Annotated in this window: 46 protein-coding genes and 1 other RNA gene; 32 read left to right on the top strand and 15 right to left on the bottom strand. The window is 66.1% G+C overall.

What is annotated here, in order from left to right; translation table 11 throughout:
• Positions 1–120: 120 nt before the first annotated feature.
• Both QCD75_RS16515 and QCD75_RS16510 read right to left on the bottom strand, forming a co-directional pair.
• Positions 121–615, bottom strand: coding sequence for an Rv3235 family protein (locus QCD75_RS16515; protein WP_301230376.1), 495 nt, complete (start codon positions 613–615; stop codon positions 121–123).
• Positions 616–746: 131 nt separating this feature from the next.
• Positions 747–1604: a LysM peptidoglycan-binding domain-containing protein gene (locus QCD75_RS16510; protein ID WP_301230375.1), complete on the bottom strand. Its 858-nt coding sequence runs from the start codon at positions 1602–1604 to the stop codon at positions 747–749.
• Between the two features lie 219 nt (positions 1605–1823).
• Here QCD75_RS16510 and QCD75_RS16505 point away from each other — a divergent pair, with 219 nt between their 5' ends.
• Positions 1824–2357, top strand: coding sequence for a hypothetical protein (locus QCD75_RS16505; RefSeq protein ID WP_367400665.1), 534 nt, complete (start codon positions 1824–1826; stop codon positions 2355–2357).
• A gap of 52 nt (positions 2358–2409) precedes the next feature.
• On the opposite strand, the gene QCD75_RS16500 is transcribed toward QCD75_RS16505, so the two are convergent.
• Entirely contained in the window at positions 2410–2625 is a 216-nt protein-coding gene (locus QCD75_RS16500; protein ID WP_056425852.1) for a helix-turn-helix domain-containing protein, read from the bottom strand.
• Positions 2626–2773: 148 nt separating this feature from the next.
• Between QCD75_RS16500 and QCD75_RS16495 the strand changes: the two genes are divergently transcribed.
• The 4 genes from QCD75_RS16495 to QCD75_RS16480 are packed head-to-tail and all read left to right on the top strand — an operon-like array spanning position 2774 to position 11156.
• The gene (locus QCD75_RS16495; RefSeq protein ID WP_301230373.1) at positions 2774–3418 is read left to right on the top strand and encodes a hypothetical protein; all 645 of its coding nucleotides are present in this window, start codon (positions 2774–2776) and stop codon (positions 3416–3418) included.
• The gene (locus QCD75_RS16490) at positions 3415–4731 is read left to right on the top strand and encodes an AAA family ATPase (RefSeq protein ID WP_301230372.1); all 1317 of its coding nucleotides are present in this window, start codon (positions 3415–3417) and stop codon (positions 4729–4731) included. The genes QCD75_RS16495 and QCD75_RS16490 overlap by 4 nt, the downstream gene beginning before the upstream one ends.
• Positions 4732–4790: 59 nt before the next feature.
• A complete protein-coding gene (locus QCD75_RS16485) occupies positions 4791–9650 on the top strand; it encodes an NAD-glutamate dehydrogenase (protein WP_301230371.1) in 4860 nt (1619 codons plus the stop codon).
• A 36-nt stretch (positions 9651–9686) separates the two neighbouring features.
• Complete coding sequence (locus QCD75_RS16480; RefSeq protein WP_301230370.1) at positions 9687–11156, top strand: sensor histidine kinase; 1470 nt, start codon at positions 9687–9689, stop codon at positions 11154–11156.
• Between the two features lie 108 nt (positions 11157–11264).
• Here QCD75_RS16480 and QCD75_RS16475 read toward each other — a convergent pair whose 3' ends face one another.
• Positions 11265–11513: a WhiB family transcriptional regulator gene (locus QCD75_RS16475; RefSeq protein WP_003804966.1), complete on the bottom strand. Its 249-nt coding sequence runs from the start codon at positions 11511–11513 to the stop codon at positions 11265–11267.
• Positions 11514–11754: 241 nt separating this feature from the next.
• Here QCD75_RS16475 and QCD75_RS16470 point away from each other — a divergent pair, with 241 nt between their 5' ends.
• Positions 11755–12243 (top strand): hypothetical protein, encoded by a 489-nt coding sequence (locus QCD75_RS16470; RefSeq protein WP_441005503.1) that lies wholly within the window; start codon positions 11755–11757, stop codon positions 12241–12243.
• A 25-nt stretch (positions 12244–12268) separates the two neighbouring features.
• Here the strand turns inward: QCD75_RS16470 and QCD75_RS16465 are convergent, their stop codons facing one another.
• Positions 12269–16252: an FtsK/SpoIIIE domain-containing protein gene (locus tag QCD75_RS16465; protein WP_301230369.1), complete on the bottom strand. Its 3984-nt coding sequence runs from the start codon at positions 16250–16252 to the stop codon at positions 12269–12271.
• Positions 16253–16439: 187 nt separating this feature from the next.
• On the opposite strand from QCD75_RS16465, the gene glf reads away from it, so the two are divergent.
• The 5 genes from glf to QCD75_RS16440 are packed head-to-tail and all read left to right on the top strand — an operon-like array spanning position 16440 to position 23485.
• Positions 16440–17627: a UDP-galactopyranose mutase gene (gene glf / locus QCD75_RS16460; RefSeq protein ID WP_301230379.1), complete on the top strand. Its 1188-nt coding sequence runs from the start codon at positions 16440–16442 to the stop codon at positions 17625–17627.
• The gene (locus QCD75_RS16455; RefSeq protein ID WP_301230368.1) at positions 17624–19615 is read left to right on the top strand and encodes a glycosyltransferase; all 1992 of its coding nucleotides are present in this window, start codon (positions 17624–17626) and stop codon (positions 19613–19615) included. Before glf ends, QCD75_RS16455 begins: the two co-directional genes overlap by 4 nt.
• Positions 19616–20485: an ABC transporter permease gene (locus tag QCD75_RS16450; protein ID WP_301230367.1), complete on the top strand. Its 870-nt coding sequence runs from the start codon at positions 19616–19618 to the stop codon at positions 20483–20485. It begins immediately after the preceding gene.
• Position 20486: 1 nt separating this feature from the next.
• Positions 20487–21257, top strand: a complete 771-nt coding sequence (locus QCD75_RS16445) for an ABC transporter ATP-binding protein (RefSeq protein WP_301230366.1) — start codon at positions 20487–20489, stop codon at positions 21255–21257.
• On the top strand, positions 21254–23485 hold the full coding sequence (locus QCD75_RS16440) for a hypothetical protein (RefSeq protein ID WP_301230365.1): 2232 nt from the start codon (positions 21254–21256) through the stop codon (positions 23483–23485). Before QCD75_RS16445 ends, QCD75_RS16440 begins: the two co-directional genes overlap by 4 nt.
• 158 nt (positions 23486–23643) lie before the next feature.
• Here the strand turns inward: QCD75_RS16440 and QCD75_RS16435 are convergent, their stop codons facing one another.
• The 4 genes from QCD75_RS16435 to QCD75_RS16420 form a co-directional block, all read right to left on the bottom strand.
• Positions 23644–24504, bottom strand: a complete 861-nt coding sequence (locus QCD75_RS16435) for a glycosyltransferase family 2 protein (protein WP_301230364.1) — start codon at positions 24502–24504, stop codon at positions 23644–23646.
• A complete protein-coding gene (locus QCD75_RS16430; protein WP_301230363.1) occupies positions 24501–25013 on the bottom strand; it encodes a GtrA family protein in 513 nt (170 codons plus the stop codon). The genes QCD75_RS16435 and QCD75_RS16430 overlap by 4 nt, the downstream gene beginning before the upstream one ends.
• A gap of 130 nt (positions 25014–25143) precedes the next feature.
• Positions 25144–26079, bottom strand: coding sequence for an NAD-dependent epimerase/dehydratase family protein (locus tag QCD75_RS16425; RefSeq protein WP_301230362.1), 936 nt, complete (start codon positions 26077–26079; stop codon positions 25144–25146).
• A gap of 10 nt (positions 26080–26089) precedes the next feature.
• Entirely contained in the window at positions 26090–27145 is a 1056-nt protein-coding gene (locus tag QCD75_RS16420; RefSeq protein WP_301230361.1) for a glycosyltransferase, read from the bottom strand.
• Positions 27146–27369: 224 nt separating this feature from the next.
• Here QCD75_RS16420 and QCD75_RS16415 point away from each other — a divergent pair, with 224 nt between their 5' ends.
• The 4 genes from QCD75_RS16415 (at position 27370) to QCD75_RS16400 (ending at position 32848) form a co-directional block, all read left to right on the top strand.
• Positions 27370–29601 (top strand): hypothetical protein, encoded by a 2232-nt coding sequence (locus QCD75_RS16415; RefSeq protein WP_301230360.1) that lies wholly within the window; start codon positions 27370–27372, stop codon positions 29599–29601.
• Between the two features lie 4 nt (positions 29602–29605).
• Positions 29606–30364 carry a glycosyltransferase family 2 protein gene (locus QCD75_RS16410; RefSeq protein WP_301230359.1) on the top strand — a complete coding sequence of 253 codons (759 nt, stop codon included), beginning with the start codon at positions 29606–29608 and terminating at the stop codon, positions 30362–30364.
• A gap of 2 nt (positions 30365–30366) precedes the next feature.
• Entirely contained in the window at positions 30367–30804 is a 438-nt protein-coding gene (locus QCD75_RS16405; RefSeq protein WP_301230358.1) for a DUF2304 domain-containing protein, read from the top strand.
• Positions 30805–30898: 94 nt separating this feature from the next.
• Complete coding sequence (locus QCD75_RS16400; RefSeq protein WP_301230357.1) at positions 30899–32848, top strand: DUF7657 domain-containing protein; 1950 nt, start codon at positions 30899–30901, stop codon at positions 32846–32848.
• Between the two features lie 9 nt (positions 32849–32857).
• Here QCD75_RS16400 and QCD75_RS16395 read toward each other — a convergent pair whose 3' ends face one another.
• Positions 32858–34306, bottom strand: coding sequence for a DUF2142 domain-containing protein (locus QCD75_RS16395; protein WP_301230356.1), 1449 nt, complete (start codon positions 34304–34306; stop codon positions 32858–32860).
• A 116-nt stretch (positions 34307–34422) separates the two neighbouring features.
• Entirely contained in the window at positions 34423–35292 is an 870-nt protein-coding gene (gene rfbA / locus QCD75_RS16390) for a glucose-1-phosphate thymidylyltransferase RfbA (RefSeq protein ID WP_301230355.1), read from the bottom strand.
• Between the two features lie 57 nt (positions 35293–35349).
• On the opposite strand from rfbA, the gene rfbB reads away from it, so the two are divergent.
• Together rfbB and QCD75_RS16380 are read left to right on the top strand one after the other, a co-directional pair.
• Positions 35350–36348, top strand: a complete 999-nt coding sequence (gene rfbB / locus QCD75_RS16385; protein WP_301230354.1) for a dTDP-glucose 4,6-dehydratase — start codon at positions 35350–35352, stop codon at positions 36346–36348.
• A gap of 2 nt (positions 36349–36350) precedes the next feature.
• Positions 36351–37754: a bifunctional dTDP-4-dehydrorhamnose 3,5-epimerase family protein/NAD(P)-dependent oxidoreductase gene (locus QCD75_RS16380; protein ID WP_301230353.1), complete on the top strand. Its 1404-nt coding sequence runs from the start codon at positions 36351–36353 to the stop codon at positions 37752–37754.
• Positions 37755–37825: 71 nt separating this feature from the next.
• On the opposite strand, the gene QCD75_RS16375 is transcribed toward QCD75_RS16380, so the two are convergent.
• From QCD75_RS16375 to QCD75_RS16365, 3 genes are all read right to left on the bottom strand, one after another.
• On the bottom strand, positions 37826–38425 hold the full coding sequence (locus tag QCD75_RS16375) for a GtrA family protein (RefSeq protein ID WP_301230352.1): 600 nt from the start codon (positions 38423–38425) through the stop codon (positions 37826–37828).
• A complete protein-coding gene (locus tag QCD75_RS16370; RefSeq protein ID WP_301230351.1) occupies positions 38422–40074 on the bottom strand; it encodes a DUF2142 domain-containing protein in 1653 nt (550 codons plus the stop codon). Before QCD75_RS16370 ends, QCD75_RS16375 begins: the two co-directional genes overlap by 4 nt.
• Positions 40075–40178: 104 nt before the next feature.
• On the bottom strand, positions 40179–42881 hold the full coding sequence (locus QCD75_RS16365; protein WP_301230350.1) for a GH25 family lysozyme: 2703 nt from the start codon (positions 42879–42881) through the stop codon (positions 40179–40181).
• Between the two features lie 293 nt (positions 42882–43174).
• On the opposite strand from QCD75_RS16365, the gene QCD75_RS16360 reads away from it, so the two are divergent.
• From QCD75_RS16360 to QCD75_RS16290, 15 genes are all read left to right on the top strand, one after another.
• Positions 43175–44398, top strand: coding sequence for a CpaF family protein (locus tag QCD75_RS16360; RefSeq protein ID WP_301230349.1), 1224 nt, complete (start codon positions 43175–43177; stop codon positions 44396–44398).
• A complete protein-coding gene (locus QCD75_RS16355) occupies positions 44398–45252 on the top strand; it encodes a type II secretion system F family protein (RefSeq protein ID WP_301230348.1) in 855 nt (284 codons plus the stop codon). Before QCD75_RS16360 ends, QCD75_RS16355 begins: the two co-directional genes overlap by 1 nt.
• Complete coding sequence (locus QCD75_RS16350; RefSeq protein ID WP_301230347.1) at positions 45249–46190, top strand: type II secretion system F family protein; 942 nt, start codon at positions 45249–45251, stop codon at positions 46188–46190. Before QCD75_RS16355 ends, QCD75_RS16350 begins: the two co-directional genes overlap by 4 nt.
• 120 nt (positions 46191–46310) lie before the next feature.
• A complete protein-coding gene (locus tag QCD75_RS16345) occupies positions 46311–46508 on the top strand; it encodes a hypothetical protein (RefSeq protein ID WP_301230378.1) in 198 nt (65 codons plus the stop codon).
• Between the two features lie 9 nt (positions 46509–46517).
• Positions 46518–46910, top strand: coding sequence for a TadE family protein (locus tag QCD75_RS16340; RefSeq protein ID WP_441005505.1), 393 nt, complete (start codon positions 46518–46520; stop codon positions 46908–46910).
• Positions 46891–47382 (top strand): hypothetical protein, encoded by a 492-nt coding sequence (locus tag QCD75_RS16335; protein WP_301230345.1) that lies wholly within the window; start codon positions 46891–46893, stop codon positions 47380–47382. The genes QCD75_RS16340 and QCD75_RS16335 overlap by 20 nt, the downstream gene beginning before the upstream one ends.
• Before the next feature lie 167 nt (positions 47383–47549).
• Positions 47550–47960, top strand: a complete 411-nt coding sequence (locus QCD75_RS16330) for a pilus assembly protein TadG-related protein (protein WP_301230344.1) — start codon at positions 47550–47552, stop codon at positions 47958–47960.
• A gap of 75 nt (positions 47961–48035) precedes the next feature.
• Positions 48036–49151, top strand: a complete 1116-nt coding sequence (gene prfB, locus QCD75_RS16325) for a peptide chain release factor 2 (protein WP_069952285.1) — start codon at positions 48036–48038, stop codon at positions 49149–49151.
• A gap of 262 nt (positions 49152–49413) precedes the next feature.
• The gene (gene ftsE, locus QCD75_RS16320) at positions 49414–50220 is read left to right on the top strand and encodes a cell division ATP-binding protein FtsE (protein WP_301230343.1); all 807 of its coding nucleotides are present in this window, start codon (positions 49414–49416) and stop codon (positions 50218–50220) included.
• A complete protein-coding gene (ftsX, locus tag QCD75_RS16315; protein ID WP_301230342.1) occupies positions 50217–51131 on the top strand; it encodes a permease-like cell division protein FtsX in 915 nt (304 codons plus the stop codon). Before ftsE ends, ftsX begins: the two co-directional genes overlap by 4 nt.
• A 97-nt stretch (positions 51132–51228) precedes the next feature.
• Positions 51229–52560, top strand: a complete 1332-nt coding sequence (locus QCD75_RS16310; protein ID WP_441005504.1) for a peptidoglycan DD-metalloendopeptidase family protein — start codon at positions 51229–51231, stop codon at positions 52558–52560.
• Positions 52561–52669: 109 nt separating this feature from the next.
• The gene (smpB, locus tag QCD75_RS16305; protein ID WP_226759107.1) at positions 52670–53140 is read left to right on the top strand and encodes an SsrA-binding protein SmpB; all 471 of its coding nucleotides are present in this window, start codon (positions 52670–52672) and stop codon (positions 53138–53140) included.
• A gap of 139 nt (positions 53141–53279) precedes the next feature.
• Positions 53280–53648: a transfer-messenger RNA gene (gene ssrA, locus QCD75_RS16300) on the top strand.
• A gap of 100 nt (positions 53649–53748) precedes the next feature.
• Complete coding sequence (locus QCD75_RS16295; RefSeq protein ID WP_301230341.1) at positions 53749–53952, top strand: hypothetical protein; 204 nt, start codon at positions 53749–53751, stop codon at positions 53950–53952.
• Entirely contained in the window at positions 53945–55072 is a 1128-nt protein-coding gene (locus QCD75_RS16290) for a tyrosine-type recombinase/integrase (protein WP_301230340.1), read from the top strand. The genes QCD75_RS16295 and QCD75_RS16290 overlap by 8 nt, the downstream gene beginning before the upstream one ends.
• Here the strand turns inward: QCD75_RS16290 and QCD75_RS16285 are convergent.
• A complete protein-coding gene (locus QCD75_RS16285; RefSeq protein ID WP_301230339.1) occupies positions 55069–55422 on the bottom strand; it encodes a hypothetical protein in 354 nt (117 codons plus the stop codon). The genes QCD75_RS16290 and QCD75_RS16285 overlap by 4 nt on opposite strands.
• Between the last annotated feature and the right edge of the window lie 253 nt (positions 55423–55675).

Here is a 55675-nt window from a genome sequence, read left to right as displayed (position 1 = left end):
CAGAAGTAATCAACGAGGACCGGAACATGTTCCGGTCCTCTTTCATTACTTCTGTCTCCTCCTTCCGTTGTTCTTCTCAGTGGGCCCCAGCGGCTTGCAGCCGACACCACGCCGCGGCTGTCAACCGATTTCCAGCGCGGTGACCCGCCACACGAGCCTGCTGCGCTCCAGCCGCAGGGCGACCGCGCGGACCCGCAGCTCCTCGACCACAACGGCGCTGGCCTCATAGACGTCCGCCGACACCCGGCAGGCCCGGACAGAGCGGACGGAGGAGTTGCGGTGCAGCCGCCCTGCCGTCGGCGACGCCCCGCACGGCACCCTCCGGGTCAGGGCAGCCCGGTGCTGCAGTGCCGCAAGGCAGCGCTCGTCGAGCCGCCGGGCAAGCTGCTGTGCCGGCCGGGTGCCGGCCAGGACCTCGATGGCCGCTTGAACCGTGCTGCGGGAAATCGCGCAGATCTCCCGTTCTTCATCGGCCAACCACCGCAGCGGCACGGCTGGAACAGCAGGAGCTGCCGCAGGTCCAGGGGGTGCCGTGCTTTGCGGGACCAGACGGAGCGGCGCTGGTGTGGGGACGGGGGCTTCCGCGGCGGCGCGGGGGCTGGTCATGGCGCTCATGGTGCTTCCTTTGCTGTTGGGATTGCAGTTCGGAACTTCCTGTGGATCTGGATCGTGTCTTCCCGGATGCTTTCCGGGGGAGCTGTGGGTGTCGTGCCGCGGAGAGCGTCTTCGGTTCCGGGTCTGCAATGTCAGGGTCCGGGCGGAAGCCTGAGCACCTGGCCGGGTCGCAACAGGTGGGGGTTGCCTCCAATGGTGTCCCTGTTGGCCTCGTAGACGCGGGGCCAGTCCAGAGCGATGTCGACATCGGAGGCGTAAGGTCCCAGCCGGGCTGCTGACAGGCTCCACAGGGAGTCGCCGGGGCGCACTGTCACCTCAGCTCCCTGGCCCGCGGGTTGCTGGTGCCGCAAGGAGCGTCCCGCCAGCGGTCCGGGTTCGACGACCGGGCTGAGCGGCTGCCACTGCGGATTCGCGATGGCCGGGGCAGCGGGTGGGGCGGTGGGCGGCGTGCCGGGCGCAGGCCCAGGCCCCGGCCCGGACCCCGGTCCGGACGCCGGACCGGGGGACGGCGGGGGAGCGCCGGTCCCACCCGGGACCTGCACCGGAGTCCATCCGGCGGATGCTGCGGGCGTGCCGAACGCCATCCCGGCCAGGTCCGGAAGTGTCGAAGCCGTGGCGAGCGGAGCGGTGATCAACTGAAGTCCGACCGCCGACAGGGCGAGGCGGCGCATGAAGGCGGGAGTGAACTTTCCGGCGGCCGAGGCGGCGCGGAGCTTCCCGCAGCGTTCGAGGAGCGCCGCCACGACGGCAATGACAAAGGACATGGCCCACCAGACGATCACGATCAGCCCGGCTGTATTCGCGACCATGCCGATCTGGTCCTCGAACCCCACGGACTGGTGCCGTGCCGAGGAGGACTCCCAGCGCCTAACGATGTTTCCTCCTGTCCCGGCGAGAAACACGCCCAGCAGCAGGACGGCGGCTGCCATGGCCGCATCGGCGGGAACCACACCCCGGTCACCGTGTTTCGGTACAGATGCCTCAGCCATGGTCCGCCGCCTCGCTACTCCCTTGCCATCGAATAAAGAGCCTTTTGATGACATTTGATATTGTTTGATAGCGTTTAATACCTTTAGCTTTAGTTTGATCCCGTCAGCGGTCTTTTGTCTAGGACCGTTTTTTACGGTTTGCGGATTGACCGCCGGGAAAGGCGCGCCTACGCTGGCGCCATGCGCTGGGATGCCCTCTTTTCCGATCTGGAGACCCAAATGGCTGCCAGTGAGCGGCTGGATCTCGACGCTGAAATCACCGAGCGGACGCGCGCGGAGTCGGCGGCGGTGGAGCTCGCGGATCGGCTTCGCGGGTCGCTGGGGCTGCTGGTGGTGGTCCAGCTTGCCTCGGGATCAACGTTCGAGGGGACCTTGAGCCACGCGGGAAGCCAAGCGCTCGTGCTGGATGAGCCCCTGCATCAGGTGCTGGTTCCCTATGCCTCCGCGGTCCGCTATCTCGGGCTTTCCCGGCTCGCCGTGACGGAGCCGTCCAGGGTCCGGCAGGGGCTTGGCCTCGCCAGCGCCCTGCGGGGTCTGGCGCGGGACCGGGCCAGCCTGGCCGTGCTGATTTCCGGCGGCGCAGCGGGGGAGTCGGTGCTCCACGGGGTCATTGACCGGGTGGGGCGCGACTACCTTGACCTGGCGGTCACGGGGGACGGCGAGGAGCGTCGAGCGGCGAATGTCCGACAGGTGGCGACCCTTCCCTTTGCCGCGCTGGCCGGGATCAGGTCGGCCAGGACCCCGGGCGGCTAGGTGCCGGACTTCCGGCGGGAGAATGGCGGCAGCCCCACCCGGCACGCCGGGTTCAGCGGGTCTTGGATTTTGCCTCTTCGATCATCCGGCTTGCTTCCGCATACCGTTCCTCGATGTACTGCTCAAGCATTTTCTCCTCGACACGCCACTGGCCGCGTCCGCCGACCTGAATGGCCTTGAGCTCACCGCTCCGCACGAGCGCATAGGCAGCCGGGGCGTTGATCTGGAGCTGCTCTGCTACGTCGGCAAGGGTCAGGAATCGGGGCATGAGACCATTTTGCCACCGATGACGCCATCTGAGGCAGATATCCACAGTTTGCACTTCTTTGTCCCCGCGTCTTCCCGTCCGGGCGGGAAGGCGTAACAATGATGGTGCCCGGCCAGTACCGGGCGGCGACTACAGGGGGAGCGGGCGCATGGGTGTGACCACGGTGGGCGGCGGGGCGCGGCTGAAGAAACCATCCTGGAAAGACCCCAGGCTCCTCGTGGGCATCCTGCTCGTTCTGGCCTCGGTGGCAGGCGTCGTCTCCTTGGTCGGGGCCGCGGACCAGACCGCCGAGGCCTACACCGCACGGGAGGCGATCGCGGTGGGCGAAACACTGTCCGTGGACAAACTCAACCGCGTCAAGGTCCGTCTCGGCGACGTCGAACAGCACTATCTCACGCCTGCGGCCGGCGTAGCCGACGGACTCGTAGCCGTCCAGAGAATCGGCAAGGACCAGCTGGTGCCGCGCGCGAGCCTCGGGCAGCTGGACGGCCTGGACCGGAAGCCCGTGGGGGTCACCATCGATGAGGCCCTGCCAGCCCAGGCGGTTGCCGGCTCCCGGGTGGATGTCTGGGTGGCACTGCCCGATGACCGGAACGGGTTCAGCCAGCCGACGCTGCTCTTGCCCGGCGCGGAAATCGCCCAGATCACCCAGGGCGGCACTTCGCTGGGGTCCGCCCGCTCCACTGTCGTGATGGTTTTGGTGACGGACCAGCAGATGCCGAACCTGCTGGGGGCGCAGGCCAACAAGGCGAAGATCTCCGTGGTCTGGAATCCGGGAGGGGCGGGCCAATGAGCATCCCGGTCGTCACCGTCGGGGACTCGCGCGAAGACCTCGTCGGCAGACTCGAGCGCCTCCACGGGCCGGTTTCCGTCGTCCGGAGGTGCAACGAGCTGGCAGAACTGCTGGCCGCCTGCCAGGGGGGGCTGGCGCGTGCCGCCGTTGTGGCGGAGGGCAGCGCTGAGTTGACCGCGTCGCTGGTTGACCGGCTGTCCGCCGTCGGCGTCGCTGTCCTGGCCTTGACCGACAGTCCGGAGGAAACGTTACGGCTGCAGGGGATCGGCGTGGCTTCCGAACTTACCGGGGTCGACGCCGCCGCACTTGCCAGCCGCATTACGGCGTCCGTCGCGCAGCTGGCAGGAGCTGACCCGTGGCTCCGTCAGGGAGCCAGCAACCCCCGCCTCGCCGATGAAGGACCCGCGCCCGGTCCGAGCGGCGCAGCCACCGCGGAGGGGATGGAAGGGGCCGGCGCGGGGCGGATAATTGCGGTCTGGGGGCCCGCCGGTTCCCCGGGCCGGACCATGCTGGCGGCTAACATGGCGGCGGAACTCGCTGCGGAGGGAAAATCGGTGCTGTTGGTGGATGCCGACAGCTATGGTGCCAGCGTCGCGGCCATGCTGGGCCTGCTGGATGAATCGGCCGGGCTCGCCCAGGCATGCCGTCTGGCGGATCAGGGTCTCCTTGACGCGGCAGCGCTGCTCCGGATTGCGGTTCCAGTGGCCACGAGAGCGGGCACCTTCCGCGTGCTGACTGGCATCACCCGGGCGGACCGCTGGACTGAACTCCGTGCCGCAGCACTTTCCCTCGTGCTGGCCCGGGCCCGCGAAGTCATGGAAGTCATCGTGATAGACACAGGATTCTGCCTTGAAAGCGACGAGGAGTTGAGCTTTGACGTGATGGCCCCGCGCCGGAACGCCGCGACGCTGCGGAGCCTTGAGCTGGCGGACACGGTGTTCGCCGTCGGGGCGGCTGACTCGATCGGCGTCCCGAGGCTGGTCCGCGGCCTGGCCGAACTGGAAACGGCCGTCCCGAACTCGTCCCCGCGCGTGGTGCTGAACAAGGTCCGGCCGTCCGCTGTTGGCCGGTCCCCGGAGCGCCAGCTGCGCGACGCGTGGGAGCGGTACGGTCCCACCGTCCCGCTGGGGTCCTTCCTCCCGGCGGACCCGGCCGCGGCTGATGCGGCCCTGCTCGCCGGGTCCCTGCTGCTGGAGGCCGCACCTGATTCCGCGCTCCGGAGGGGCATTGCAGCGCTCGTTTGTGCACCCGTCCAGCGGAATGGCGGATCCTCTGTATTTTCTTCCACAGCGAAGCGGTGGCTAAAGGGTTAGGCTCGCTCTGAGGGCCGCAACGAAGCGGCCATGAACCTTTTTTATGGAGGCGTTTGTCGATGTCGTCTGGGTCCAGTGTGGAGGATCAGCCCGTTGCGATCGGTGCCGAAGAAGGCTACCTGAGGGACTACTATGAGCACCTCGCCGAAGAAGACGCGCGGGCGTACCCCCAGGAGTTGCTCGCTGCGCGGGCGGAAACCCACCGCCGCACCGCGGCGAACCGTCTCCCGGGCATCGCAAGCATCACCATCGCCGACGAGGCCGACCGCAGCGTCGTCTACATCGTCACCGACGACATGCCGTTCCTCGTTGACTCGGTCAATGCGGAACTCGTCCGGCAGAAAGCCCCCATCCACCTGGTGATGCATCCGCTGTTTGTCGTGACCCGCAACCGTGAGAGCGGCGAACTCGTCCGGGTCTCCCGGGTCCCTTCGCACCTTGGCATCTCCAGCGGAGACACCGCCGCGATGCCCAACCTCTCGCACCTGATTGCCCAGGGCGACAACGCCTCCCACATGGAGTCCTGGATCGCCGTCGAAATTGACCTGGTCGACGACGCGAAGCGTTCGGCGCTGCTGGAGGGCATCGGACGGGTGCTCGCCGATGTGCGTGCCGCAGTCGAGGACTGGCCGAAGATGCGGAACCGGGCCCTGCAGATTGCCCAGGACCTGGACACGCTGGCCAATCCCGCGCAGATTGCCGAACTCCGCCAGGCCCAGGAGCTGCTCCGCTGGCTGGATGACGGGAACTTCACCTTCCTCGGCTACCGCGAATATGAGCTCAGGAACGAATCCGGCGAGGATGTCCTGGAACCCCGGGAAGAGAGCGGCCTCGGGTTGCTGCGCGGGGGCGCCGACACCCCGCACCAGATCCAGCACCTCACCGAGACGGGCCGGAAGAAGGCACGCGAAAAGCGCGCGCTTGTCATCACCAAGGCGAACTCCCGTTCCACCGTCCACCGCTCCGCGTACCTGGACTACATCGGCGTCAAGAGCTTCGACGCAGCCGGCAACGTCAACGGCGAACGACGTTTCATCGGGCTCTTCGCCACCACGGCCTACGCCGGCTCCGTGCGGGACATCCCGGTGGTCCGCGAGAAGGTCGCTGCGGTACTGAGCGAGGCCGGCTTCCCGCCGGATTCGCACTCCGGGAAGGACCTCCTGGGCATCCTGGAAACCTATCCCCGCGATGAGCTTTTCCAGATAGAAATCCCCGATCTGGCCAACATTGCCACCGGCATCCAGCGGCTGCAGGAACGGCGCCGGACCCGGCTGTTCCTCCGTCCGGACATCTACGGGCGCTTTATGTCCGCGCTCGTCTACCTTCCGCGCGACCGGTACACCACGAACGTGCGCCTGCGCATCGAACAGGAACTCCGCGAGACCTTCGACGCCGTGTCGATCGACTACGAGGCGCGGATGACCGAATCCGCGCTGGCCCGGCTCTTCTTCCGGATCAGGCTGCCGAAGAACGCGGACGTCAGCAACGTCAACAGCGATGATCTCGAGAAGCGGCTGGTCCGCGCCGCCCGCTCGTGGAGCGAAGGCATCACCGAGGTCCTGCGGGCCCGCGCCGGCGGCATCGAGGACGACGGGGCCATGGAACTTGCCGTCGTGTGGGCCGAGGCCTTCCCGGCGAGCTACCGCGTCGATTATGAGGTGGAGGATGCCCTGGAGGACATCGCCCGCTTCGAGAAGTACGGTGCCGCGCCCGCGGAGGAAACCGCCGCGGAACATCCCGGCGTCCACGTCTACCTCCCCGACGGCGCCGGTGCGACGCTCGAAGAGGACGCCCGGGTCAAGCTCTACATGCTCGAACCCAAGAGCCTGAGCCAGATCCTGCCCTACTTCCACAACCTGGGCCTCGAGGTCCTGGACGAACGCCCGTTCGAGATCGAAACTGCGGACCACCGCGACTTCTTCCTCTACGACCTGGGCCTGAAGTACCCGGCCGGGGTGGACCCGCTCAAGACCGGGCAGCTGCTCGCCGACTCCTTTGGCGCCGCGGTGTCCGGTGCGGTGGAGTCTGACAGCTTCGACCGGCTGGTGCTGCGGGAGGGAATGCACTGGCGCCAGGTCGTCGTGCTGCGCGCCTATGCCAAGTACATGCGGCAGATGGGCAATACCAACTCCTACGGATTCTTGGCCGACACCCTGCTGGCCAACCCCGATGTCAACCGCGGACTCAGTGCCCTGTTCGAGGCCCGCTTCGATCCCTCCCTCGGCGAGGAGGCACGCCGGATCAGGCAGGACGAGGTCCTCACCGCACTGGACGCAGCGATCGAAAAGGTCGCGACCCTCGACGCCGACCGCGTGTTGCGCACCTTCAAGAACCTGATCCAGGCGACGCTGCGGACCAACTACTTCCAGAACAAACCGCACCTCAGTTTCAAGCTGAACCCGGCCGCCATCGAGGGCCTGCCGTTCCCCAGGCCCATGTTCGAGATCTGGGTCTACTCGCCCCGGGTCGAGGGTGTGCACCTGCGCTTCGGCAAGGTCGCCCGCGGCGGGCTGCGCTGGTCGGACCGGCGCGAGGATTTCCGCACCGAAATCCTCGGCCTGGTCAAGGCCCAGACGGTCAAGAACGCCGTGATCGTGCCCACCGGCGCCAAGGGCGGTTTCTACGCCAAGCGGCTCCCGGATCCGGCAGTAGACCGCACCGCGTGGATGGCGGAGGGCGTTGAGAGCTACAAGACGTTCATCCGCGGACTGCTGGATGTCACCGACAACCTCGTTACCACGCAGGAGGGGGAGCAGCTGGTGCCGCCGGCCGACGTCGTACGGCACGACGACGCCGATTCCTACCTCGTTGTCGCGGCCGACAAGGGCACGGCGTCCTTCTCCGACATCGCCAACGGCCTGGCCGCGGAATACGGTTTCTGGCTCGGCGATGCCTTCGCCTCCGGCGGCTCGGTCGGTTACGACCACAAGGCCATGGGTATCACCGCACGCGGTGCGTGGGAGTCCGTCAAGCGCCACTTCAGCGAGCTGGACCTGGACACGCAGTCCGAGCCGTTCACGGTCGTCGGCGTCGGCGACATGTCGGGCGACGTGTTCGGCAACGGCATGCTGCTGTCCAAGCACATCCGGCTGCTAGCGGCGTTTGACCACCGGCATATCTTCCTCGATCCCACCCCGGACGAGGCCGTCTCCTTCGCCGAGCGCCAGCGGCTCTTCGAGCTGCCCCGGTCCTCCTGGGATGACTACAACAAGACACTGATCAGCGAGGGCGGCGGTGTCTTCGCCCGGCAGGCGAAGTCCATCCCGGTCTCGGACCAGGTCAGGTCCGCGCTCGGCCTGCCCGACGGGACCACCCGGCTCAGCCCGCCCGAACTGCTGCGTGCGATCCTGCTCGCCCCGGCGGACCTGCTGTACAACGGCGGCATCGGCACCTACGTCAAGGCCAGCACCGAAACCAATGCCGAGGTCGGCGACAAGGCCAATGACTCCATCCGCGTCGACGGCCGCGAACTGCGCGTGAAGGTGGTCGGTGAAGGCGGAAACCTCGGCATGACGCAGCACGGCCGGATTGAGGCGGCACTGCAGGGCGTCATCCTGAACACCGACGCGATCGACAACTCCGCCGGCGTGGACTGCTCCGACCATGAGGTTAACATCAAGATCTTCGTGGACCGGATGGTTGCCGCGGGGAAGCTGGATCCGGCGGAGCGTTCGGAGTTCCTGGCATCGATGACCGACGAAGTCGGACGCCTCGTGCTGGAGGACAACATCGACCAGAACATCCTGCTGCTCAATGACCGGATGCGGGTCTCCGAATGGAGCCCCAGCTACGAACGCCTGATGGACTGGCTGGAGAAGTCCGCGGATCTCAAGCGCGATCTGGAAGCGCTGCCGACCACCGAAACGCTGCGCGAGCGGCTGGACCAAGGCCAGGGCCTGACCTCGCCGGAGCTGTCCGTCCTGGCGGCCTACGCCAAGATCGAACTCGCCTCGGCACTGAGGGACAGCGACCTGTCCGAGGACCCGTGGTTCCGGCAAACCCTGCGGGCCTACTTCCCGCAGCAGTTGAGGGACAGGTTCGACGCCGAACTCGACACCCACCCGCTGCGGCGCGAAATCATCGCCACGGTGGTGGCGAACGACATGATCAACATGGGCGGCATCACCTTCGCGTTCCGGGCCATGGAAGAGACCTCGGCCACCGAGGCCGCCGTCGCCAAGGCCTTTGTGGCGCTCCGTGAAGTCTACGAACTGCAGATCATGGTCGGGGAACTCAACGAGCTGCCCGCCTCGTTCCCGACGGAGCACTGGAGCACCGTCCACCTGGACATCCGCCGGCTCCTGGACCGCGCCGTGCGGTGGGTCCTGAGCCAGGGCAACGCCTCCCGCCCCATTGCCGAAATCGTGGGAGAGTTCAAGCCGCTGATGGATCCAATGCGGGCCCGCCTGCTGGACTACCTGCGCGGCGACGACCGCGCCCGGGTGTCCGACTGGCTGGAAAAGGCGCGCGGCTGGGAACTGCCGGAGGACCTGGCCCACCGCTGGGCGGAACTGTTCGAGAGCTTTGTGTTGCTTGACATCGCCAAGATCGTCCACGTCAGCCCGGAACCCGTGGAGAACATCGCCCATGTGTATTACACGGTGTTCAACCGCTTCCACGCCGACTCCCTGCTGGAGCGCATCACGAAGCTGCCCAGGCGGGACCGCTGGCAGGCACTGGCCCGTGCGGCCCTCCGTGACGATCTCTACTCGACCGTTTCGGACATGACCACGGCGGTGCTGGAGGCAACGCCCGCACAAATGCCGGCGGAGGAGCGGCTTGCCGCCTGGGAGAGCCAGAACGTCGAGCAGCTGGACCGCGCGAAGAGCATGTTTGACGAGGTGAACGCCCTTGAGGCCGATGACATGGCCTCGCTGTCGGTAGCATTGAGGCTCTTGAGGTCAATCGTTCGACGATAGGCAGTTGAAGCTGCCCGCGTCGCAAATGGAGGTGCTGTGGCAATCTTTACGGACCCTATCAGGGAGCATGCTGATTTCGGGCCGGGGGATGCCGAGTGGCTGCACCTGCTCGTCGGCGACTGGCAGATGGTCGCGGACCTGGCGTTCGCGGACCTGGCGCTGTGGTTTCCGCACCCGGAGTTCGGCTACGTGGCCCTGGCCCACGTCCGCCCCTCCACCACGCATACGGTGTTCCATGCCGACTTCGTGGGGGAGGGGATCCGGTCTGATCTGAAGCCGCTGGTGGACAAGGCGTGGGAGAGCCGCACGATCGAGCGCTCCAACGAGACCAACTGGAGCAGCGACATGGCCCTTCGGGTGGAGGCCGTGCCGATGGTCCGCAACGGCCGGACGCTGGCCATCGTCACCACCCACATGGACCTTTCCAGCTCGCGGATGCCCTCGCGGCTGGAGCTGACCTACCGGCAATGCGCCTACGATTTGCTGCGGATGGGGACGCTGGGACTCTGGCCGGACTTTGCCTCGCCCACCGGTTCGCGCCGCGGCGCGCCTCGCGTCGGTGACGGCCTGATCAGGCTCGACGCCGAGGGCATCGTCCAGTACGCGAGCCCCAACGGGGTCTCCGCGTTCCGCCGGCTCGGCGACGGCGAGTCACTGGAGGGCCGGAGCCTGGCCGAGGTGACCGCGGGCCTGCTGAAGGACCGCCGCATGGTGGACGAGACCCTGCCGCTGGTGGTCACGGGACGCATGCCGTGGCGCAGTGAAATTGAGTCCCGCGGGGTCAGCCTGTCGCTGCGGGCGATTCCCCTGCGCGACGAACAGCACCGCTTTGGCGCCCTGGTGCTTTGCCGGGACGTCTCGGAGCTGCGGCGGCGGGAGATGGAACTTGTCACGAAGGACGCCACGATCCGCGAGATCCACCACCGGGTGAAGAACAACCTGCAGACCGTCGCTGCCCTGCTGCGGATGCAGTCACGGCGGATGGTCAGCGACGAGGCGAAACAGGGGCTCGAGCAGGCGATGCGGCGGGTGGCCACGATTGCGCTCGTGCACGAGACGCTGTCCCAGGGCCTGACCCAGAGCGTCGACTTCGATGAGCTCATCGGCCGCCAGTTCCGGCTCTCGGCCGAAGTGGCTTCCCCGTCACAGCAGGTGAAGACGGCACGCTCCGGACTCTTCGGCGAGCTGCCGAGTGACTTTGCCACCCCGCTGGCCCTGGTGATCAACGAGCTGGTGGCAAACGCCGTCGAGCATGGCCTGGAGGGCCGGACCGGAACCGTCTGGCTGATCGCGGACCGCTCCGAAAGCGAGGACGGTGACGAGCTGCTCACCGTGACGGTGGCGGATGATGGTGTCGGCATCCCGGCCACTCCGTATGTGGAGGGGCTCGGCCTGCAGATCGTGCGCACCCTGGTGACCAGCGAACTGGGCGGCAGCATCCAGTGGAGTGCGCGGGAGGGCGGCGGAACCGCCGTCCAGATTGTCCTGAGCCTGGCCACCCGGTAGCAGGGACGGCGGCTTAACGAGCACTGGCCGCAGACCTTTGGTCTGCGGCCAGTGCTGTCCTGCCGCGGTAAGCGGACCGGCGGCGGGCCGGCTTCAGGAATCCTGGAGCTAGGAGGCGCGGCGGGCGCGGGCTGCGCGGCGCTTCAGGGCGCGGCGCTCGTCTTCGCTCATGCCGCCCCAGACGCCGGCATCCTGGCCGGACTCCAGTGCCCACTGCAGGCAGGTGTCGACAACGGGGCATCGACGGCAAACACTTTTTGCTTCCTCGATCTGCAGGAGGGCAGGACCGGTGTTTCCTACGGGGAAGAAAAGCTCCGGGTCCTTGTCAAGGCACGCTGCGCGGTTACGCCAATCCATGCTGATCAGTCACTCCATTTCCTGGGCACTCATTGAAATGCCTTTGTGAAATTATTCACTAGAGGCTTCATAAGAAAGGGGCCCTCTGGGGCCCCCTCGGTCATCTGGATTAAGCGTGTCATGTTAACGCTGCGTAAACAAGGGGTAATTGGCTGCAAAATGCCTTGGGATCGTGAGCGATGCATCACATTGGCTGGCGGCGCCCTCACATCTAGACGACTATGTCCGGTACTGTGCCAGTGTGTCAAGAGACCCTGAAGACCCCTCCGAAGCTGCCGGCAACCGCGACGGCGACCCCGCCGGAGCCCCTGCGGGTGCGAGCGGCGGGACTGCCTTGCGGCCCGCGGGGATCCTGGTGATTTCGGTCGTCGTGGCACTGGAAGCGGCGGCGCTGCTCGTGGCGGCAGTCTGGTACGGAAGCCAACTGCTGTCCGGCGCCCCGGTGCTCTCCTTCTGGGGCGCAGTGTTCACGCTAGGCCTCCTGCTGGCCTTCTCCGCGTGGCTTTTCGCCGTGGCTGTTTACCTGTTCCGCGGATACCGCTGGCCTCGTGCCGGTGCGCTGGTGGCGCAGCTCTTCACGCTCACGATCGGCTTTCCAACCATGACGGGCGGATACCCCTGGGCAGGCCTGGCCATGCTGCTGCCGGCGGTGGTGGCCATCGTTGTGCTCTTCGACAAGCGTGTGATCGCGTTCGCGTCCCGCGCCGGCGGCGCACCGCCCGCCCTGTAGCCGGGGTCTGGCCGTCAGGCCACTGTCAAGATCCGCGCCCGGGTCCAGGTTCTGGTCCGGTGCGGCGGCTGTCTTCGGCGGGATCTACCGCGAGTTGTACCGCCCGTGCGCGCCCGTCTGAAATCAGCACCGCGCGGCCCGGGGGAGGGCTCTGTTCGGGCTCGAACCTGACCCCGAAGAGTTCTCCGTCCATGAGCCCCCGCGGGCCGATCAGCACGCCCCGCCCCTGGCCGGCGGCGTTCTGTACCAGCGGGACGCGTTGCCGGATGCCCGCGCCGAAACCGGCAGTCAGGACCACCCGCCAGCCGAGACTGTTCAGCAGGAGCAGCCGGCCGTTGGTTTCGGGCGACTGCAGATCGAGGTCGTCCACGAGGAGAACCGCGGCAGGGTCCAGCCCACCCGAGAGTGCGGCCTCGTGGGTCCGGGTCCAGTAGCGTTCCCGATCCGCTGCCTCGGGGGCCCGGAGACAGCTGGCGGCCGGATTGAGGCCAGGCAGTGCCAACAGCAGCGAGGTCTTCCCGGAGGCGGGACCGCCGAGGACGGCAAGGACGCCGCCGGCAGGCAGCGGGACGCCCGCTGGGAGGAGTTCGTCGCCGCCGACTCCGAGGCGCAGGTGGCCGGGCGGGGGACAAGGCCTCGATGCGGCCCCGGCCCGGGCGAGGACGTCGGCGACTGTCACCAGACCTGGAAGGGGCTCAACTCGGAACGGCCGGGTTCGCACAGCACCCGCGGCTTCGCCCCGGGTGGCGGGGGAGCACCGCTCAAAGAGCTGTGCCACGTGACCTGACGGAGAGGACGCGGCGGACAGCGGCCCGAAAACCACTGCCCGGCCGGCAGCCGCTTCGATGACGGGCAGCCGGGGCCAGGCAAGCCGCCCCTCCTCCGTCGAGCCCGCGGGCAGGAAGATCCGGTTGGGAATGGCAGCAAAGAACCGTGAGGTCACGAGCTCCCGTTCACCCGCAACCAGGACAGTGACCCCCGCCCTTGCGCCGTCGCGCACAATGTCGTGGACCAGATCTTCGGCCCACGCCAATGGACCGGCCCGAAACGCCGATACCCAGGATCCCCAGCCGCACAGTGCGAGGACGAGATCCGGAGCGTCGTCCGCCCGGGCCGTGCCCAGCCTCCGGGTCATTTCCTCGCAGACACGCTCGAGCAGCCGCGCGGCCCGGCGGAGTTCGTGCAGTCCCACAACAGCCCCGACCCGCGGGGATGCGACCACATCGCTGAACGACCCGCAGGCATCCAGGATGTAGAGATGTGCTTCATCACCACAGCTGAGTAGCTGAGCCAGGATGAGTCCCAGCGCGGGGTCGGCACCGCCGCTGTTTCCGGGGACCAGCGCTAGATGGCCGTGGCGGGCCGGACGCCAGCCGAACTCGGCGACGCGCTGTTCTTCGGGCACGTCCACCAGACCCAGCCTGATCCGCCCGAGGCTCCCGTCAGGGGGGAATGGCAGTAGTTTGGGCAGCGGCCCCGCGACGGGACGGCGCGGCGGATCGCCGCCGGTCGACTCCCAGGCCGCGGCAACTGCCTCCGCCAGTTCGCTGGCCGCCAGGGAAGGCTGCGCGGGGCCGGGCGCCACGCTGGAGGACCCGCCCGCTAACGGGCGGCAAAGGTATTCCATCGCCTGCATCACGGCGGGGCCGCGGACCAACCCGGCGCCCGGGGCGGCGACCGTCGCCGTCTGGAACTCCTCCGGCGCTTCGTTTCCGCGGACCAGGTAGGCGCGGCCCGGACTCGTGATCGGAATCGCCGCCGCCAGCCGGGAGTTGATGATGTCGAGGGATTCCAGCTCGGACTGGACCCGCAAGGCGATGCAGCTGGTCACATTCGCCCGGATGTCCGCGGAAACGGCGCCCTGGGGACGCTGTGTTGCCATGATGAGGTGTATCCCGAGGGAACGCCCGATCGCAGCAATCCGCATGAGCTCGGCCAGGGCCTCCGGCGCCTCGTCAACGAGCATCCTGAATTCGTCAATGATGAGGACCAGATGGGGCAACGGCGGCCCGCAGGGCTCAAGGGACTCGTAGTCCGTGAGATCGGCGGCCCGGTACGAGGCGAGCAGCTCTTCCCGGCGGCGCACCTCCGCCTCCAGCGAGACCAGCGTGCGCGCCACCTCGTTGACGTCCAGATCAGTCAGGAGCCCCACGCAGTGGACCAGCCCGGCCAGCGGCCGCAGGCCGGATCCGCCCTTGAAATCGATGAACAGCAGATTGACGCGGTCCGGTGAATGGGCGGCCGCCAACGCCGCGGCTGTGGTGCGGAGGAACTCTGACTTGCCGGACCCGGTAGTGCCCGCCACCAGGAAGTGGGGACCGTCCGCCTGGAGATCCAGCCGCAGGGTGCCGGACTTTCCGGTGCCCACCGGGACGGCGAGACCACCAGCACCGGCGGACCCGGCCCACCGCGAGGCTATGTCCGCCGCCGCGAGCGGAAGAAGATCGCCCAGGGAGCGGGCTTCCGGTTTGCCCGCACCGGAAGCCGATGCAGGGGCCGGGGCCCCCAGCCGGCGGCAGTTGCGGTCGAAGACGCTCGACGGAACAAGATCGGGGATGAATTCCAGCGATGAGCGGGCAGATGACAACCGGGCGGTGCGTTCCGTGAGGACGAGGGCCATCCCGTCAGCCGGGGCCGGGCTGCCGGTGCAGTCGAGGACCTGCCAGCCCCGGCTGACGGCCACGGAGCGCAACGCGGCGGTTCCCCGGGCGGAGACGATCAGGAGCACGCCGCGCTCGCAGTCGGGACCGAAGCCAGCTGCCAGGGCTTGCATGGTCGAGGCCTCATGCATGGAAAGCGTTGCCGACGCCAGGAAACGCGCGGCCAGAAGCTGCGGGGTCGGACCGTGGATAACGAGCCTGGTCCGCCGGGCCACCGGGTAACAGGCAAGCTGCATCACGACGGACCTGGCCAGCCCGGCCACAGCGCCTGCGGGGCCGCGAAGGGTGGTCACCGTCGTCCCGGGATCAAGGGTCACCGGAACCATTCCAAGCGGCGGTGGCCGGAAGCCGGGGTCCGGCGGTTCCAGCCGGATATTGGCGTCCTGGGGCGCCCGTCCGAGCCGCAGCCAGACGGGTCCCGCCTCGGCAGGAACCTCGGCAGGAACCTCGGCAGGAACCTCGGCCGGTCCGGGTACAGCCAATGAACCCCGCAGGGACAGCTCACCCGCGGATGGTGCGGCCCGTCGTCGTCGTTCCTTGTCCTCAAGCGCTGCAGCGGCGACGGCGGCCCGCAGTTCGCGGCGCTGCCTTCTGCCCGTCACGACGGGCACCAGGACCGAAACCGCCGACACGGCCGTGAAGGTCAGAAAGACCCACATTCCCGTCAGGATGGCCAGTCCGACTCCTATGCCGAGCGGGAGGGCCGCGGCAAGCACCAGGGCCGCCCTGTTGCTGTGCACCATGGGATTGCTGACCACTAACGGCACCGAGACGTCGGAGCCTGCAGCGGCCGGGATTCCGGGGTCCAGGGTGCCGCTGAAAACAAGGGACATCGACGAGCCGCCGCACTCCATCAGGGAGTCTGTGGAGACGGCTGCCGCGTGCACCTTCCGTCCATCGACGCTGACCCCGTTGGCACTCCCGAGATCGAGGAGGGTGACGGCGGAATCAGTGACCTCCAGCTCGGCATGCTCGCGGGACAATTCGGCATCCGGAATCACGACCTCGGTGCCGGCGCGGCCGATCCGGAACCGCCCTCGCCGCAACGGAAATATCAGGCCGGCACCTGGCCCGCCGTGCACGGCAAGGACGAGCGGTGGCGGGTCAAGGGCGGCGGCCGGTGCGGCGCCGTCCACCACGATGGCGCCTTGCACGAGAGGGTCCTGGCCGACCCTCAAGGCAGCGAGCGGAACCCGGTCCACTGTGAGTTCCCCCGCCCCGTACCGCCGGGAGATTGCCGCCTGAAGTTCCGCGCCCGAGCAACCCGCCGGCACTTCGATGGCCAGTTCCAGGGGTCCGGACGTCAGTGCGGACCCCGGGGCCGGAACCAGGGTGCAGTGCAGCATCATCGGAGAAGAATCCTTTCCCGCATCGGGCGTTTGGAACCCACGCTAGGCGCTGCGGAGACAACCGGCGCCGGGGATTCGGCCTATGTGGACGACGGCGTGCGTGGCCGATTCCGTTTGACGCTCGGGTAGGCTAGAGCAGCAGACAATGCGCAACATTGCGCTGCCCGCATTCGAATCAGGAGAGTTTGTGACCGCTGACCTCGTCATCGTAGGGTCGGGCTTTTTCGGCCTGACAATCGCAGAACAGGCCGCCACGGAGCTGGGCCTGAAGGTCGTCGTCATCGACCGCCGCCATCACATCGGCGGCAACGCGTACAGCGAAAAGGAAGAGCAGACCGGCATCGAGGTGCACCGCTACGGGGCGCACCTCTTCCACACGTCCAACGAGCGCGTCTGGGAGTACGTGAACCGGTTCACGACATTCACCAACTACGTGCACAAGGTGTATGGAGTCCACAAGGGCGAGGTGTACTCCCTGCCGATCAACCTGGCCACGATCAACCAGTTCTTCCGCGCGAACCTGACCCCGGGACAGGCGAAGGATCTGATCAAGGAACAGGCCGGGGAGCTCGCCGGCACCGATCCGCAGAACCTCAACGACAAGGGCATCCAGCTCATTGGCCGGCCGCTGTACGAGGCGTTCATCAAGCACTACACCGGCAAGCAGTGGCAAACGGATCCCAAGGACCTCCCCGCAGGCATCATTTCCCGCCTCCCGGTGCGCTACAACTACGACAACCGGTACTTCAACGACACCTTCGAGGGTCTGCCGACGAACGGCTACACCGCCTGGATCGAGAAGATGGCGGACCACCCGAACATTGAGATCCGGCTCAACACCGACTTCTTCGACGAGTCGCAGGACTACAGCAAGGACAAGGTCGTCGGCAACGTCCCCGTGGTGTACACCGGGCCCGTCGACCGCTACTTTGACTTCGCCGAGGGTGACCTCTCCTGGCGCACCATCGACTTCGAGGAGGAAGTGCTCGACGTCGGTGATTTCCAGGGCACGTCGGTGGTCAACTACAACGACGCCGACGTCGCCTATACGCGGATCATCGAACCGCGCCACTTCCATCCGGAGCGCGACTACCAGACGGACAAGACCGTCATCATGCGCGAATTCTCGCGGGCAGCCGAGAAGGGCGACGAGCCTTACTACCCCATCAACACCGCCGCGGACCGTGAGCGGCTGCTCAAGTACCGCGACCTGGCGGCGGCCGAGAGGGACGTCCTCTTCGGCGGCCGACTTGGCACCTACAAATACCTGGACATGCACATGGCCATCGGCTCTGCCCTGACCATGTTCGAGAACAAAATTCGCCCGCACTTCGAAAGCGGCGCAACCCTGGAAAGCGGAGGAGTGGACGCATGAGTGCCGCTGAAGGAACCACAGCCTGGGCCACGATCCAGCGCGTCATCCTGCCCTCGGGGGACCAGCCGGACACGGTGTCGCTGTACGCGGACGCGGGGACGGCCAGCGGCATCCGGTTGCGCGAGAACGACGAGCTCGCCCGGACACCCAAGCTTCCCGAAGACAAGCTGCAGATGTTCAGCTCCGGCAGCCAGCAGGCGCACTTCGAAGACCTCCTCACCCGGCATTCGATGCGCGTCCGGTCCGGTGAGCAGATTTCTTTCGGCACCTATTTCAATGCGTTTGCCGCGAGCTACTGGCGGCGCTGGACTTCGGTCCGGGACATCCGGCTGGTCGTCCGGACCAGCGGCACCGGCACGGTCACCGTGTACAAGTCGAACGCCCGCGGCTCCGTCCAGCGCGTCGACGGCGTCCACGTCGACGGCGACACCACCTCGGTGTTCGAGCTGTCGCTGAAGCCGTTTGGCGACGGCGGGTGGTACTGGTTTGATCTCGCCGCCAGTGCGGATGGACTGGTGCTCGAGAGCGCCCAGTGGGAGAGCGCGGACACCGGCGCCCCCAAGGGGCAGGTCACCCTCGAAATCACCACCATGAACAAGCCTGACTTCTGCCTGAACAACGCCCGCATCCTGGCGGAAAACCCGGACGTCCTCGACAACGTCAGGGAAATCCTGATCGTTGACCAGGGCACGCAAAAAGTCGAGGACCAGGAGGGTTTCGCGGCTGTGCGGGACGCCTTGGGCGGCAAGCTCCGGGTCATCAACCAGGCCAACCTGGGCGGATCCGGCGGCTTTGCCCGCGGCATGTACGAGGCGGTCGAGAACGGCAGCGACTACGCCCTGCTCCTGGACGACGACATTGTCGTGGAACCCGAAAGCATCGTGCGCCTGGTCACCTTCGCCGACCATTGCCGCAAGCCGACGATCGTCGGCGGCCACATGTTCGACCTCTACAACCGCAGCGTCCTGCACACCTTCGGCGAGGTCGTGGACCCCTACCGGATCGTGCCCGCCCTGCCGCACGCCGATATGGAGACCCGGCACGACTTCAGCGTCGCGAACCTGCGCCAGACGCCGTGGCTGCACCGCCGCGTGGACGTGGACTACAACGGCTGGTGGATGTGCCTGATCCCCACAAAGGTGATCCGGGAAATCGGGCTGTCACTGCCGCTGTTCATCAAGTGGGACGACGCTGAATACGGACTGCGCGCACGGGAGGCCGGCTTCGCCACGGTCTCGATGCCCGGCGCTGCCGTCTGGCACGTGTCGTGGATCGACAAGGACGACCTCGTCGGCTGGCAGGCCTACTTCCACGCGCGGAACCGGCTGATCACGACGCTGATCCACAGCCCGTACCCCAAGGGCGGCCGGGTGCTGCGGGAATCTTTCCAGTCCGACGTCAAGCACCTGGTGTCGATGCAGTACTTCACCGAGCACGGACATATCGACGCGCTGCGCGACCTCCTGAAGGGCCCTGACGACCTCCACAAGGTGCTCGGCACCAAGCTGCCGGAAATCAACGCCCTCAAGGCCGACTACCCGGACGCCCAGCTGAAGGACGACGTCGATGATTTCCCGGCGCCCAAGATCGGCCGCGGACCGATGGGCGGGACCGTGGTGGGGCTGCCCAGCAAGAAGCAGCTCATCCCGTGGGGCATCAAGACGGTTGCGCGCCAGCTGATCAAAGCGCCCGGCCCGGAAAGTGCCGAGCGGCCCCAGGGCTATCTGGCACACCGGGACAACCGCTGGTACCGCGTGGCCCACTACGACAGTGTCGTGGTGTCCAACGCCGAAGGCACGGGTGCATCCTGGTACCAGCGCGACCCGAAGAAGCTCAAGTCCATGCTGACGGAAACGGCCATGCTGCATGCGAAGCTGTTCCGGGACTGGGACAAACTCGCCCAGCAGTACCGGTCCGCCGTCGCGGAGATCAGCTCCTTCGACGCCTGGAAGAAGACGTTCGAGGCGAACTCCAAGGACGGCGACTAAATGGCAGGTCAGACCGACCAGCTGGTTAAGCCCGGAAGCGGGCACGGGCTCCTGGACGTTTACGGCCACCGGTTCCTCCTGAAGCTGCTGGTGCGCAAGGAAATCAAGGTACGCTACCGCGGCTCGGTGCTGGGCCTGATGTGGTCTTACGTGAAGCCGCTCGTGCAGTTCCTTATCTACTTCGTGGCGCTGGGCATCTTCCTGAACCTCCAGCGGGGGACGCCCAACTATGCGATCTACCTGTTCTCCGGCATTGTGCTGGTGAACTTCTTCACCGAGTCGCTGTCCAACGCCACCCGCTCGATCGTGGACAACAGGGACCTGATCCGGAAGATTTACCTGCCGCGCGAGCTCTTCCCGGTGGCCACGGTCTGGGTTTCCGCGGCACACTTCCTGCCCCAGCTGCTGGTGCTTGTCGGCGCCTGCCTGGTGGTGGGATGGACGCCGTCGGTCCTTCAGCTGGCCGCGGTGATCCTGATCTTCGTGATGGTCGCCGTCCTGGGCACGGGCCTCGGGCTGCTGTTCGGCGCCGTCAACGTCTATTTCCGGGACTCCGAAAACATCGTGGACATGATCGTCATGGTGGTCACCTGGGCCTCCCCGGTGCTCTACCTCTGGTCGATGGTCCAAAAAGTGATGGGCGAATGGTTCTGGATCTACCAGCTGAACCCGATGACGGTCGCCGTCGAGGTCTTCCACTGGGCCTTCTGGGAACCGACGCTCAGAGGCGGCCAGCTGGTCAACGACGCCACGCCCCCGGGAATGCTGACGCTCTGGCTGCCCGTTGCCCTGCTGACCACCCTTGCGGTGCTGTTCCTCGGGCAATTCACGTTCCGCCGGCTCGCCGTCCACTTCGCACAGGAGCTCTGACATGACCTCGCACGGCCATGTAGCGATCAGCTGCATCGACCTCCGGAAGCAGTTCGTCCTGCGCCACACCCGTTCCCTCAAGGAAGCGCTGGTCTGGCTGGCCAAGGGCCGCAAAGGGGACCTCTCGAAGAAGTTCCTGGCCCTCAAGGATGTCTCCCTCGAGGTCAAGCAGGGTGAGACAGTGGCGCTCATGGGACTCAACGGTTCCGGGAAATCGACCCTCCTGAAGCTCATCTCCGGAGTCCTGCAGCCCGACGGCGGCACCGTGCGCACGCGCGGCCGCGTCGCCGGGCTCATCGAAGTCGGCGCAGGCTTCCACCACGACCTCAGCGGCCGGGACAACGTCTACCTCAACGGCGCCATCCTCGGCATGACCGAGAAACAGATCGACGAGAAGTTCGACTCGATCGTGGAATTCTCCGAAATCGGCGAGTTCATCGACACCGAGGTCAAGTTCTATTCCTCCGGCATGTACCTGCGGCTGGCGTTTTCCATCGCCGTGCACACGGATCCGGAGGTCTTCCTGATCGACGAGATTCTCGCGGTGGGGGACGAGCCCTTCCAGCGCAAGTGCATCGCGAAGATCAAGGAACTCTCGGACATGGGGAAGACCTTGTTTGTCGTGAGCCACGACCTGGACCTGGTCGCCACCGTCTGTGAGCGGGGAGTCCTGCTCGAACACGGGGAAGTCGTCATGGACGGGGAGGTGCACGCTGTCGTGGCAGAGCTGCGGCGGAGGTCGGCGCACGCGGAATCCGAGGACAGTTTGTGACTCACTTGCGTAAGCGCAGCGATCTCGTGTGGCTGAGCGCAACGGTGGCCGCTGCCTTCCTCGGCTCGTTGATTCCGCTGATCACCAATAACAGGTTCTACTATTACGACGATACCCAGGCCGGGGCGTTCGGCATCTGGTTCGAAATTGGCACCAAACTCAGCGCAGGGGAGTGGCCGCTCTTCAGCGACAGTGCCTGGGGGGCCGGCAACTACGCCGCCGAAGGCCAATGGGGGATTTGGAACCCGCTCATTCTCCTGATCGGCTGGGTCGCGAGCCGCTCGGCCAACATTGTCGTCTTTTCGACGGTCCTGAAGATCATCTTCCTCTGCGTCCTGGCAGCCGGCACGTTTCTGCTGGCCCGGAGCTACAAGGCCGGGCCGGAATGGGCGGCCATCGCCGGAGTCGCGGTAACCCTGACCGGATTCACCGTCTACATCGACGCAGCATCCTGGGTCACCGGACTCATGGTGTTCAGCCTCCTGCCCCTCACCTGGTTCGGATTGCGCCGGATGGCGTTTGCGGAAGGCAACCCGTTCATCGCGCTGGCCCCGGCCTATGTGCTCATAACCATCGGCTACGTCCACGGGACACTCATGCTGGTCATCGTCTTTGCCGGCCTGCTGCTGGAGGCATGGCTGCACGCCGGCCGCAGGGCTGTCCTCCGCTTGCTCCTCGCCGGCCTGGTGTGCGGACTCATCGCGACGGCGGTGTACCTCCCCGGCGTTCTCACCGCCCCCGTGACGGCACGCTCCGGCGGAATCGCCAACAGCGGATTCCTGACGCCGGACCTGACCGGACTGTTTACCGCCTGGGTGCCGGGCAGCCTTCCCCAGGTCACCGGCTGGTGGGGCGGGTTCGCGACGGTGCCCCTGCTCTACGTGGCGTGGTTCCTCCCGGTCCTCGCGGTCGTGGACTACGCCAAAGTCAAGGCAGCCAGCAGGGAGCTGACAGCGCTCTGGGTGGTGGGTCTGCTGTCCCTGGCCCTGACATTGGCGCCCAGCGATCTGGGGCCTCTGCGCTTCCCCATCAGGATCATGCCCTACGTCTCCCTGGCCGTCCTGCTGGCGCTGGCGGTCATCGTCTCCCGTTTCAGGGTCCCCGACCTGAGCCGCGGACGCGTGATCGTCACAGCCGCGATTGTGCTGTCCGGGCTGTACCTCGCCTGGAGCCAGTTCCCGTCCTTCCGAATGGCGGCGCTCTTCGGGGGGCTGGCGGTCGGGGGAATCGCGGGCCTGCTCTTCTTCCTGTATTCCCCCCGCCTGCGGCCCGGGCTCAAGGGGCCGGTGGCCTTGGCCGGCGGGGTGGTGCTCGTGAGCATGGTCATCGCCGCGGGGCAGCACGTGGCCTTCAAGTCCTCGCCGCTGCCCGACTACCGGATGCCGGATACCCCGGGCAGCTACTCCCGCCAGCTCCCCGAAGCAAAGGGCGGCACGTTCATTGTGGGCGATCCCACCAGGCTGGGACCGGAGATCTGGAACGAGACGCTGGCATCGAACGCCTGGTACTTGAATACCGCCGAAGTCCAGAACCTGTATTCGCCCATCATGTTCGCCAAATATGCCGAGGATCTGTGCATCTCAAGCCACGGCTGGACCTGTGCAGCGGCTGCCGGGAAGCTCTTCGAGACGGACGCCACGACCGGCAAGGTCCTGGCCGATCTGCTGTCCATCGACACGGTCCAAATCCTTCGCGATCCGGACCCCGGGTCCGGCGGGGCCCTTAACGGCGCCGCTCCGAACGGCTGGCACGAGGCCGGCAGGTCCGCGGACTCGGTTGTGTGGGTCCGGGATCAACCCCGGCTCAACACCGGCCAGCTTGTCTGGTCGTCAGAGGGAACAGCCCTTTCACTGGTCTCGGAAAGCAACCAGGAGGTTGTGATCCGGGTGGACCGGATGGGCGACGCGCCGGGAAAGGCCGTGCTCAGCCGACTGGCGTGGCCGGGATACAACGCCAAGGGGGCAGTTCTCGCGGCGCCGCTCCGCGGCTACCTTCTCGAACTGGACATCCCCGCCGGCTCGGGGGGAAAAACCGTCACTGTGCACTTCGAACCGCCCGGATGGCCGGTGGCCGTCGGCTCCATCATTCTGGCGGTCGGGGTCACGGCGGTGTGGAGTGTCGCAGAACTGGTCCTGCACCGCAGGCGGAGGCGCCGCACGCGCACAGGGTCCGCAGAAGCAGCCGTTCCCGCAGCAGAGGCAGTTCCCGCAGAAGGAGCAACCAGCTAGGCAGCTGCCTCCTCACGGCGGCAGGGCTGCTGTGGCCGGGGAACTTCAGGTTAACGGCCTTCGGGTGAAAGCACTTCGGGGACGTATCACAAGGTGATACGTCCCCGAAGTGCTTCGGCCTGCCGCGCTGGCTGGCCGGGGCGGCCCGGACGGGCTCCTTAGACCGTGCTCTGCACGGCGTGCTGATGACCCATCCGCCGGTTCAGCCGGACGTACGCGAGGCGCCGGGCATACGACATGGCGATGGCCTTGGCGTTTCCGACCACCACGTCGAGCCGGCTCAGCATCGACGGATCGTCTTTTCGGAGCTGGTTGTGGAAGGCAATGGCCTGGTCGGACTGCTGGCGGGCCAGCCGCACGCTCCACTGGCTTGCACTGATCCGGAAGGACGCCAGCGTCTCCCGCAGCGCCACGAAGTCGCCGTGGCGGCAGATGCGCACCAGGGTCGCTTCGTCGATGAGATAGGGGTGCGAGTTGTCCCACCAGCCTTCCTTGGCCAGCAGTTCGCGTTTGAACAGCGAGCAGGCAGGCTCGCCAAAGATGTTGGATCCGGCGAGGACGGTGGCTCGAATGGCCTGACGTCCGCTGACGCGGCCGTCCACGCCCTGCAGCCCGCGGCCCTTCAGGAACAGCCCGCCATTGGCGTCGACGAGATCGCGGCGGGACGAAACCATCACGGCCCCCGGGTTGTCTTCGAGCGCTTTGACCTGGAGTTCGAGCGCGTTGGGGGTGATCAGGTCGTCGCCGCAGACCAGCTTGAGGTATTCCCCGGTAGCCGCCTGGCTGACGCGATTCCAGTTGGCCTGCGCACCGCCCCCGGTCGGCGTGGGCGTCAGTACACGGACTTTGGGGTTGTCCGCGAAACGGGCAATCACTTCATCCGTGCCATCGATCGACGAGTGGTCGGCAATGACCACCTCGTAATCATCGAAGGTCTGATTCAACACAGACTGGAGGGTCTCTTCGATGTACTGGACATTGTTGTACGCCGGAATGACGATCGAGACTTTGGGGCTCATGTTGTGCTTTCCTCGGTGGCTTGTTTGGGGGACACGGATTCAGGGCTCCGGCGGAAGGAGAAATGCTTGTGGCCGAAGTAGTTGATGATGACCGTCACGCAGGTGATGGCGATTTGGGACGGAATCTGGGGATATCCGAGTACCTCGTGGGCTACCAGCAGCAGCGCCATGTTCGTGAAGAACATCGTCAGGTTGACCAGGGTGAACCGGCCCAGGTCCAGCCAGAAGTGGCCTTTGACCCGGAAGACAAGCTTCCGGTAGACGAAGAACACCGCGACAAGGGACACGACGAAGGCGATACTCAGCACCACAGGCGAGGGCATCCCGGGGTTCAGCCACGCAATCGCTATGAAGAGTCCCGTGCTGAATGCTGTGTTGGCGCCGCCGACCAGCACAAAGGCCACACGCTGGTCCTTGACGAGCCGTAGCAGGGGACCGGGGGGACCATTGTGGATACCCTTGACAGCATCCTCGGGAACAGCCTCCTTGGGCGTTTCGGGCTGCTTCATGGGACGCACCTATTCCTTGGACTCTTGGGGCCGAAAACCGGCAAAGACACACCCTAGACTACCGAAGAGCGGCAACGCCGTCACAACGGGCAGCTCCGGCCGGGCGTGCGGGGGGCCGTTTCGGGCGGGGTCAGAGTTGACCCGCGAGGGCCAGGCGCTGGACCTCCTGGACCGTGTTGTTGATCCCAACCGCAAGCGGCGTCACTGGATGCGCGTCAAGCTCCGGCCAGACGACGGATTTCAAACGGAGGTCATGCGCCTGGGCCTTCGCGAACGGGGAGGCGCCCAGAATGATCAGCGGGCGGCGCTTGAAGATCGCACGGCAGGCCCCGATGAGGTTGCCGATGGTGTCGGCCCGCTGCGATGCCAGAATCTTGACCACTGTCTCGCCCGGGTGGACGTCGGGGCGCACCAGGCGGTCCAGCCCGTCCGCGACCAGCCGGCTCGCGTCGTCGACGAAAAGGTAGTCCCGGAGGGTGTCCAGCGACACGTAGACCGATACCGGCGCGCCCGTCAGGTGCGCCTTGGCGAACACCGAGATAAGTCCTTGCGGCTTCCGCAGGTTCTGGCCCGGGCCGTACAGGTTGCTGACCCTGCCAACAAGGGTCCGGACCCCGGTACGCCGCGCGAAGTCGGCGACCGCTGCTTCGGCGCGGAGTTTAGCGAAGCCGTAGGGTGCCAGCGGCTGCACCGGGCTGTGCTCGGTGAAGGGTGGCGTGCTGGACCCGGCATACACCCCGCCGGCGGAGGACGCCAGGAACATTGCCCCGTCCTGCCCGCCGGCGTCGCAGAGTATTTCCTCGAACACTTCAAGAGCCTGGGCGAACAGGGAGAGCTCCGCTTCGAGGGCCTCGGGTGAGGTTCCGGTGACACCTGCTCCTGCGCACCAGGCAACCGTCCACGGCCCTGAAGCAGCAGCTTCACGGAGGCGTTCGGCACCCGCCCGGAACGCTTCGAGCGCAGACTCCGGATCGGACCAGGGGATTGTGCTGGTCAGCACAGGGACACCGCGGGACTGGAGTTCTCTGACGACGGCTTTGCCGAGGAGTCCACCGGCGCCAACCACCCAAGTGGGCCTAGCCTGCATCAGCCACCGGGCCGGAGGGCAACGTGGCCGGCGCCTTGTGCACGGTCTTGCCGAGCGGGCCCAATGCCGGATCGCTCACAATCAGGTATGCGGGCTTCCCCATGGCCATATTCACGTTCACGCCCACGTATTCCGCGATGACCCCCAGGGCAAAAAGGATGGCCCCGGTGCTGACAAGCAGCACCACCATGGTCGAGGTCCAGCCCTGTTGTCCGGCTCCGTGGCCGGTCAGGTACGCGATCACGAAGTAGATGGCGAGTCCGATGCCCGCGAGCGCGAAGACGGCTCCGACCAGGCTGACCATGCGAAGCCCGCGTGTGCCGCTGGAGATCACCATGCGCCAGAAATGGGAGAGCAATGAGCGCAGGCGGTAACCCGAGCGGCGGTCGCCCTCCTCGCGCAGCATCACCGGGCAGGTCGCCGTCTTATCGGCAATCCAGCCCATGGCGACGTCGAGGTAGACACCGTGGCCGGCATAGGCGGCCACGGAGCGTGCGACTTCGCCGGTCACCAGGCGGAAGCTCTGGTAGCTCGTGGCATCGTCGCTGGAGAGCAGGAAACGAACCGTGCGCTTGGCACTCTTGGACGCCATGTTCCGGAGGACACCGTGCGGGGCCGGGTTGCTGGGCATCGCATACGTGACGGAAGCGTTCTCGGCCATGGCGGTGTCGAGCAGATCCGCGATGGCCGCGGGATCATGCTGGCCGTCCTCATCCATGGTGACAACCCAGTCGCCGCCGGCGGAGGCCATTCCGGCCAGGGTGGCAGCATGCTGCCCGAAGTTCCGGCTCAGCCAGACGCCACGGACAATGTCAATGGAACTCGTGAGGGACCGGATAACGGCGGCGGAATTGTCGGGTCCGTGATCGAAGACCAGCAGGACTTCCGAGACCACGTAATCGTGTCCGCCCTTGGTGGTTGACACTTCCCGATACGGGAGAAGTTCATTGACCACTCCGACCAGAGTCTTCTCGCCCTGGTATACGGGGATGACCACGGATATGCGATGGGGCGTCGAGTTGGTCTCTGGTTGAGCGAGTGTCATATCAGGAGATTCTACCGGCTCCTGTCATCACCGTTGTCGCAGGGGCTCTCCGGTGGAGCCGGTCCGCGCCGTGCCGGGGCCGTTGTTTGGAGCCCGGGAAGGTCCACTCGGGTAATATGAACCTGTCCCTCGCGCGCCGTCCTGCGGTGGACGTATGCCCAAACTGAACGGATCGTGAATTGCAGCCTTCCCTATCGTCCTCGTCGCGCAACAGGAAATGGCTATTGCTGACCGCCGGATCAGTGTTGGTGCTGAGCCTCATTCCGCTCATATTCTACGGCCGCTTCTATTTTCAGGACGACACCGAAAACGGCGCCTACGGGGTCTGGTACCACCTTGGTGAAAGCCTTTTCCAGGGGAAGGTTCCGGTCCTCAACCCGGCAGTCTGGTCGAGCGGAAATTACATTGCCGAGGGACAATGGGGCACCTGGAACCCTTTGGTCATGCTTTTCGGCGTCCTGGCGTACATCAGCCCGAATACGGTGGTCCTGACCACTGTCCTGAAGGTCATCATGCTGGTGGTGGCCGGCATGGGGACCTTCGTCCTGGCCCGGAGCTATTCGCTGTCCCCGGAGTGGGCCTTCGTCGCCGGTATTGCCGTACCGCTGAACGGCTTCACGATGTACTTCGATGCACCCTCGTGGGTGACAGGGGCGCTCGTGTGGGCCATCTTCCCCTTCTTCTGGGCCGAACTGCGACAACTGATGGTCGGCAAGAGGAACCCGTTCTGGGCTTTCGTCACCGGGTACCTCATTGTCACCGTGGGCTATGTGGCCGGCACCGTCGCGATCGGATTCATTTTGCTCGCCGTTGGTGTTGAAACCCTGATCCGCAAGGCCTGGCGCCCGGCGATCCGCATCGCGGTGACCGGTGTTTCGATGGGACTCGTGGCCGTTGTCGTGTTCCTGCCCGGCGTGCTGACCGCGGCGGTGACAACGCGTGGAACCACCGGCATTTCCAACGACGATTATATGAGCATCGATTTCAACAGTCTGCTCATGGCACCGATCGCCACCGCGTATCCCCAGCTTCTCTCGTGGTGGTGGCCCGGGACGGGCGCCACCAGCCCCGCTGCGTACATCGCGTGGTTCCTGCCGGCGATCGCCTTCGTGAGCTGGAGCCGATTCAAGAAGCTGACCCCCGAGCTGCGCGACCTCTTCTTCTTCCTGGCCGCCGCCGTCGCCTTCGTCCTTCTGCCGACGACGATCGGGCCCCTCCGGTATCCCGCCCGGTTCATGCCGTATGTGGCAACCGGGGCGGTGCTCCTGGTGATCGTGGCACTCGCACGCGCACGGCGGCCGCATATCGGGCGCCCGTCGCTGTTTTTCGCGCTAGGCCTCGTAGTGCTCGGATCGTACCTCGGCTGGGCGCAGGTCCCATCGCGTTATTTCACGATTCTTGTTGCGGCCGTCCTCGTCGCGGGAGCGCTCACGGCCCTGTGGTGGCTCCTGAACCATCCTGAAGCGCAGTCGCACCGCTGGAACAAATTCGGCCTGAGCGCCCTGTCGCTGATCGCCATCGGTGTGATGCTGGCTACGACCGCCACCACCCTGCTGCAGCACCGGACGTCCGCCAAGAGCGGCCTCTCCATCGCCAACCAGCCGGCAGATGTCTCCACGTACAAGGGCGTGCTCAAGGGTGTCCAGAACGACGTCCTGGTTGTCGGTGACGCACTGGACTACCCGCAGGAGAAGGCGACGTGGGAACAGACCCTCATGGCCAATGCCTGGTACCTCAGCGACGCCAGCGTGATGAACCGCTACCAGCTGGTAGGTTTCTCGAAGTTCAACGAGCTCCTGTGCCTGCGCTATTTGGGCGGCACGTGCCCGGAGCTGGCGGAGCGGCTCTTCCACCGCCGTGCGGAAACGGGCCTGATGCTGGTTGATGAGATGCACATCGACAATGTGCAGATCCTCAAGGAGTCGTTCAACCGGCCGCAGGTGGCCATGGCGTCCAACAACTACGTCTCGCGGAAAGAGGGATTGGAGATCCCCCCCGTTCCTGCCGGCTGGCACGTTGCCGCAGAGACCGATGGAACCGTGCTGTGGAGCCGGGACATACCTCTTGGCCCGGCCGGCGGCCTGAGCTGGAGCCAGCCCGGCACCCGCCTGACCGAGGTCTCCAGGGACGACACCAAAATCGTGCTCAAGGTCGATGAGGTTCCGGCTGGGGGCGGCCGTGCTGCCCTCAGCCGGCTGCCCTGGCCGGGCTACACCGTGGATGGGGCAGCGTTGATGGAGCGTCCCGTGGGCGGGTACCTGCTCGGGCTGGAAATCCCGTCAGATGCCCAGGGCAAGCTCATCACCGTCAGCTTCGAGCCGCCCGGCTGGCGGATCGGCATTCCTGTCTGGGCTGTCGCCGTCGCAGGAATGCTGGGCTGGAGCTTTGTGGCCATGCGGCGTTCACGCCGGGATCCGTCGGGGAAGCCGGAAACAGTACATGAGGGGACGAAGTAGCAACATGACAGAAGTCGGGAGCAAAGTGCGTTTTCCAGCCGCGACCAGGGTCTTGGTGATCATGCCGGCGTGGAACGAGCGGGACTGCATTGGCAACACCGTCCGGGAGGTCCTCGACCTCGGGCGGGACTACGACGTTCTCGTCGTTGACGACGGTTCCGACGACGGCACCCCGGAACTTGCCGAGGCCGCCGGTGCGCATGTCCTTCGGCTGCCCTTCAACCTCGGTGTCGGCGGCGCGATGCGGGCCGGGTTTAAGTACGCGCACCGGATGGGCTACGACGCCGTCGTGCAGGTGGACGCGGACGGGCAGCACGACCCCAAGGATATTCCGTCGGTGATTGCCGGCCTGGAGCATTCAGATATTTCGATCGGGGCCCGGTTCGCGGAGAAAGGGCAGTACACAGTCAGCGGACCCAGGAAATGGGCGATGCGCTTGCTCGCTGCCGTGATTTCCCGGATCGCCGGCACAGAGCTGACGGATGTGACCTCAGGGTTCCGCGCCGGCAACGTCCGCGCGATTTCCCAGTACCTCAAGCATTATCCCGCCGAGTACCTGGGCGACACGATCGACTCGCTCGTAGTGGCGATCCGCTCAGGGTGCGTCGTTTCGCAGACCGGAGTCGAGATGCGGCCCCGTCAGGGCGGGCAGCCCAGCCACAACCCGGCCAAGTCGGCGATCTACCTGGTCCGGTCATTGTTGGCACTGCTGTTTGCCATGACCCGCGGCAAAGCCCGCACACCTCACGAAAGCGATATCTGACCGTGGAAAGCATTGCAGCCCTCATCTTCTCCTTGCTTGTCCTGGGCAGCGTCGTGTTCCTGCTCCGCGGCAAGGGCCTGCGGGAAAAGTACGCCTTTTTGTGGCTGCTGGTCGGTATCGCCAGCCTTGTGCTTACGGCGATCCCAGGCATGCTGCGGGGGGTCACTGCCCTGTTCGGCGTGCAGGTGCCGTCCAATCTGCTCTTCGCGATGGGCATCATCTTCCTGACCGGCGTCGCCCTGCACCTCTCGTGGGAGGTATCCGTTCTTGAAGAAGAGGCGCGCACCCTGTCCGAGGAAGCCGCCATCGGCCGCGTCCGGCTTGAAGAGCTCGAACGCAAGGTCGAGGCCCTGTCGTCTGCCGCCGGCGATGCGGGCCGGGACGCGCCGGCCGCTCCGTCGGCTGCGACAGAATGGCAGCCGCAGCGGCCCACTGAGTGATCGCCAGGATTAATCTGACTATCAGCCTCCCAGCAGCACGTCCGGATGGACGTGCGCGCGATGGTGTGGAGCGCACGGAGGAACTTAGTTGAAAATGAGATTTCCCACGCCTGTTGCCGATGCGGGCCGCAGCTTCCACCGCTGGGTTTGTGTCAATGACCGTCTGGCGCGCCTGATCACGGTGCTGGTCTTCGTGGCCCTCGTGCTGTTCGGCATCACGACGTCCAATGTTGGCATTTCAGAACTTCGGCAGGATCCCGCCAACCCGCTGGGCTGGCAGTTCGGCAAGTCCCGGCCGATCCGGTCCGATGAGATCCACGCCTTTTCGGCCATTGTCATCTCCATCCTGGCGACCCACGGCGCCCCGAGCCTCAGTCCGCTCGCCGCGCGGGCCGATCTGGTGCACCGGTTCCCGACCGACGGTTTCTTTGAGCAGTTCGTCTTTTTCGACTCGACCATGCTCCGTGCCGCCGCGGTCGTTCCCGAGCAGATGCTCTTCGCCGCGCACTGGTGGCTCCCGTCGCTGATCCTGCTGCTGGCCATGCCGACCTGGTTCCACCAGCTCGGCCGCTCCCGCCGCTTCGGTTGGTTCGCCGCGATCCTGATTGTGCTGTCGCCGTCGAGCGCGTGGTGGTCCCTGATGCCAGTAGCCCTGATCGCCTACACGCTGGGCGGCTGCGTGCTCATGATCGCCGCCTTCCAGCGCTTCGGGAAGGGACAGCGGCTGGCCCCGGCCGGGATGGCGGTCCTCGGGGGCATCCTGATCGCGGGCCTGCCCAGCTTCTATGCGCCGTGGTCCCTGCTGCTCGGCCTCCCGGTCCTGATCGGCTCGACGCTGTGGATCCTGCTCCGCGGCGGCGGCTGGGCACCCCGGCTGAAATCGGTGCTCATCACCGGTGGCACTGCCGTGGTCTTTGGCGCTGGAACGCTGTTTGAGAACCGGGAAGGACTCCAGGCCCTGTTCAGCACGGTCTATCCGGGCTCGCGGCGGGTGGAATCGGATGCCCAGCCGCTGGGCCGTATTCTCGGGGCTCCGGCCCTGGGGCCGCTGCAGTACAGCGAACCGGTCGGCATCAATGCGAGCGAATTGTCATCCTCTTTCACCGTGTTCTTCGTGTGGATCCTCATCATCCTGCTGGCCGCACAATGGCGGCTGACCTTCCGGGACAACATCGTCGAATGGACGTTCGGAACGTGGTCCGCGATGTGGATCGTCTGGATCAGCCTGGACCTTGGCCCCATGAGCCAGAAATTCCCGCTGCTGAACCTCGTCACGCCGCCGAGGGCAGCCCAGGTGGTGGGCGTGCTCGCGGTGATCCTCGTGGGCCTCCTGCTCAGCCGGTGGTCCCCGCCGGTGACATGGCGCGTGCCGCTCCTGGCCGGCGCGGCCTGCGGCCTTGCCTCAGGGTACGCGGCGTCGTTGCTGAAGGCGTCGGATTTGCCGTCGCTGTCGACCACGCTCATACTCCTGGTGTCGGCCGCGGTCGGCGTGGCGGTCGCTGCCGTGACGAAATACCCCCAGCGGCTGTGGCCCCTGGCGCTCTGCGTCGTCCTGGCAGCCCTGCCCGTGGCACGGGCGAACCCGGTACTTGCTGGCCTGGGCGATCTGCGGGCCTCTGACACCGCCAAGGCAGTGGCGGCACAGGCGCCTGCGGCGAGGGCCGAGGGGAAGCTCTGGGCAGCTGACAGCCCGTCGCTGAACACCCTGTTGCTGGCCAACGGGATGCCGTCCCTCTCAGGACTCCAGCGGTCCGGCCCGGACGTGGCGGCGTGGCAGAAGCTGGATCCCACCTCGGAATTTGCCAACAAGTGGAACCGCGGGGGCGGCTACATCTTCTTCGCGTGGGCTCCGGGCCAGCCGACGTCCTACGAGACGAACGACTTCGACGCCGTCGGGGTCGGCATCGATCCCTGCACGCTCAAGGGTGCCTGGCAGAACCTCGACAGGATCATCTCCTCGCGGCCGCTCGAAGCAGCGTGCCTGACCTTGGATTCTGAACTTCAGTGGCAGGGAAAGCCTGCCTACGTCTACGCCGTCCGATGAGGTCAGGCCTCAGGCCGGGAGGTCCGTCCGGCGTTCCGCGCGGACAGCCCGGCGCAGCAGCCACAGCGCCAGGACCAGCATCACGGCGAAGCCGGCAAGACACAGCAGCGTGCCGCCCGGGGGCTGCCAGGACGGGTTGGTGATCATCTCGAACCAGCGGCGGTCGACCGCCCATCCTGTCACATAGCGCCGCAGGGTGTGCGCGAAGGTCCAGAACTGGAAGACGGCAACGAGGATTGCCGTGGCGTTGAGGATCGCCGCGGCCTGCGGCGAGAACCCGCGGGCATCCATCCGGTCCAGCGCGATGCCGCAGACCATCAGCAGCGGGACGAAGACGGCGAGGATGTACCGGCCCTGCCAGACGATTCCGATCGTCCGGACAGCCTCGGCCTGGAGCAGCGGCGGAAGCAGTAGCAGGGCGGCGAGCAGGAAGACCGTTGCGCTCCGCCCGCGGCCCCTGGCCAGCACGACGGCGGCCATCACGAGCGCCGCGCCGAGCCCCAGCCAGAGCACAAACGCCCCCATCGGCGCCGGCACCTCCAGCCAGCCAAACTGTCCGACGTATCCCGTGGCGTAGTCAAAAGTCCGGTCCAGCATGATCTCTGCGCCGGTGAGCGGGGAGGAACCTGCCGCTTCGAAGGGATTGCTGGAGAGGCTGTCATGCCGCGTGAGCCAGTAGAGCGCGAAGGCGCAGGACAACCCAATCGCCGCGGTCCCGGCCCACACCCAGGCGTTGCGGCTCAACGCCCTGATCTGCGGCCAGGTGCCAAGAATGCCTGCTGTGACGGCCATCAGCGCCAGCCAGAGCAGGGACAGGCCTTTGGTGTTCGCCAGGACGCAGGCGGCCGCTGTGATGACGGGGACTAAGCGCCGGTAGGCGCCCGGTTCAGCCGAACGCTCCAGCAGCAGCACCAGGTGGGCCAGCAGGGCGGCCGAGGTGGCGTATTCCAGGGAATTCGGGTTCACGGCCCCGTTGAGGAACAGCACCATCGGTGTCATCGCGGCGGCTGTGGCGGCCACCGCCCATTTCCGGCGCCGCAGCCCGGAGAGCGCCGAAAAGGCAGAGGCGAGGAACAGGCAGCTGAGCAGGGCACTGACGAGCCGCATCCCGTACACGGCGGCCGCGCCGTTGTTCAGAAGGGACGGCAGCCCGACAACGGCGTAGTAGAGCGGGTTGTAGTTGCCGGCGGAGGTCCGGGCGTCCGCCAGGGCGCTCCGGTCGCCGCTGAACGGCGGGACGCAGGACGGCGGCGTGTCCTTCTTCTGGGCGAAGCAGCCGAATGTGTCGTAATAGCCGATGCCGGCCGGCACCGTAACAAGCTGGAACGCGCCGCCGCCCGGCATTTCACGGCCAGTGAGTTCGCCGCGGACCACGGCGGCAGCCTTGATGACGTGGGCGGGTTCGTCGGGCACCCCCATCAGCGGGGTGGCAAAGGTCCAGGCGCTGGAAAGGCCCATGAGGACCAGGAAAGCCCACCAGAACGTTCGACGCCGGCTGGTTCCGGTCGCACGGTCAGCCGGGCGTTCGTCGGCCGCGCTGTCAAGATCCTGTCGTCGACGCCCCGGCGCCTGGATCAACGACCGTTTTCCAGCAGCCCGAGGAGGTAGCTTCCGTAGCCGCTCTTCATGAGCGGTTCGGCACGTTCGCGGAGCTCATCGTCGCTGAGGAAGCCCAGGCGCCAGGAGATCTCTTCAGGGGCGCCGATCTTCAGTCCCTGGCGGTTCTCCGTCGTCCGGACGAAGTTGGACGCGTCATTGAGGTCGTTGAACGTTCCGGTGTCGAGCCACGCAGTGCCGCGGGGGAGGATCTCGACCTGGAGCTTTTCGCGCTCGAGATAGGTCCGGTTGACATCCGTGATCTCAAGCTCGCCGCGAGGTGACGGCTTGAGGTTCCGGGCGATCTCGACGACGTCGTTGTCGTAGAAGTAGAGGCCCGGCACGGCGTAGTGGCTCTTGGGCTTCGCCGGCTTCTCCTCAAGCGAGATGGCCTTGCCGCTGGCATCGAACTCCACAACACCGTACGACTTCGGGTCGGACACCCAATAGCCGAAGACGGCGCCGCCCTGGATGTTCTCGAAACGGCGCAGCTGGGTGCCCATTCCCGGTCCGTAGAAAATGTTGTCACCAAGAACCAGCGCGACAGGCTCGTCGCCAATGTGCTCGGCTCCGAGCACGAAGGCCTGTGCCAGACCGTCAGGGGAGGGCTGCTGCTTGTACGTGAGGCTGATACCGAACTGCGAGCCGTCGCCCAGGAGCCGCTCGAACTGCTCGGCGTCGTGCGGGGTGGTGATGATCAGGATGTCCCGGATGCCGGCCAGGATCAGGGTGGAGAGCGGGTAGTAGATCATCGGCTTGTCGAAGACCGGCATCAGCTGCTTGCTGACGCCGAGTGTAATCGGATGGAGCCTTGAGCCGGTACCGCCGGCCAAAATGATTCCGCGCATACTGCCCATCTTTCCTGCTAACTCGTGCATCGGCCAAATCCGGTAACCTTTGAAACTATGCAGCGACTACTAGTAACCGGCGGCGCCGGCTTCATCGGCTCCAATTTTGTCCACTACGTTATGTCCACGACGGACAACTTCGTGACGGTCCTTGACAAGATCACGTACGCGGGCAACCTGGAGTCGCTTAAGGATCTTCCGGCCGACCGTTTCGCGTTCGTCAAGGGCGATATCTGCGACCAGCCGCTGGTGGATGAGCTGGTGGCCGCCCACGACGTGGTGGTGCATTACGCCGCGGAGTCACACAATGACAACTCGCTGCAGGACCCGCGTCCGTTCCTGGACACGAACATCATCGGCACGTACACCCTGATCGAGGCGGCCCGGAAGCACAACAAGCGCTTCCACCACATCTCGACGGACGAGGTGTACGGCGACCTGGAACTTGATGATCCGGAGCGGTTCACCGAGAACACCCCGTACAACCCCTCGAGCCCGTATTCCTCCACCAAGGCCGGTTCGGACCTGTTGGTACGGGCCTGGGTCCGGTCCTTCGGGCTGCAGGCGACGATCAGCAACTGCTCGAACAACTACGGCCCGTACCAGCACGTGGAAAAGTTTATTCCGCGCCAGATCACCAACGTGATCGACGGGATCCGCCCGAAGCTGTACGGCAAGGGCGAGAACGTCCGGGACTGGATCCACGCCAATGACCACTCCTCGGCGGTGCTGGCGATCATTGACAAGGGCCTGATCGGGGAAACCTACCTGATTGGCGCTGACGGTGAGAAGAACAACAAGGAAGTCGTGGAACTGATCCTGGCGCACATGGGCCAGCCGCGGGACGCGTATGACCACGTGATCGACCGGCCCGGTCATGACATGCGCTACGCGATCGACTCCTCCAAGCTCCGCACTGAACTGGGCTGGAGCCCGCAGTTCTCAAACTTCGACGCCGGCATTGAGGACACCATTGCCTGGTACCGGGCCAATGAGGACTGGTGGCGGCCGCAGAAGGCCGCCACGGAAGCCAAGTACAAGGAGCAGGGCCAGTAGGAATGGAGTTTCAGAAACAGCTCTCCGTCACGGAGACCCCCATCCCGGGGGTCCTCCTTCTCGACCTTCCGGTCCACGGGGACAACCGCGGCTGGTTCAAAGAGAACTGGCAGCGCGAACGGATGCTGGCCGCCGGCCTGCCCGATTTCGGGCCGGTCCAGAACAACATCTCCTTCAATGACAAGGCCGGCACCACCCGGGGCATCCATGCCGAGCCCTGGGACAAATTCGTCTCGGTGGCCACCGGACGGATCTTCGGTGCCTGGGTGGACCTGCGGGAAGGCCCGAGTTTCGGCACGGTCTTCACCGCGGAACTGGATGCGGGCAAGGCGATCTACATTCCGCGCGGCGTCGCCAACTCGTACCAGACCCTGGAAGACGACACCTCCTACGTCTACCTGGTCAACGACCACTGGTCCGCGGATGCGGAATACACCTTCCTGAACCTCGCGGACGAGACCGTCGCCATTCCCTGGCCCATTCCCCTGGACCAGGCCGAGCTCTCCGAGAAGGACAAGGCCCACCCCCGGCTGGCGGACGTCGTCCCGATGCCGCCGCGGCGGACGCTGGTGCTGGGGGCGGGCGGACAACTGGGCAAGGCACTGCGGGCTGCCTACGCCGGCGATACGAGCGTGGAGTTCGCTGACCGGAGTGAATTCGATGTGGCCGATCCGGCGTCTTTTGCCAGCCGGAACTGGCGGCGGTACACCGCCATCATCAACGCGGCGGCCTATACCGCGGTGGACGAGGCGGAAACGGAGGAGGGCCGCCGCACGGCGTGGGCCCTCAACGTCACGGCCGTCGCTGAACTGTCCAAGGTTTCGGCGCGCTACGGGCTGGTGCTGGTGCACGTCTCCAGCGATTACGTTTTTGACGGCTCCCTGAAGAGCCACAGCGAGGATGAGGGGCCCGCGCCGCTGGGCGTCTACGGCCAGACGAAGGCCGCAGGGGACGCCGCCGTCAGCGTGGTCCCCAGCCACTACATCGTCCGCACCAGCTGGGTCATTGGGGAAGGCGGCAACTTTGTCCGCACCATGGCCGCGCTGGCGGCCAAGGGAGTTGCCCCGACGGTGGTCGATGACCAGGTGGGCAGGCTGACGTTTGCCGAGGACCTTGCCGCCGGCATCAGGCACCTCCTGGAGGTCAGGGCCCCTTATGGCACCTACAACCTGACCAACGACGGCGAGCCCCAGTCCTGGGCGGATGTCGCCGCGGAGGTCTTTGAACTGGTGGGGGCGGCCCGCGGGGATGTCACCGGCATCTCCACCGAGGACTACTTCCGGGGGAAGTCAGCGGCACCCCGGCCGCTCAACAGCGTCCTGGAGCTGGACAAGATCAAGGCGACGGGATTTGCCCCGGCCGACGCCTCGCAGCGGCTGGCGGACTACCTGCGCAACCCTGCGTAGCGCTGCGAAATTTGGAATGCGGAAGGCCCGGACTGGATCCCAGTCCGGGCCTTCCCCGTCATGGCGTTGTCCTAGTTGGACTCCGGCCGCTTCCATTCCGGGTCCGCCGGGGGCCTCATCGCGTCTGAAGCGTCCGGCACAGTCCCGTCCGGCACAGTCCCGTCCGGCACCGTCGGCCGGGCGCCGGCGGACCCTGCGGGCAGGTGTTTGTGTTCATGGGTGCCGTGGTGGGTCGCCTTCTTGCCAAATACCCAGTGCTGGTAGAGGAAGTAGTTCCAGACGGTCATGGCGGCCGTGGAGATGACCTTGCCGCCCATGTAGCCGAGGGGCGTTGGTGTCAGCAACTGCACAATGAGGACCGTGGCGAGGGTGTTGGCCGCCACCAGCATTCCGTAGCGGATCATGCTGACATGGGTGCGGTGCGTGGATTCGAAAGAGAACTTACGCTGCAACAGGAAATTGAACACCAGGCTGGTGAGGAATGCGGTGGCGCTGGCAATCCCGACCTCCCAGTGGAAGACCTCGCGAAGGAGGACGAGGAGGCCAAAGTCGACGGCGAATGAAAGCCCGCCCACGATCAGGTAGCGGATGGCGCTATGGCCAAAGAACTTCCCCAGCAGCCTCTGGGGCTTGTCAGTCGTTGCGGGGTCCGAGGGTGTCGTACGGCTCATGGTTTGCCCGTCCTGACGGGCAAGGGGCGTTCGTTCCCGGGTGCGGGGGAGGCAGGGCCACGGCCGCCGGGCAGTCCGGAATCCACGGCCGGCAGGGACGGCGCTGCCAGGGCCGCGGCCGGGGCGGCAGTCGCCGCGGCGGATACCGAGTTGCCCCGGACATGGCGCAGCAGGAGGAACGCGCCGAGAACGGTGGCGGCCACAAAGACAGCAACGACCGCCAGGGTCCCCAGCGGGGGCTGCCACTGCGGATTGCCGATCATGTCACCCCACCGGATGTCCATGGCCAGGCCGGTCACGTAGCGCCGCAGGACCCAGACGAAGGTCAGGACCTGGCACAGCGCGAGCAGGACAACGAGGGTGTTGAGTGCAGGCACCGCGGGCGCGGGCCACGGCCGGGGATTCGCGTTGTCCAGCGCGACCCCCGCGAGCATGAGGCAGGGGACGAAGATCGCCAGGATGTAGCGCCCCTGCCACACCATTCCCTGGTCGGTGATGATGACGGCCTGCAGCAGGATGGGGAGCAGGAGCAGGGCCGCGGAGAGGAAGATGGTGGCGATGCGGTAGCGGCCCCTGCCGTAGATGATTCCCGCGAGGGCGGTGGCGAAGAAGACCGCGGTCCACAGCGCCATGACGCCGGTGGGGGCGTCCAGCTCGAGCCAGCCGAACTGGCCGATGTAGCCGTGCATAAAGAGGAATGTCTTGTCGAGCATGATTTCAGCCCCGGCATCAAAGCCCAGTCCGGCGCCGTCGAAGGGTTTGCTTGCGAGGCTGTTGTGGCTGGCGACCCACCAGAGCGCGTAGGCGCATGACAGGCCGATGACAGCGGCTCCGGCCCACACCGCCGGCCGGCGCAGCAGGGCTTTGAGTTCGGCTGCGGTGCCGAGGATGAGGACGGCGACGACGACGACAAGCAGCCAGAGCAGTGAGAGGGCCTTGGTATTGGCGAGCAGCGCGGCCGCGACCGTCGTGGCGACCAACGGCACCACGAGGGCGCGGCCCTGCAGGGACCCCTTCAGGAGAAGCAACAGATTCGCCGCGATGGCTGCCGTTGTCCCGTATTCCAGGCTGTTCGGGTTGACGGAGCCGCCCAGGAAAAGGGTCATCGGGGTGACGGCGGCGGCCAGGGCCATGATGGCCCACTTGTTGCGCGGCAGGCGGGACAAGGCGGAAAACGCCAGTGCCAGGAAGATGCTCGTCAGGAGGGCGCTCACGAGCCGCATGCCATAGACGGCTTTGAAACCGCTGGTCAGCAGCGAAGGCCAGCCGACAGCGGCGTAGTAGACGGGGTTGTACAGGCCCGCGGTGGTCAGCCCCGAGACTATTTCGGTGGGATCTCCCGGGACGGCCGGCGAGCATTTCGGGGTGGCCGCGACGTTTCGCACAAAGCACGTGATCTGGTTCGTGTGCTCGATATATCGAGGAACCTGGACGGCCAGGAGCGGACCGCCCTCGCCTGTCTGGGCGCCGACCAGTTCACCGCGGACCACGGCGGCGGCCTTGACGATGTGGGCAGGTTCGTCGGGGATCGATGAGATCGGCGACGCAAGCGCCCAGCCGGAGCTCATCACGAAGATGACGAGCAGCGGCCACCAGAACCATCTGGCACCGGGGTTGCGGTCCGGTGGACTCAAGATGGCATGCGTCAAGGTGCGGGCTCCTCAGAGAATTGGCGGCAAGATCCGTGCTGCTGACGGGTCTGCCTCGGATCATGGCTCTATGTAGTCTAAGTCAGTCCGGGGCACCGGTTTGCTCAGAGAACCACGGCCAGGGTGCGGGGAAGGTAACCCTCGCTGGGCTTCATCCCGGTTCCTGAATACGCCCAGAGGGAGCCGTCCGGCCGGCGGGCGACCAGATCCGGGGTCTTGTCGCCGTTGAGGTCCCAGCCGTTGAGGATCCGGTCATAGACGTTCCAGCCCGTTCCGATCCGGATGGTGGCGCCGGGTTTGCCGCTGCCATCCCCGGGATAGAGCCATAGCGTGCCGTCGGGCCTGCGGGCAAGAAGGTCGTTCTTCCCGTCGGCGTTGAAGTCGCCAGCGCCAACGAGCTGGTCGAAGGCATCCCAGCCGTAGTCCCCGACCTTGACTGCACCCTGATAGCCGCTGTTGGCCGCGTCGACTTTCCCGGTTCCCTTGTAGAGCCACAACGAGCCGTCGGGCTTCCGGGCGAGGAGGTCGTTCTTGCCGTCGCCATTGAAATCCCCGACGCCGGTGATCGTATCGAAGACCTCCCAGCCGGCCAGGCCGATCTTGGTCGCGCCGGAATACCCGTTGCTGGCCGTATCCACGCGCCCGGTCCCCTGATACAGCCACAGCGTCCCGTCCGGTTTCCTGGCCACGAGGTCGTTCTTGCCGTCGCCGTTGAAGTCCCCGACGCCGGCGAACGCATCGAAGACCTCCCAGCCGTAGTCGCCGATCTTCTTCGGGGTGCCGTAGGCTCCTGTCCCGTTTCCGGGGTAAAACCACAAGGATCCGTCAGGCTTGCGGGCCAGCAGGTCGCCTTTTCCGTCCCCGTTGAAGTCCTGGACTGCCACGAGCGCGTCGAAGCCACCCCAGCCGTAGTCCCCGATCTTCCGGGCGGTCTGGTAGCCCTGGTCCTTCATGGCGGTTCCGGCATAGAAGTAGACGGCTCCGGTGGCGTCGCCGGCCACGAAGTCGGCCATCCGGTCGCCGTTGGCGTCCCCGGTGCCCACGATGTCGTTGTAGATTCCCCAGCCGGAACCTATTTGGCGGCCGTTGACCAGGGCGGCGCGGCCGGTGTTGGAGTAGAGCCACAGGGTCCCGTCAGGCCGCCGGCCCGCGAGATCGTTGGTCCCGTCGCCGTCGAAGTCCCGGATGGCGATGAGCTGGTCAAAAATCTGCCAGCCGAAGTCGATCTTGCGTGCCGTGCCGGTCTGGCCGGTGCCGGTCCCCGAATAGAGATACAGGCTTCCGTCCGGGGTGCGGGCCACCAGGTCGGGCTTTCCGTCGCCGTCGAAATCCCTGACGCCGAGGAGGCTGTCAAAGGCGTCCCAGCCGAATTCCCCGATCCTGACGGCGGGACGGTAGCCCTCGTCGGTTGCCGACACCGTTCCGGTGCCCGCATAGAACCAGAGTGAGCCGTCCAGTTTCCTGGCGACAAGATCGTTTTTTCCATCGGAGTTGTAGTCACCCACCCCGAGGACCCGGTCATAGATTCCCCAGCCGGATCCGATCCGGCGCCCCGCCAGAAACTGTCCTGCGCCGTTGCCTGGGTAGAACCAGAGCTCGCCGTCGGCCCTGCGCTGGATCTGGTCGGCCAGGCCGTCGCCGTCGAAATCGCCGGGCGCCACGAGCCTGCGTGTCGGATCGGTCGGGACCGGCGGCGCCGGCGGTGCCGGCGGCGGACTGCCCGTGGCGAAGCGCTGCAGGCTGGCGTAGTCGCCGTTCCAGACGTTGGAGTCACCGGCGCCGCCGGCGAAGGGTCCGGACTCGCTGTACTGCCAGAAGCTGAAGTTGGCCCAGCTGGCCGGCAGGGCGCCGGGGCTGTCACTGGGCAAGCCCGGCCAGCGCGCGATCCACAGCGGCCAGTTGCCGAAACCGGCGGGTCCCCCGGTGCAGTAGTTCCACCACGAGGTGGTGGTGTACATGACAGGCAGGCGCCCGGTCAGTGCCTGCATGGTGCTGCCAAAGTCGCTGGCCCAGGACGTCAGCTGGGCCGGTGTCATGTCGTAGCACGTGTTGCCCTGGTAGTAGCCATTAATGGTCTGGCCGGCGTAGGGGTTGCCTTCAAAATCGAGTACGGGAGGCAGGGTGTAGCCGTCCGCGCTCCAGCCGCCGCCGTTTTGGACGAAGATCCGGGCCTGGTCGGCGCCGGAGGAGGCCGCGGGGTTGGCGAAATGGTAGGCGCCGCGAATCATGCCAACGGCCCTGGATCCCAGGTACTGGTTGCTGAATGTGCTGCTGGTGAAGTAGTTTCCCTCGGTGGCCTTGATGTAGGCGAAGCGGGCGCCCGTGTTCCACTCGGTCTGCCAGTTGACGCCGGCCTGGTACTGGCTGACGTCGAGTCCCTGCACGCCGAAACTTGGCATCCAGGTGCTTTGCGTGGACAGTGCCTGGGTGGTCGCGGTCTTGGCTCCGGCAGGTGACGCGGCGGCCCGTGTCCCCTGCCCCATCTCGGCGCCGCCGGCCTTGGTGGCTTCGGCCATGGCGGTCCGGTAGGCCTCTGACGTTTTATCAACCGTTGGCCGGGCGGTGCTTGCCGACGGCGTGGGTGCCGGCGCTGCGGTGGCCAGGGCCTGAGCTGGCGAGTCCGTCGGCGGGATGGGGGTGGCCGGTGTCAAAGGTGCCGTCGTCGCAGCCGGGGTTGCCGTCGGTGCCGGCTCGACGGCGGCCGCGGGGCCGGCCATGGCCGGTCCGGCGACAAGGGTGGCAGCCAGCAGTGCGGCTCCGACCCGGCTGACGAGGTGACTGTTTGGGGGAAGTAGGGTCCGCTTCATTTTCCGCTCCGGGACAACACGCTCGTGGCAGTGTCATAGTGATCTCGCGCCCGGCAAAATCAGGACGATGCTGTCCGGGATCTGAGAATGTCTGACTTGTCGCGCTCACACTAACACCGCAGGTTGGAAGGAGCCAGAGTTTCTGGTGTTACTAATGTGAATATTGTTGTGATACCTGTTGCGGGTTTTCCACATGCGGCCCCGTCGGCCCTTGTCCGGCGGCCCGCCCACGCTTAGCTTTAACCCAATTGCAGTGCCCCGGAAACAGGGCGGCAGTCATATTGGGGGCCATTGTGGAGGCTGTACGCATTGTCGAGGACGAAGTCCGCGAGCTGATCCGCCGCCGCGGCCTCGACCCCTTGAGGCAGGTCGGCGAGGTCCGCCGCCTGGTCGAGGCAGCCGTCACGGATTATGACGAACGGGCCCTGTTGGCACCCCTGCCTCCCATCGGCCCGCTCGAAACTGCCCGCAGGTTTGTCTTCGACGCCGTGGCAGGGTTCGGGGCCCTTCAGCCACTGCTCGACGATACGGCCATTGAGGAAATCTGGCTGAACGCCCCCAACGAGATCTATGTGGCGCGGAACGGCGAATCCGAGCTGACCTCGGTCTCGCTCACGGAGCAGCAGGTCAGGGACCTCGTGGAACGGATGCTCAAGAGTTCCGGGCGCCGCCTGGACATGTCGTCTCCCTTCGTGGATGCGGCGCTGCCGGACGGTTCCCGCCTGCACGTTGTGATCCCGGATGTCACTCGGCGGCACTGGGCTATTAATATCCGCAAGTTCGTAGTGAAGGCCAGCAGGCTCGAACACCTCGTCGAACTGGGCACGCTGACGCCGCAGGCCGCCCGCTTCCTCGGCGCTGCCGTGGCCAGCGGCCTGAACATCCTGGTCTCCGGCTCCACCCAGGCCGGCAAGACCACCATGCTTAACTGCCTGGCAGCGAGCATCGGAACACGCGAACGAGTCGTCACCGTCGAGGAGATCTTCGAACTGCAGTTCCCGCTTCGGGACGTTGTGGGGCTGCAGTGCCGGCAGCCAAACCTGGAGGGCGAAGGCGAAATTCCCATGCGGCGGCTGGTGAAGGAGGCGCTGCGCATGCGCCCGGACCGGCTGGTGGTGGGCGAGGTCCGGGAGGCCGAGAGCCTGGACATGCTGATCGCCCTGAATTCGGGCCTGCCCGGGATGTGCACGGTCCATGCGAATTCGGCGCACGACGCTGTCACGAAGATCTGCACCCTCCCGCTGCTGGCGGGCGAAAACATCTCCAGCGCTTTCGTGGTTCCGACCGTCGCGTCCTGCATCGATCTCGTGGTCCACTGTGCCCGGCATTCCAGCGGACGCAGGGAAGTGACAGAGATCCTGTCGTTGGGCCGGAGAGTTGAAAACGGCATCATCGAATCCTCGATGGTCTTCGCCTTCAAGGACGGACAGCTGCAACCCAAGGCCAACTCAATGCCGGCGGCTGAGAAGTTTGCCAGGGCGGGGTTCGACGTCGCGGCGCTGCTGGAGCCACGCTGATGGCAGCGCTGCTGGGCATGCTCGCCGGTGCCGGACTCCTGCTGATCTGGTGGTCTGCCTGGGAACAGCCAAAAGCGGCCCGGCGCGTGCCAAGAACCAGCCGTCTGGAGGATCTGCTGCGCTCGGCAGGAATCGAGAAGGTCAGTGGCGCCGGTCTGCTGGCAAGCTGCCTCGGTGTCGGCACGTTCACGATGCTCGTCTTCTTCGCGGTGACCAGGTCGTGGCCGATCGCGGGCTGCTTTGGCTTGTTTGGCGGCTGGCTGCCCATGGCCATCGTGAAATGGCGGGCCCGGAAGCGCACCGCTGTTCTGCGGCAACTGTGGCCCGACGTCGTCGACCATCTGCGGTCGGCGATCCGTGCCGGTTTGTCGCTGCCGGAAGCGCTCATCCAGCTGGGTGACAAGGGTCCCGAGGAACTCCGTCGTGTCTTCCGCGATTTTGGCTCCGACTACCGGGCCGGAGGGCAATTCGACCCCTCCCTGACCAGGCTGAAGGACCGGCTGGCGGATCCCGTGGCCGACCGGATCGTCGAAGCACTCCGGTTGACCAGGGAGGTGGGCGGCTCGGATCTTGGCCGGCTGCTTGGCACACTCGCGGAATTCCTGCGGGAAAGTGCCCGAACCAGGAGCGAGCTGGAGGCCCGGCAGTCCTGGACCGTCAACGCGGCGCGGCTGGCAGTCGCGGCCCCCTGGATCGTCCTGATGCTGCTGGCAAGCCGGCCCGAAGCGGTGGCTGCCTACAACACGCCGCTCGGGGCCGCCGTCCTGACTGGGGGCCTGGCGGTGTCCCTGATCTCATATGCCATCATGCTGCGCATCGGGGCGCTCCCGGCAGATGAGCGGGTCCTTCGATGACAGGGCTGCTGGCGACCGCCATCGCCTGCGGAGTAGTCCTTGGCTGCGGTATCTGGTTGCTGCTGGCCAGGCTGCCGTTCATGCGGCCAACCACTTTCGTCGAACGCATCGGCCCGCAATTGAAGTCCCACAACCTGGAATCCCGGCTCCTGCGGGCTGCGCCGCGGAACTTCACCCCGTTCGGACCGCTGGAACGAATCCTGCGGCCGGTCATCGGCGATGCCCTCTCGTGGCTGGGGAAGCTGAACCCCGGGTCCTCGGCCCTGAACCGCCGCCTGGCCAGAGCCGGGAACGTCACGTCGCCGGGCGATTTCCGGGCAGAACAGCTCCTCTGCGGCGCAGGCGGTTTCATCGCGGCGGCCGGAGCTGTAGTGCTGGCCGGCGTGGCCGGACGGTTCAGCCCGCTCCTCGCCGCCGTGCTGGTGATTGGCAGTGCCGCCGGCGGTTACATGCTGCGCGACTACCTGCTGGGAGCCCAGATCAGGAAGCGTGAAGCACGCATGATGGCGGAGTTCCCCAGCGTCGCTGAACTTATGGCCCTCGCCGTCAGCGCGGGCGAGAGTGCGACGGGCGCACTCGACAGAGTGTGCCGCAGCGCCCGGGGGGAGTTGTCTAAGGACTTCACCCGCGTCCTCGCGGAAACCAGGGCAGGGAAGCCGCTCGTCGAGGCCCTGCAGGAATTCTCGGCACGGACCGAGCTTGGACCGTTGCTCCGCTTCGTGGACGGGCTCGTCGTGGCGGTTGAACGGGGAACGCCCCTGGCTGAGGTGTTGCGGGCCCAGGCCCAGGACGCCCGCGATACGGCGAAGCGGGAGCTGATGGAGTCGGCGGGAAAGAAGGAAATCGCAATGATGGTTCCCGTCGTTTTCGGCGTACTGCCGCTGACGGTCGTGTTCGCCGTCTTTCCCGGCCTGGCTGCCATCAGCATGGGTTTGTGACCGCACCCGACAGGGAGACGCAAGGAAGCAGCAGGAAGACACCCGAACCACCGACAAAAAGGGGAGAAAGTGAAACAGATCCTGAACCGAATGGCGCTGTTGCTTTGCACCATCAGCCTGATGCCCGGGCACGCCGGGGCGTACGGCGCCGTGGGGCGGCAGCCTGACCGGCCCGGTGACCATCGCGAGCGGGGCGATGTGCCCGGCTGGGTGATGATCACGCTGATGTCGGCAGTCCTCGTTGCCGCGCTCCTCGCACTCGCCGGCCCGGCCCTGGAAGGACTGTTCAACCAGGCCATGGACAAGGTGGGGCAGTAACAGGTGCGGCTGCCCGGCACCGGCTGGGGCAAGACGGACGAAAGGGGTTCGGCGGTGGTGGACTTCGTCCTCGTGGGCGGGCTGCTGACGCTGTTCTTCCTCGCCATCGTCCAACTCACCCTCGTGCTGCACGTCCGGAACACGCTGATCGACGCTGCGGCCTCCGGCGCCAGATACGGCACCCTCGCGGACCGCAGCGCCGTTGACGCCAAGGACCGGGCCTCGCAGCTGATCTCGATCGCCCTCAACCCGGAATTCGCCCAGAACGTGACCACAAGCGAAGCCACGTACCAGGGCATCCGGACCCTGGAAGTCACGGTCCGTGCGCCCCTGCCCGTGATCGGGCTGATCGGCCCCCGCGCAGTCCTGGAGGTGAAAGGGCATGCGGCCATCCAGCCCTGACGCACCGGACCGGTGGGGCGGGGGAGCGACCCCGGGGGCAAACACCGCGGGACCGGACGACGCCGAGCGGGGAAGCGCCGTGGTCGAATTCACGTTCCTGTCGCTGCTTTTGATGGTGCCGCTGGTCTACTTCATCGTCACGATGGGCCAGCTTCAGGGCGGCTCATTTGCGGTTGTTGGCGCCGCGGACCAGGCCGCGAAGGTCTTCGTGGCCCAGACGGACGCGGCCGGCGGCCGGGCCGCCGCCGAGCGAGCGGTTCTGCTGGCGCTCGCCGACTACGGGCACTCCGCCGCCAATGCACGGGTCGAGACCAGTTGCGCCCCCGCGGACTGCATGGCTGCCGGTTCGGCCGTGACGGTCACCGTCCATCTCACCGTGCCGTTGCCGTTCGTTCCGTTCAGCGAGGTGCTGAACCTGAACGCCGGGCAGCTCAGCGCCTCCGCCACTCAGCTGGTGGGCCGCTTCCGATGAACGTTTCCGTGACGCCCCGCCCTCAGCGCCCGCGGCAGCAACCTCAGCCAGCGGATCAACACCGGTATCGACACGGCGGGGATCAACGCACTGGGGACCAACACTGCGGGGATCAACAGCACGACGATCCACAGCACGGGGACCAACGCAGCGACGCCGGGCAGCTGATGGTGCTGATCATCGGCTTCGTCCTGCTCGCGCTGCTTCTCGCCACCGTCGTCATCGCCGCCTCCAGCGTCTACATCGAGCACAAGAAGCTCCTGTCGCTGGCCGACGGCGCCTCGGTGGCCGCCGCCGACAGCTTCACCCTTGGGCAGCTCGAAACCGTTGGCGGCACCCCCATCGCCATCCTGACCGGCGCCCGCGTGCGGAGCACCGCCGTCGACTTCCTGGACCGCAGCAGCGCCTTCACCCGGTTCAGCGGCCTAGCCGTCGGGCCGGGAACGGGCAGCCCGGACGGATCCACCGCCGTCGTGGTGCTCAGCGCCGCGGTGCATCCTCCCGTCGCCAACTTCCTCGTCCCGGACGGCATCAGGATCGAAGCGACTTCGACGGCGCGCTCCCGGCTCACGCGGTAGCCCCTGGGTTGCTGCCCGGCCTGGCCGGCGACCCAGTCAGGGCGGCCCGCACGGATAGCGTACGCTTAAAAAACCATGGCAAACATTGATTTTCCCGCAGAAATCCGCGCCTTGCGCGCCACCTACGCCTCCATCGAGAACGTTTCGAATGTCGAGGCGCTGAAGGAAGACATCGCCGAACTCAGCGAACGGGCCGGTGAACCCAACCTGTGGGACGACCCCGCAGCCGCCCAGGTCATCACCTCGCGGCTCTCGCACCGCCAGTCCGAACTCGCGCGCCTGAACTCGCTCACGTCGCGGATTGACGACCTCGAAGTCCTCGTGGAGCTGGGCCAGGACGAGGACGATGCGGACTCCATGGGGGAGGCCGCCACCGAACTGGAATCGATCCGCAAGGCGCTGAAGGAACTCGAAGTCGTGACGCTGCTGTCCGGCGAGTTCGACGAGCGAGAAGCCGTCGTCACGATCCGCGCCGGCGCCGGCGGCGTTGACGCCGCGGACTTCGCCGAAATGCTGCTCCGGATGTACCTGCGCTGGGCCGAACGCCACGGCTACCCGACCACCATCATGGACACCTCCTACGCCGAAGAGGCCGGGCTGAAGTCCGCCACGTTCGAGGTCAAGGCCCCCTACGCCTACGGCACACTCAGCGTCGAGGCCGGTACCCACCGCCTGGTCCGGATCAGCCCCTTCGACAACCAGGGCCGCCGCCAGACCTCGTTTGCCGCCGTCGAAGTCATCCCGCTGATCGAGCAGACGGACTCCATCGATATCCCGGACAACGAGATCCGCGTCGACGTCTTCCGTTCCTCCGGCCCGGGCGGGCAGTCGGTCAACACCACGGACTCCGCCGTGCGCCTGACCCACATCCCCACCGGTACCGTGGTCTCGATGCAGAACGAGAAGTCCCAGCTGCAGAACCGCGCCGCTGCCCTGCGCGTGCTGCAGTCCCGGCTCCTGCTGCTCAAGAAGGAGCAGGAGGATGCGGAGAAGAAGGCGTTCGCCGGCGACGTCAAGGCCTCCTGGGGCGACCAGATGCGCTCGTACGTCCTGAACCCTTACCAGATGGTCAAGGACCTCCGCACCGAGCACGAGGTCGGCAACACCTCCGCCGTGTTCGACGGCGAGATCGACGACTTCATCGACGCCGGCATCCGCTGGCGGACCGACAACCGCAACGCAGACAAGTAACTGCGGACAAAGTAGCCGCTGGCCAAGTAACCGCGGCTAGGCAACCCGCACCAGAGTAGGCGCGGGCTCATCCTCCTCTGCCTCTTGCGTCACACCCGCCCCTTCCGGCTAATCCTGCGACACGCCCCCGCGCTCGGGCCGATCCCCCGGAGCGCGTGCGTATAGTCGAGAAGCCGGAGCTCTACTTCCCCCACTAGAAAGCCCGCGCACCGGCGGCAGAACTGGGCCCTACCCGTCCACGTCCTGCAGGGTATTTAGGGCCATGATCCGTTTCGAAAATGTCACCAAGGTCTATGACCAGACGGCGCGACCCGCGCTGGATAAGATCAACCTTGAGATCGACCGGGGCGAATTCGCCTTCCTGGTCGGGGCCTCAGGCTCCGGCAAATCGACCTTCCTGCGCCTGGTCCTCAAAGAGGACCGGGCCTCCTCGGGTGCCGTTTACGTGGCCGGGCAGAACGTCGCGAACATCTCCAGCTGGCGCGTGCCGAGGCTCCGCCGCGGGATCGGCGTGGTGTTCCAGGACTTCCGCCTGCTGCCGCAGAAAACTGTGTTCGCCAACGTCGCCTTCGCCATGCAGGTCATCGGCAAGAGCCGCAGCGTCATCCGCGACACCGTCCCTGAGGTCCTGAAAACCGTCGGGCTCGAAGGCAAGGAAAACCGTCTTCCGCATGAACTTTCCGGCGGTGAGCAGCAGCGCGTGGCGATCGCCCGCGCCGTCGTCAACCGCCCGGGCATCCTGCTGGCCGATGAGCCCACGGGCAACCTGGACCCCACCACCTCCATGGGCATCATGGGGGTACTGGACAAGATCAACCAGAACGGCACCACCGTCGTCATGGCCACCCACGATGACGACATCGTCAACGAGATGCGCAAACGCGTCGTCGAACTCCGCAACGGGATCGTCATCCGGGACGAGGCCAGGGCCCTGTACACCTCCATGATTCCGGTCGTGGGACAGTCCCGCCGCCTGCGGGACGCCAGCGGGCGGGACGCCGAACCGGCCCCCGACCCGGCCGGAACCACCCGCACCGAAGTGCGTGACGCAGGGGAGAACCAGCTGTGAGGCTCCAATTCGTCCTCGCCGAAATCGGCAGCGGACTGCGCCGCAACCTCTCCATGGTGGTCTCGGTCATCCTGGTGACGTTCGTGTCCCTGACCTTTGTCGGCGCCGCGGGCATGCTGCAGCTGCAGATCAACCAGATGAAGGGCTACTGGTACGACAAAGTCCAGGTCGCCATCTTCCTCTGCAGTGACGGTTCGACGGCGACCGGCTGCGCCACCGGCCCCGCCACCCCGGAACAGCAGGACAACGTGGCCAAGCTCCTGGCGTCGCCCGCGGTTTCCCAGTACGTCAACGACTTCCAGTTCGAGTCCAAGGACGACGCGTACAAGCACTTCAAGGAGCAGTTCTCCAATTCCCCGATCGTGGACTCCGTGACACCGGACCAGCTCCCGGCCTCCTTCCGGATCAACATGAAGGACCCCGAGAAGTATCAGATCATCAGCGAGACTTTCTCCTCCCAGGCCGGCGTCGAAACCGTCATCGACCAGCGCCAGCTGCTGGAACGGCTGTTCTCCGTGATGAACGCCGCGTCCCTCGTGGCCGTGAGCGTCGCCGGGGTGATGATTGTCTGCGCCATCCTGCTGATCGCCACCACCATCCGGCTGTCGGCGTTCAGCAGGCGAAGGGAAACCGGAATCATGCGCCTCGTCGGGGCGTCGAAGATCGTGATCCAGCTGCCGTTCATCCTCGAGGGCGTGATCGCCGCAGTGATTGGCGCGGTGCTGGCCTCGGGAACGCTGTGGGCCGTGGCGCACTTCTTCCTTGGCGGGTACCTGTCCAAGCAGTATCCGGACACCGCCTTCATCTCCGCAGGTCAGACCCTGGTCCTGGCGCCGGCCCTGATTGGTCTCGGCGTTCTGCTGGCAGGCGTATCATCACTCCTGACCCTCCGTCGCTACTTGAGGGTCTAGGGTGCACAACGACAAGGGATGGCCCATGACACCGATGCATCGACTGGCCCCGCGTACGGCCTCTACCGGGCTCCCCGGTGCCGGCCGCCGCAGCCGCATGGTCGGCGCCGCGCTGGCGCTCGTCCTGGCGGGGAGCATGTGCGCCTCGGGCCCGGTTGCCTTCGCCGACACCCTCGAGGACCAGCAGGCCGCGCTCCGCGAGGAAGCGGCCCGGGTCCAGCATTCCCTGGAGTTCGTGGACTCGCGGATCGCGCAGGCCGCCTCCGACCTCGTCATCTACCAGGGCCAGCTCCCCGGTGCGCAGCAGGCCCTGCTCGAAGCCCAGGGGCGCGTTGCCAGCGCTGTCAAGGAGTCCGAGGCTCTCGCCGCCCGGGTGGACCTGGCACAGCAGAACAAAGCCAAAATTAGCCAGCAGCTCGAGACGGACAAGCAGAAAATTGCCGACACCAAGAAGCTGATCGGGCAGATCGCCACCCAGGCCTACAAATCCGGCGGGGTCCCCTCCAACCTTTCGCTGTTCTTCGGCTCGAACAACAGCGGCAGCCTCACGGACACCATCGACCTGGCCGACCAGGCGATGCGCAGCCAGAACTCCGCGATGGACAAGCTCACCCAGCAGAACGCCACCAACGTCAACTCCCAGGCCCGGCTCGAAGCCGTGGAGGTCGAAATCAAGGACCTCAAGGCCAAAGCCGATGCCGCGCTGGCCCGCGAACAGGCCGCCCGGGACGAGGCCGAGTCCAAAAAGTCCCAGGTGGACAAGCTCATCGCCGACACCACCCGGCTCGACGCCGAACTCCAGGCCGCCAAACCCGGAATCCAGACCCAGCTCGCCCAGGTCAAGTCCCAGCAGGACGCCGTAGCGGCGGATATCGCCGAGCGCGACCGCAAGCTCCGAGAGGCCTGGGAGGCCGAACAGCGCCGGATCGCCGAGGCCGCCGCGGCAGCCGCCCGCGCCCAGGGCCAGGCCAAGCCGCCGTATGTCCCCGCCCCGGCCGGACCGCCGTCGGCCTTCGGACTGCGTCACCCCTTCAACGGTGTCCCGATCAGCTCGGGCTTCGGCTGGCGCTCCACGCCGCCGGGCACCATCGACTTCTACGGCCAGGGCGGCTACATGCACACCGGCATCGATTTTGCCGCAGCCTGCGGCACGCCGGTGTACGCCGCGGCGGCCGGAACCGTGTTCTCGGCCGGCTGGGCCAACGACGGCGGCGGCAACAACGTGAAGATCTCCCACGGCGTCGTCCAGGGGAACTCGCTGACCACCATCTACTACCACAACACCAGCGTGGTGGTCTCCCCGGGCCAGCAGGTCAGCCAGGGCCAGCTCATCGCCTACTCGGGAACCACCGGCAACTCCACCGGCTGCCATTCGCACTTCGAGACCTGGCTCAACGGCCGGGCCGTGGACCCGATGACCCTGCTCTGATCCGCCTGGAGCGGAAGCCTCACGGCTGACCCGCGGCCCTGCCGTAAACTGGATAGGACGCCGCGCCGCACAGGCTGCGGCCCCACCCATCGATCCAAGGAGTTCTACCGTGCCGAAAGAAAGTGGCCGTAAGGTAGTGGCCACCAACCGCAAGGCCCGGCACGACTACACCATCCTCGACACCTACGAGGCCGGGATCGCGCTGATGGGAACGGAGGTGAAGTCCCTCCGCGAGGGACACGCCTCCATGGTCGACGGCTTCTGCACCTTCTACAACGACGAGCTGTGGATGGAGGGCATCCACATCCCCGAGTACCACCAGGGGAGCTGGACCAACCATGCCGCACGCCGGCGCCGGAAACTGCTGCTGCACCGCGACGAGCTCACCAAGATCTCGCACAAGATCCGCGAATCGGGCTTCACCATTGTCCCCCTCCAGCTGTATTTCCTGGACGGCCGGGCCAAGGTCGAGATCGGCGTCGCCCGCGGCAAGAAGGAATACGACAAGCGCCAGACCCTGCGCGAGCAGCAGGACAAGCGCGAAGCCCTTCGCGTCATGCGCGAGCGGAACCGGCGCTAGGAGCTTGGCCGAAACCGGCGGGAATGATTCTGCCGGGACGTGCGTTATGCTAGGTAGTCCGGGAAGGAACGGCGCGGAATCGGTTCAGCAACAACGAAGCGGTTCAGCAACTTTCCTCACCGGTTTGATAAAAAAATACGGGGATGATCGGTTTCGACGATGTTAGTCGCGACAGGTGAAGCGGGCCGAGGATGCAGAATTATCTCGTAAACGCTGTCTGCAAACCAATAAGTGCCGAATCAAAACGCACTGACTTCGCTCTCGCTGCCTAAGCAGTAAGACAGTCCGTCAGCCCGAGGTTGCTATTGCCCCGGATCCTGGCGTCATTTAGATAGCCACTGCTGTTTACCCCCGTCATCGGGGTGAACGGGACTCTTAGATGACTGGGCCCGGATCAGCCAGCTGTTTGTAGCATGGCTGGGGCCGAGAAAATCCAACGCAAACTGCGCCCGGAGAAGCCCTGACAACACGACATCGGACGGGGGTTCAATTCCCCCCATCTCCACTAGAGTTAGCCCCTAGATCCTTGTGATCTAGGGGCTTTCTTTTTGGCTGTTGCCACAAGCCCCGGATTTGTTGCCACGAAACGGGACCGATAGGGGACAGGCATGGAAGCGAAACAGGACGGAACGGCACAGAGCGAACACTCGGGGGAGTGGTCCAGAGTCGACGAACTGAACTGGGCCGCCGACCGGTCCACCATCCGCGTGATCAAAAAGCGCGGCGAGGAACCATCCGACTGGCTGGCCACCGAGTACCGCGAACTCAGCGCGCGCCGCAAGGCTGCATGCCAGGTCACGCCCCGTGGCTAGCATCCAGGAGAGGCCACGCACTGACGGCTCCACCGGCTTTCGCGTTGTCTGGCGGGACTCGGACAAGGGCATCCGTAGCCGGACGTTCACAGACAAGGCCAAGGCTGTCGAGCTGAAGGACTTCCTAGACGGCAACGGCAACAGCTTCAAGCTCGCGGCGAAAGCGAAGATCCGCAAGGACTCCACCGCGCCGACCGTCTCCGATGTCGTGGTGCGCCACATCGACCTACTGCGCAAGCCACAGCCCGGCACGATCGCGAAGTACCGGAAGATGGCCGCCGCGCACATCGACTCCAGCGACCTCGGCCGGACCCCGGTGGACAAGGTCACGAAGGCCGCTGTGATCGACTGGCTCGACGGGCTCGTGGTCAGCAAGGGCGCCAACCAGACTGTCGATCAGCCACTCTCGCGCAAGACGAAACAGAACATCCACGCACTGCTCTCCGCCGCGTTCGTCACCGCCATGGACGCCGAAACGATGCACCGCAACCCGGCCAAGGGTGTCGCCGAAGCCGACCTCAACGAAGCGCGCGAGGCCGTCTACCTCTCACCCGAGGATCTCGTCATGCTCGCGGACCGCATCGACCCGCACTACTCCCTGTTCATCCGGTTCCTGTCCGGCACCGGGCTCCGGTACTCCGAAGCAACAGCACTCCGCCGGCGCGACATCACGATGAAGGATGGCCGCGCCGCCGTGCGCGTCTCCCGGGCATGGAAGTCCAAGGGTAAGGGCGAAGAGATCGGGCCCCCCAAGACGAAGAAGGCCAACCGCACCGTCACCTGCAACGCGGCTCTCTCAGCTGCCCTGGCGGAACGACTGAAGCAGATCCAGCTGGACGACTTCGTATTCCAGCGGCCCGATGGCGACTACGTCCGCAACTCACGCTTCCACAAAGAGGTCTGGCAGCCGCTCATGGGCGAGCTGGTCGGCAAGGAGCTGGACCGCAAGCCATGGATCCACGAGATCCGGCACGCACACACCACACACCTGCTGGACGCCAACGTGCCCGTCCACGTGGTGCAGGCCCGGCTGGGTCACGAGGACCCGCAGACGACGCTGCGCGTCTACGCACGGCTCGCGAAGGCGTCCGACGCTGCAGCTGCTGACGCTCTCGACTAGGCGGGCAGGAAGCCGGGTAGGCGCGCGCCCCAACGGACCCCGCGAAGGTTTTCAGGGCAGCGGCGGTACTCTTCGATGTCCCATTCGGAGTCGGTGACGCGGCGGACGTTGCCGGCGGGGATCCATGCCCAGTGCGCGTGGTGCTCGTCGTCCTGCCAGGACACGAGGATGTGGGATGGGTTCCAGCGTTCGGCGACGGCGTAGACGGCCACTGTGCCCTCCGCGAGAGGGAGTGTGGCCATGACCTTCGGGTACTGCCCGTACGTCCACGAGTGCGCGGCCTCCGGGTCGTGGCCCGGGTCCGGCCGCAGGTACTCGTAGGTGATCCCGTCAAGGGTGAACGATGCCATGCCGCCATCGTATCCAGACGCAAAAAGACCCCGCCCGCTGTCCGGAGACAACGTGCGGGGTCTGGTGCCGCCACCACTGGGGGATGTGGCGGGACCGACCAACCATAGGTTGGGCACTGCTGCGAGTCAAACGAACGCTGCCAGGGCACAGAAAAGGCCCCGCCCACCGAAGTGGACGGGGCGATTTCGGGGAGGGTCACTTAACCGGTCGAAAGGACCGTTGAAGTGGCCGTAGGATTGGCGCAGACTTTCA

Origin of the sequence: Arthrobacter sp. PsM3, assembly GCF_030433895.1 — a bacterium.
In the GTDB taxonomy this organism is placed as follows: Bacteria; Actinomycetota; Actinomycetes; order Actinomycetales; family Micrococcaceae; genus Arthrobacter.
Note: the sequence above shows the minus strand (reverse complement) of the source record. Positions and strands in the feature narration are given on the sequence as shown.

Coding starts and splice junctions, on each gene's coding strand:
- QCD75_RS16515 (WP_301230376.1), bottom strand. CDS start 615: ATGAGCGCCATGACCAGCCCCCGCGCCGCCGCGGAAGCCCCCGTCCCC.
- QCD75_RS16510 (WP_301230375.1), bottom strand. CDS start 1,604: ATGGCTGAGGCATCTGTACCGAAACACGGTGACCGGGGTGTGGTTCCC.
- QCD75_RS16505 (WP_367400665.1), top strand. CDS start 1,824: ATGGCTGCCAGTGAGCGGCTGGATCTCGACGCTGAAATCACCGAGCGG.
- QCD75_RS16500 (WP_056425852.1), bottom strand. CDS start 2,625: ATGCCCCGATTCCTGACCCTTGCCGACGTAGCAGAGCAGCTCCAGATC.
- QCD75_RS16495 (WP_301230373.1), top strand. CDS start 2,774: ATGGGTGTGACCACGGTGGGCGGCGGGGCGCGGCTGAAGAAACCATCC.
- QCD75_RS16490 (WP_301230372.1), top strand. CDS start 3,415: ATGAGCATCCCGGTCGTCACCGTCGGGGACTCGCGCGAAGACCTCGTC.
- QCD75_RS16485 (WP_301230371.1), top strand. CDS start 4,791: ATGTCGTCTGGGTCCAGTGTGGAGGATCAGCCCGTTGCGATCGGTGCC.
- QCD75_RS16475 (WP_003804966.1), bottom strand. CDS start 11,513: ATGGATTGGCGTAACCGCGCAGCGTGCCTTGACAAGGACCCGGAGCTT.
- QCD75_RS16465 (WP_301230369.1), bottom strand. CDS start 16,252: ATGATGCTGCACTGCACCCTGGTTCCGGCCCCGGGGTCCGCACTGACG.
- QCD75_RS16455 (WP_301230368.1), top strand. CDS start 17,624: ATGAGTGCCGCTGAAGGAACCACAGCCTGGGCCACGATCCAGCGCGTC.
- QCD75_RS16450 (WP_301230367.1), top strand. CDS start 19,616: ATGGCAGGTCAGACCGACCAGCTGGTTAAGCCCGGAAGCGGGCACGGG.
- QCD75_RS16445 (WP_301230366.1), top strand. CDS start 20,487: ATGACCTCGCACGGCCATGTAGCGATCAGCTGCATCGACCTCCGGAAG.
- QCD75_RS16435 (WP_301230364.1), bottom strand. CDS start 24,504: ATGAGCCCCAAAGTCTCGATCGTCATTCCGGCGTACAACAATGTCCAG.
- QCD75_RS16430 (WP_301230363.1), bottom strand. CDS start 25,013: ATGAAGCAGCCCGAAACGCCCAAGGAGGCTGTTCCCGAGGATGCTGTC.
- QCD75_RS16420 (WP_301230361.1), bottom strand. CDS start 27,145: ATGACACTCGCTCAACCAGAGACCAACTCGACGCCCCATCGCATATCC.
- QCD75_RS16410 (WP_301230359.1), top strand. CDS start 29,606: ATGACAGAAGTCGGGAGCAAAGTGCGTTTTCCAGCCGCGACCAGGGTC.
- QCD75_RS16400 (WP_301230357.1), top strand. CDS start 30,899: ATGAGATTTCCCACGCCTGTTGCCGATGCGGGCCGCAGCTTCCACCGC.
- QCD75_RS16395 (WP_301230356.1), bottom strand. CDS start 34,306: ATGGGCCTTTCCAGCGCCTGGACCTTTGCCACCCCGCTGATGGGGGTG.
- rfbA (WP_301230355.1), bottom strand. CDS start 35,292: ATGCGCGGAATCATTTTGGCCGGCGGTACCGGCTCAAGGCTCCATCCG.
- rfbB (WP_301230354.1), top strand. CDS start 35,350: ATGCAGCGACTACTAGTAACCGGCGGCGCCGGCTTCATCGGCTCCAAT.
- QCD75_RS16380 (WP_301230353.1), top strand. CDS start 36,351: ATGGAGTTTCAGAAACAGCTCTCCGTCACGGAGACCCCCATCCCGGGG.
- QCD75_RS16375 (WP_301230352.1), bottom strand. CDS start 38,425: ATGAGCCGTACGACACCCTCGGACCCCGCAACGACTGACAAGCCCCAG.
- QCD75_RS16365 (WP_301230350.1), bottom strand. CDS start 42,881: ATGAAGCGGACCCTACTTCCCCCAAACAGTCACCTCGTCAGCCGGGTC.
- QCD75_RS16355 (WP_301230348.1), top strand. CDS start 44,398: ATGGCAGCGCTGCTGGGCATGCTCGCCGGTGCCGGACTCCTGCTGATC.
- QCD75_RS16350 (WP_301230347.1), top strand. CDS start 45,249: ATGACAGGGCTGCTGGCGACCGCCATCGCCTGCGGAGTAGTCCTTGGC.
- QCD75_RS16345 (WP_301230378.1), top strand. CDS start 46,311: ATGCCCGGGCACGCCGGGGCGTACGGCGCCGTGGGGCGGCAGCCTGAC.
- QCD75_RS16335 (WP_301230345.1), top strand. CDS start 46,891: ATGCGGCCATCCAGCCCTGACGCACCGGACCGGTGGGGCGGGGGAGCG.
- QCD75_RS16330 (WP_301230344.1), top strand. CDS start 47,550: ATGGTGCTGATCATCGGCTTCGTCCTGCTCGCGCTGCTTCTCGCCACC.
- prfB (WP_069952285.1), top strand. CDS start 48,036: ATGGCAAACATTGATTTTCCCGCAGAAATCCGCGCCTTGCGCGCCACC.
- ftsE (WP_301230343.1), top strand. CDS start 49,414: ATGATCCGTTTCGAAAATGTCACCAAGGTCTATGACCAGACGGCGCGA.
- QCD75_RS16310 (WP_441005504.1), top strand. CDS start 51,229: ATGGTCGGCGCCGCGCTGGCGCTCGTCCTGGCGGGGAGCATGTGCGCC.
- QCD75_RS16295 (WP_301230341.1), top strand. CDS start 53,749: ATGGAAGCGAAACAGGACGGAACGGCACAGAGCGAACACTCGGGGGAG.
- QCD75_RS16285 (WP_301230339.1), bottom strand. CDS start 55,422: ATGGCATCGTTCACCCTTGACGGGATCACCTACGAGTACCTGCGGCCG.